Origin of the sequence: Roseburia sp. 1XD42-69 (genome assembly GCF_003612565.1) — a bacterium.
GTDB lineage: Bacteria > Bacillota > Clostridia > Lachnospirales > Lachnospiraceae > Roseburia_B.
This window is the reverse complement of record NZ_RAZG01000005.1, coordinates 57,672-115,342: the sequence shown is the minus strand read 5'-3', so window position 1 is coordinate 115,342 and position 57,671 is coordinate 57,672. Positions and strand designations below refer to the sequence as shown.

The 57,671-nt window shown below is 44.7% G+C and carries 55 protein-coding genes and 1 pseudogene (2 of these 56 cut by a window edge); 49 read left to right on the top strand and 7 right to left on the bottom strand.

Translation table 11 applies throughout. The features are described 5' to 3' along the window. The 6 genes from D7Y06_RS04130 to clpX all read left to right on the top strand — a co-directional run. Nucleotides 1-1,323: the 3' portion of an EAL domain-containing protein gene (locus D7Y06_RS04130; RefSeq protein WP_120406566.1), read on the top strand. 1,293 nt of this gene lie to the left of the window's left edge; only the last 1,323 of its 2,616 coding nucleotides appear in the window; its start codon lies off the left edge, out of view; its stop codon occupies nucleotides 1,321-1,323. Between the two features lie 136 nt (nucleotides 1,324-1,459). Then, nucleotides 1,460-2,179: a hypothetical protein gene (locus tag D7Y06_RS04125; protein ID WP_147415583.1), complete on the top strand. Its 720-nt coding sequence runs from the start codon at nucleotides 1,460-1,462 to the stop codon at nucleotides 2,177-2,179. 131 nt (nucleotides 2,180-2,310) lie between these two features. After that, complete coding sequence (locus tag D7Y06_RS04120) at nucleotides 2,311-2,997, top strand: response regulator transcription factor (protein WP_120406564.1); 687 nt, start codon at nucleotides 2,311-2,313, stop codon at nucleotides 2,995-2,997. Between the two features lie 2 nt (nucleotides 2,998-2,999). Next, nucleotides 3,000-5,468, top strand: a complete 2,469-nt coding sequence (locus tag D7Y06_RS04115; protein ID WP_120406563.1) for a sensor histidine kinase — start codon at nucleotides 3,000-3,002, stop codon at nucleotides 5,466-5,468. A gap of 159 nt (nucleotides 5,469-5,627) precedes the next feature. After that, nucleotides 5,628-6,695, top strand: a complete 1,068-nt coding sequence (locus D7Y06_RS04110) for a branched-chain amino acid aminotransferase (protein WP_120406562.1) — start codon at nucleotides 5,628-5,630, stop codon at nucleotides 6,693-6,695. Between the two features lie 163 nt (nucleotides 6,696-6,858). Then, nucleotides 6,859-8,349, top strand: coding sequence for an ATP-dependent Clp protease ATP-binding subunit ClpX (gene clpX / locus D7Y06_RS04105; RefSeq protein ID WP_120406561.1), 1,491 nt, complete (start codon nucleotides 6,859-6,861; stop codon nucleotides 8,347-8,349). 43 nt (nucleotides 8,350-8,392) lie between these two features. On the opposite strand, the gene D7Y06_RS04100 is transcribed toward clpX, so the two are convergent. Continuing rightward, a complete protein-coding gene (locus tag D7Y06_RS04100; RefSeq protein WP_199714621.1) occupies nucleotides 8,393-9,019 on the bottom strand; it encodes a hypothetical protein in 627 nt (208 codons plus the stop codon). A 177-nt stretch (nucleotides 9,020-9,196) separates the two neighbouring features. Here D7Y06_RS04100 and ispE point away from each other — a divergent pair, with 177 nt between their 5' ends. The 11 genes and pseudogenes from ispE to D7Y06_RS04050 all read left to right on the top strand — a co-directional run bounded on the left by ispE (nucleotide 9,197) and on the right by D7Y06_RS04050 (nucleotide 18,447). Further along, nucleotides 9,197-10,084: a 4-(cytidine 5'-diphospho)-2-C-methyl-D-erythritol kinase gene (gene ispE / locus D7Y06_RS04095; RefSeq protein WP_243119063.1), complete on the top strand. Its 888-nt coding sequence runs from the start codon at nucleotides 9,197-9,199 to the stop codon at nucleotides 10,082-10,084. A gap of 31 nt (nucleotides 10,085-10,115) precedes the next feature. After that, complete coding sequence (locus D7Y06_RS04090) at nucleotides 10,116-10,787, top strand: GntR family transcriptional regulator (protein ID WP_120406559.1); 672 nt, start codon at nucleotides 10,116-10,118, stop codon at nucleotides 10,785-10,787. Between the two features lie 75 nt (nucleotides 10,788-10,862). Next, nucleotides 10,863-12,335, top strand: coding sequence for a spore germination protein (locus tag D7Y06_RS04085; RefSeq protein ID WP_120406558.1), 1,473 nt, complete (start codon nucleotides 10,863-10,865; stop codon nucleotides 12,333-12,335). Between the two features lies 1 nt (nucleotide 12,336). Next, the gene (locus tag D7Y06_RS04080; RefSeq protein ID WP_120406557.1) at nucleotides 12,337-14,478 is read left to right on the top strand and encodes a GerAB/ArcD/ProY family transporter; all 2,142 of its coding nucleotides are present in this window, start codon (nucleotides 12,337-12,339) and stop codon (nucleotides 14,476-14,478) included. A gap of 109 nt (nucleotides 14,479-14,587) precedes the next feature. After that, nucleotides 14,588-14,851 carry a hypothetical protein gene (locus D7Y06_RS04075; protein WP_120406556.1) on the top strand — a complete coding sequence of 88 codons (264 nt, stop codon included), beginning with the start codon at nucleotides 14,588-14,590 and terminating at the stop codon, nucleotides 14,849-14,851. Between the two features lie 5 nt (nucleotides 14,852-14,856). Further along, nucleotides 14,857-15,395 (top strand): annotated as a pseudogene (locus D7Y06_RS28520) (family 4 glycosyl hydrolase); the annotation flags it as partial. A 39-nt stretch (nucleotides 15,396-15,434) separates the two neighbouring features. Further along, the gene (locus D7Y06_RS04070; RefSeq protein ID WP_442970375.1) at nucleotides 15,435-16,217 is read left to right on the top strand and encodes a hypothetical protein; all 783 of its coding nucleotides are present in this window, start codon (nucleotides 15,435-15,437) and stop codon (nucleotides 16,215-16,217) included. Nucleotides 16,218-16,229: 12 nt separating this feature from the next. Beyond that, complete coding sequence (locus D7Y06_RS04065; protein WP_120406555.1) at nucleotides 16,230-17,162, top strand: BadF/BadG/BcrA/BcrD ATPase family protein; 933 nt, start codon at nucleotides 16,230-16,232, stop codon at nucleotides 17,160-17,162. Next, nucleotides 17,159-17,362: a hypothetical protein gene (locus tag D7Y06_RS04060; protein WP_120406554.1), complete on the top strand. Its 204-nt coding sequence runs from the start codon at nucleotides 17,159-17,161 to the stop codon at nucleotides 17,360-17,362. Before D7Y06_RS04065 ends, D7Y06_RS04060 begins: the two co-directional genes overlap by 4 nt. A gap of 11 nt (nucleotides 17,363-17,373) precedes the next feature. Further along, nucleotides 17,374-17,733 carry an arsenate reductase family protein gene (locus D7Y06_RS04055; RefSeq protein ID WP_120406553.1) on the top strand — a complete coding sequence of 120 codons (360 nt, stop codon included), beginning with the start codon at nucleotides 17,374-17,376 and terminating at the stop codon, nucleotides 17,731-17,733. Nucleotides 17,734-17,745: 12 nt separating this feature from the next. After that, nucleotides 17,746-18,447: a tRNA threonylcarbamoyladenosine dehydratase gene (locus D7Y06_RS04050; protein WP_120406552.1), complete on the top strand. Its 702-nt coding sequence runs from the start codon at nucleotides 17,746-17,748 to the stop codon at nucleotides 18,445-18,447. Between the two features lie 8 nt (nucleotides 18,448-18,455). Here the strand turns inward: D7Y06_RS04050 and D7Y06_RS27790 are convergent, their stop codons facing one another. The 4 genes from D7Y06_RS27790 to D7Y06_RS04035 are packed head-to-tail and all read right to left on the bottom strand — an operon-like array spanning nucleotide 18,456 to nucleotide 20,243. Further along, entirely contained in the window at nucleotides 18,456-18,716 is a 261-nt protein-coding gene (locus tag D7Y06_RS27790) for a GNAT family N-acetyltransferase (protein ID WP_330566373.1), read from the bottom strand. A gap of 11 nt (nucleotides 18,717-18,727) precedes the next feature. Beyond that, nucleotides 18,728-18,910: a hypothetical protein gene (locus D7Y06_RS27785; RefSeq protein ID WP_305793767.1), complete on the bottom strand. Its 183-nt coding sequence runs from the start codon at nucleotides 18,908-18,910 to the stop codon at nucleotides 18,728-18,730. A 13-nt stretch (nucleotides 18,911-18,923) separates the two neighbouring features. Then, nucleotides 18,924-19,577, bottom strand: a complete 654-nt coding sequence (locus D7Y06_RS04040; RefSeq protein WP_120406551.1) for a DUF4230 domain-containing protein — start codon at nucleotides 19,575-19,577, stop codon at nucleotides 18,924-18,926. A 12-nt stretch (nucleotides 19,578-19,589) separates the two neighbouring features. Next, entirely contained in the window at nucleotides 19,590-20,243 is a 654-nt protein-coding gene (locus D7Y06_RS04035) for a DUF4230 domain-containing protein (RefSeq protein WP_120406550.1), read from the bottom strand. A 164-nt stretch (nucleotides 20,244-20,407) separates the two neighbouring features. Here D7Y06_RS04035 and D7Y06_RS04030 point away from each other — a divergent pair, with 164 nt between their 5' ends. The 17 genes from D7Y06_RS04030 (at nucleotide 20,408) to D7Y06_RS03955 (ending at nucleotide 39,116) form a co-directional block, all read left to right on the top strand. Then, entirely contained in the window at nucleotides 20,408-21,013 is a 606-nt protein-coding gene (locus D7Y06_RS04030) for a TetR/AcrR family transcriptional regulator (protein WP_120406549.1), read from the top strand. Continuing rightward, complete coding sequence (locus D7Y06_RS04025; RefSeq protein ID WP_158591228.1) at nucleotides 21,006-22,496, top strand: phytoene desaturase family protein; 1,491 nt, start codon at nucleotides 21,006-21,008, stop codon at nucleotides 22,494-22,496. Before D7Y06_RS04030 ends, D7Y06_RS04025 begins: the two co-directional genes overlap by 8 nt. Nucleotides 22,497-22,572: 76 nt before the next feature. After that, nucleotides 22,573-23,274, top strand: a complete 702-nt coding sequence (locus D7Y06_RS04020; protein WP_120406547.1) for a response regulator transcription factor — start codon at nucleotides 22,573-22,575, stop codon at nucleotides 23,272-23,274. Next, on the top strand, nucleotides 23,271-24,899 hold the full coding sequence (locus D7Y06_RS04015) for a HAMP domain-containing sensor histidine kinase (protein WP_120406546.1): 1,629 nt from the start codon (nucleotides 23,271-23,273) through the stop codon (nucleotides 24,897-24,899). The genes D7Y06_RS04020 and D7Y06_RS04015 overlap by 4 nt, the downstream gene beginning before the upstream one ends. Before the next feature lie 85 nt (nucleotides 24,900-24,984). Further along, nucleotides 24,985-25,869, top strand: coding sequence for an ATP-binding cassette domain-containing protein (locus D7Y06_RS04010; protein ID WP_243119062.1), 885 nt, complete (start codon nucleotides 24,985-24,987; stop codon nucleotides 25,867-25,869). 2 nt (nucleotides 25,870-25,871) lie between these two features. Then, on the top strand, nucleotides 25,872-26,648 hold the full coding sequence (locus D7Y06_RS04005; protein ID WP_120406545.1) for an ABC transporter permease: 777 nt from the start codon (nucleotides 25,872-25,874) through the stop codon (nucleotides 26,646-26,648). Between the two features lie 65 nt (nucleotides 26,649-26,713). Further along, on the top strand, nucleotides 26,714-28,393 hold the full coding sequence (locus D7Y06_RS04000; protein WP_158591226.1) for a S8 family peptidase: 1,680 nt from the start codon (nucleotides 26,714-26,716) through the stop codon (nucleotides 28,391-28,393). A 61-nt stretch (nucleotides 28,394-28,454) separates the two neighbouring features. After that, complete coding sequence (locus tag D7Y06_RS03995) at nucleotides 28,455-29,273, top strand: N-acetylmuramoyl-L-alanine amidase (protein WP_120406543.1); 819 nt, start codon at nucleotides 28,455-28,457, stop codon at nucleotides 29,271-29,273. Nucleotides 29,274-29,450: 177 nt separating this feature from the next. Further along, on the top strand, nucleotides 29,451-29,981 hold the full coding sequence (locus D7Y06_RS03990) for a hypothetical protein (RefSeq protein ID WP_120406542.1): 531 nt from the start codon (nucleotides 29,451-29,453) through the stop codon (nucleotides 29,979-29,981). Then, entirely contained in the window at nucleotides 29,974-30,162 is a 189-nt protein-coding gene (locus D7Y06_RS03985; protein WP_120406541.1) for a hypothetical protein, read from the top strand. The genes D7Y06_RS03990 and D7Y06_RS03985 overlap by 8 nt, the downstream gene beginning before the upstream one ends. An 18-nt stretch (nucleotides 30,163-30,180) precedes the next feature. Continuing rightward, nucleotides 30,181-31,272 carry an ATPase, T2SS/T4P/T4SS family gene (locus tag D7Y06_RS03980; RefSeq protein ID WP_243119061.1) on the top strand — a complete coding sequence of 364 codons (1,092 nt, stop codon included), beginning with the start codon at nucleotides 30,181-30,183 and terminating at the stop codon, nucleotides 31,270-31,272. Next, nucleotides 31,257-32,675, top strand: a complete 1,419-nt coding sequence (locus D7Y06_RS03975) for a hypothetical protein (protein WP_120406540.1) — start codon at nucleotides 31,257-31,259, stop codon at nucleotides 32,673-32,675. The genes D7Y06_RS03980 and D7Y06_RS03975 overlap by 16 nt, the downstream gene beginning before the upstream one ends. A gap of 9 nt (nucleotides 32,676-32,684) precedes the next feature. After that, nucleotides 32,685-33,056: a hypothetical protein gene (locus D7Y06_RS03970; protein WP_120406539.1), complete on the top strand. Its 372-nt coding sequence runs from the start codon at nucleotides 32,685-32,687 to the stop codon at nucleotides 33,054-33,056. A gap of 131 nt (nucleotides 33,057-33,187) precedes the next feature. Continuing rightward, nucleotides 33,188-33,331 (top strand): hypothetical protein, encoded by a 144-nt coding sequence (locus tag D7Y06_RS25830; RefSeq protein WP_158591224.1) that lies wholly within the window; start codon nucleotides 33,188-33,190, stop codon nucleotides 33,329-33,331. Nucleotides 33,332-33,341: 10 nt separating this feature from the next. Next, on the top strand, nucleotides 33,342-33,812 hold the full coding sequence (locus D7Y06_RS03965; RefSeq protein ID WP_120406538.1) for a hypothetical protein: 471 nt from the start codon (nucleotides 33,342-33,344) through the stop codon (nucleotides 33,810-33,812). Nucleotides 33,813-33,816: 4 nt separating this feature from the next. Further along, entirely contained in the window at nucleotides 33,817-34,467 is a 651-nt protein-coding gene (locus D7Y06_RS03960; protein ID WP_120406537.1) for a hypothetical protein, read from the top strand. Between the two features lie 20 nt (nucleotides 34,468-34,487). Continuing rightward, nucleotides 34,488-39,116, top strand: a complete 4,629-nt coding sequence (locus D7Y06_RS03955) for a S8 family serine peptidase (RefSeq protein WP_120406536.1) — start codon at nucleotides 34,488-34,490, stop codon at nucleotides 39,114-39,116. Between the two features lie 23 nt (nucleotides 39,117-39,139). On the opposite strand, the gene D7Y06_RS03950 is transcribed toward D7Y06_RS03955, so the two are convergent. Beyond that, on the bottom strand, nucleotides 39,140-40,417 hold the full coding sequence (locus D7Y06_RS03950) for an HlyC/CorC family transporter (protein WP_120406535.1): 1,278 nt from the start codon (nucleotides 40,415-40,417) through the stop codon (nucleotides 39,140-39,142). 10 nt (nucleotides 40,418-40,427) lie between these two features. Beyond that, nucleotides 40,428-41,303: an AraC family transcriptional regulator gene (locus D7Y06_RS03945; protein ID WP_120406534.1), complete on the bottom strand. Its 876-nt coding sequence runs from the start codon at nucleotides 41,301-41,303 to the stop codon at nucleotides 40,428-40,430. Nucleotides 41,304-41,470: 167 nt separating this feature from the next. Here D7Y06_RS03945 and D7Y06_RS03940 point away from each other — a divergent pair, with 167 nt between their 5' ends. From D7Y06_RS03940 to D7Y06_RS03870, 15 genes are all read left to right on the top strand, one after another. Next, on the top strand, nucleotides 41,471-43,729 hold the full coding sequence (locus D7Y06_RS03940; protein ID WP_120406533.1) for a glycogen/starch/alpha-glucan phosphorylase: 2,259 nt from the start codon (nucleotides 41,471-41,473) through the stop codon (nucleotides 43,727-43,729). Between the two features lie 132 nt (nucleotides 43,730-43,861). Next, nucleotides 43,862-45,148 (top strand): dihydroorotase, encoded by a 1,287-nt coding sequence (locus tag D7Y06_RS03935; RefSeq protein WP_120406532.1) that lies wholly within the window; start codon nucleotides 43,862-43,864, stop codon nucleotides 45,146-45,148. A gap of 1 nt (nucleotide 45,149) precedes the next feature. Next, nucleotides 45,150-46,079 carry an orotidine-5'-phosphate decarboxylase gene (pyrF, locus tag D7Y06_RS03930; RefSeq protein ID WP_120406531.1) on the top strand — a complete coding sequence of 310 codons (930 nt, stop codon included), beginning with the start codon at nucleotides 45,150-45,152 and terminating at the stop codon, nucleotides 46,077-46,079. A gap of 22 nt (nucleotides 46,080-46,101) precedes the next feature. Continuing rightward, nucleotides 46,102-46,869, top strand: a complete 768-nt coding sequence (locus D7Y06_RS03925) for a dihydroorotate dehydrogenase electron transfer subunit (RefSeq protein WP_120406530.1) — start codon at nucleotides 46,102-46,104, stop codon at nucleotides 46,867-46,869. Beyond that, the gene (locus tag D7Y06_RS03920; protein WP_120406529.1) at nucleotides 46,869-47,771 is read left to right on the top strand and encodes a dihydroorotate dehydrogenase; all 903 of its coding nucleotides are present in this window, start codon (nucleotides 46,869-46,871) and stop codon (nucleotides 47,769-47,771) included. Before D7Y06_RS03925 ends, D7Y06_RS03920 begins: the two co-directional genes overlap by 1 nt. A 42-nt stretch (nucleotides 47,772-47,813) precedes the next feature. Further along, nucleotides 47,814-49,157 (top strand): fibronectin type III domain-containing protein, encoded by a 1,344-nt coding sequence (locus D7Y06_RS03915; RefSeq protein ID WP_120406528.1) that lies wholly within the window; start codon nucleotides 47,814-47,816, stop codon nucleotides 49,155-49,157. Between the two features lie 164 nt (nucleotides 49,158-49,321). Further along, complete coding sequence (locus D7Y06_RS03910; RefSeq protein ID WP_120406527.1) at nucleotides 49,322-49,813, top strand: transglycosylase SLT domain-containing protein; 492 nt, start codon at nucleotides 49,322-49,324, stop codon at nucleotides 49,811-49,813. 67 nt (nucleotides 49,814-49,880) lie between these two features. After that, the gene (locus D7Y06_RS03905) at nucleotides 49,881-50,633 is read left to right on the top strand and encodes a hypothetical protein (protein ID WP_147415582.1); all 753 of its coding nucleotides are present in this window, start codon (nucleotides 49,881-49,883) and stop codon (nucleotides 50,631-50,633) included. 14 nt (nucleotides 50,634-50,647) lie between these two features. Beyond that, complete coding sequence (locus tag D7Y06_RS03900) at nucleotides 50,648-51,343, top strand: GGDEF domain-containing protein (protein ID WP_120406525.1); 696 nt, start codon at nucleotides 50,648-50,650, stop codon at nucleotides 51,341-51,343. Nucleotides 51,344-51,355: 12 nt separating this feature from the next. After that, entirely contained in the window at nucleotides 51,356-51,967 is a 612-nt protein-coding gene (locus D7Y06_RS03895) for a hypothetical protein (RefSeq protein ID WP_120406524.1), read from the top strand. Between the two features lie 84 nt (nucleotides 51,968-52,051). After that, complete coding sequence (locus D7Y06_RS03890; protein WP_120406523.1) at nucleotides 52,052-52,732, top strand: response regulator transcription factor; 681 nt, start codon at nucleotides 52,052-52,054, stop codon at nucleotides 52,730-52,732. Continuing rightward, a complete protein-coding gene (locus D7Y06_RS03885; RefSeq protein WP_120406522.1) occupies nucleotides 52,729-54,201 on the top strand; it encodes a sensor histidine kinase in 1,473 nt (490 codons plus the stop codon). The genes D7Y06_RS03890 and D7Y06_RS03885 overlap by 4 nt, the downstream gene beginning before the upstream one ends. Nucleotides 54,202-54,295: 94 nt before the next feature. Continuing rightward, nucleotides 54,296-55,045 carry a DUF5067 domain-containing protein gene (locus D7Y06_RS03880; protein WP_120406521.1) on the top strand — a complete coding sequence of 250 codons (750 nt, stop codon included), beginning with the start codon at nucleotides 54,296-54,298 and terminating at the stop codon, nucleotides 55,043-55,045. 88 nt (nucleotides 55,046-55,133) lie between these two features. Beyond that, nucleotides 55,134-56,048: a chemotaxis protein gene (locus D7Y06_RS03875; RefSeq protein WP_120406520.1), complete on the top strand. Its 915-nt coding sequence runs from the start codon at nucleotides 55,134-55,136 to the stop codon at nucleotides 56,046-56,048. Between the two features lie 110 nt (nucleotides 56,049-56,158). After that, nucleotides 56,159-57,671: the 5' portion of a hypothetical protein gene (locus tag D7Y06_RS03870; protein WP_120406519.1), read on the top strand. Its footprint extends 29 nt past the window's final position; only the first 1,513 of its 1,542 coding nucleotides appear in the window; its start codon is at nucleotides 56,159-56,161; the stop codon falls past the right edge of the window.

The window sequence follows — 57,671 nt, the reverse complement described above, 5'->3', positions numbered from 1 at the left end:
ATTGAGAACTGCGTCCACTATGTAAAAGATGAAAATTTAAGAATTTCCATGATAGATATCAGAAGCGGAATCCCTAATTACAACGCATATCTGAATTTTACCGACCGTCTGATTGGGGAGGAGAAAATTGCAGAGTACAGCACCATTTATTTTAATATCAGCAATTTTAAATTTATCAATCAGAAATTCGGTTTCCGCCAGGGGGATGCGGCTCTCAGGGAATACTGCGGGGCAGTGGCGGAGCTTGTCACGGCGGAGGAGCTGATGGCCCTTACCGGAGGAAATAATTTTGTGGGGGTAATCCGCAAAGAGAGGCTTTCTTTGATTCTTAAGGAACTTGAGTCTGTTTATGTCTCCTGCATACGTGAACCGGTAACTGGAGAAAAAGTTGCCATTACTGCAAGGATAGCCGTTTACAATCCGGACGGTACGGATACCTCCCCCCAGATGATTATGGAGAAGCTTTCCAGTACATACGATGAGATTAACAAGGGGCAGAATGAGACGATCCGTTATTATGACGATAAAATCCGCCAGAGGAAGAGCCGGGAAGATTTGATTATGCACGCCATTGATCCGGCGTTAAAGAAACGGGAATTTGTGGTGTATTACCAGCCCAAGGTGGATATGAAAAGCCGCCGGATTATCGGTGCGGAGGCTTTGATCCGGTGGAACCATGAGGGAAAATTAGTTCCTCCCATGGAATTTATTCCCATTTGTGAAAACACCGGGCAGGTACAAAAGCTGGACTTTTATGTACTTGAGACCGTGTGCCGTAATATTTCGGAATGGCTGAAAAAAGGCATTGAAGTTGTAACCATATCCGTGAATTTTTCCAAACATCACTTTGTGGAAAACACAGTGGCGGAGCGGATTAACCAGGTGGCGGAAAAATACAAAATACCAAAACAGTATCTGGAAATAGAATTTACGGAAACCGCATATTTGGAGGGCAGTGTCAATTTGATTTCCAGCATCAACAAACTCCACGAGTTTGGGATATCCGCATCCATGGATGATTTTGGCACAGGCTATTCCTCCTTGAGCATGCTTCAAAATATGAGTTTTGACACGCTGAAACTGGACAAGTCTTTTCTGGATAACAGGAGCCTTGGGAAAGAACGGTCCAGGGCGGTGATTGGAAATATTATCCGTATGGCAAAAGAATTGGATATGTCTATTGTCTCCGAGGGTATTGAGACGGAGTCGGAACTGGAATACATGAAGGCTCTTGACTGCGATATTGCCCAGGGGTATCTCTTTGACAGGCCCCTGACCCATGATGAGTTTGAACAGCGGCTGATGCAGTCTGTCTACCAATAAGAAAAAAATATTGTCCTGGAGGGCAAATCTGCTGTCTGGGACAATATTTTTTCTTAATTTAATCTTTATGTGCATCTCTTTCAATTTGCTGCACATCCTCTTTTTCAAAATCCTTTTCTGTGATATGTTTCATTTCATGCCAATAGGAGACAATATTTTTCTCCCGGGAAATGGGGTAAATACAAAAGAACATATCTATGCCGTCTATAGGAACGCAGTGCAGTTTTTTGCATTTCTCTGCAAAGAGTATAGTTTTAACCCATTAGACAGCAGCGTTATCATGAGCCATCAGGAGGGCCATAAAAAGGGCATAGCGTCTAACCATGGGGACGTAGGCCATCTTTGGGACAAGTTTGGACTTACCATGGATCAGTTTAGGCAGGATGTGAAAGGGGCGATGGAAGGGGCAGCGGTATCCCTTGCCCCCGTTCCCTCTGTGGATGCGCTGTGCGACGATACAAGCAGTCAAAAGGTAAATGCCTTAAATGGCACAGTGAAAGTAATTTACAAGGGATTTGACGGCTTAAACATCCGAAAAGCCCCCTCCATGCTGGCAGAAATTGACCAGGTAGTAAAATCCGGCACATTTACCGTTGTTGGCATTTCTAAGGACGAAAAGTGGTATAAGCTTAAGAGCGGCCTTTTTATTACCTCTATCCCGGATTACGTGGAGTTTAAAGCCGCGCCGGAACAAAAGGCTGGTACGGCAGGAACAGGCTATTACAGGGTACGCAAATCCTGGCAGGATGCAGCCAGCCAGATAGGGGCATTTAAGGATAAAGACAATGCCATAAACCTTTGCAGGCATAATCCGGGATATAAAGTCTTTGGTAATTTCGGAAATCAGATTTACTAATATAGTAAATTCAAGGGAATAAAAATTTCAAAAATAATCTTAAAAAAGTCTTAAAGAGTTCCACTCTTTTAAATTCATAAAATTTCCGTTACAATATCTTCATACTTAAGTATAAATTTTGGGAGGAAAAGATGTACCGTATTTTAGTTTGTGATGATGAAAAAGATATTGTATCCGCATTAAAAATTTACCTTGCCAGCGAAGGCTATGAAGTGGTGGAAGCTTATAACGGGGAGGAGGCATTGCGCCGGATTGGGGAGCAGGAAATCCATCTGGTTCTTATGGATATTATGATGCCCCAGATGGACGGTATTACCGCCATGGTAAAAATCCGGGAGATAAGCAACGTCCCTGTTATCCTTTTAACCGCCAAGGGGGAGGACACGGACAAAGTTTTAGGTCTTACCGTAGGGGCTGACGATTATGTGACAAAGCCCTTTAACCCGGTGGAACTGCAGGCCAGGGTAAAATCCCAGTTAAGGCGTTATATGATGCTTGGCGGGGGGAATGTGAAAAGGGATATTTTATCTGTGGGGGGCGTTGAGATGGATGACAAGGCGAAAGAAGTGACCCTTGACGGGGAGCTTGTGTCCCTCACCAGGACAGAATACGATATTTTAAAGCTTCTTTTGGAACACAAGGGGGAAGTGTTTTCCCCCAACGAGATTTACCGGAAAGTGTGGAAGGACACTGCCTTTGGCACGGAAAATACCGTGGCAGTCCACATCCGCCACTTACGGGAAAAATTAGAGTATGACCCGGCCAATCCCCGGTATTTAAAAGTAGTGTGGGGCAGAGGGTATAAAATGGAGGAATAAGTATGAAAGGTATTTGGAATAAGAGATGGCTCCGGGTTCTTTCCGGGATTTTATGTATTATCTCTTTTAATCTGGCGGCAGTTTCTTTTGTAGGCATTGTGGCCTGCGAGAGCCTGGAGATAGAAAAAAGGGACAGGGAGGATATTTTAGAAGAGGCCTTCCGCAGTCTTTGCAGGGAATATTCCATCCGTGCCCTGTCGGATTATGAAAATAATTACCGGATGGATGAGCTTAAGGATACTCGGTTCCGTTACGGCGTGATCCATAAAGATAACATTGAGGATTTGGATTTAAACGACAGGAAGATTTATGAGGTGTGTAATTTTGAGCAGGATAAAATAATAGACCGGGAGGAACTGTATAAAAGCCTTACCGTCTATTCCTGCACCATACGGCCGGGGACGTATTTTCGCCTGGGAAACTCTCTTTTGGGGAACAGCTATATCAGCAACGGCTATTCCTATGAGGAGACGGCCCAGGAAGAAGTGGAATATGTGGTAAAACAGGTGTACTATACCGGGGATACGGGGCATTTCTACTACCTTGCCCAGACAGAGGAGGGGAAAAACCTGATTTATCCAGTAAAGGAGGAAATCGGCCAGGTAGAGACAGCAGCAGGCAGGATAGATCTGGAAGAGGGGCAGTATTATGGAGCGAAAGATCTGGTAAGAATCCGATCCGGGGAGGAAGGGACCTCCTACGAGTGGGAGGCAGACGAAAGTTTCCGCATTATAATCGAGCCGGAGGTTTCCAGATATGTGGCGGATATTGAACTTATCACATACCCAAAACTTACGGAAACGGGAACAATGATGCCGGCCATAGGGGAAGAGGATTATACGGCATACAGCTACAGCGATGGTGTCATCCGTACCTGGGAAAATAAGGCTGTAAAGAAAGATGACACGTCCTACTATGTGATTTCCTATGTGCAGAGGGGAGAACAGGGAAATTATACAAATAATCTTCTGGAACTTCCGGGTATGTGGGGTAACATGAACGATTTTACAAGAATGGAATCCCTGGTTGATATTGTGTTAAAAAGCCACTACAGCTTTTATGAAATATTCCTCTCTATGCTGTTGGTATCCTTTGTCACCCTGGGAATCTGCATTAGGGGAGCAGGGCACAGATTCGGGGACGAAAAGATAGTGCCGGGATTTCTTCAAAAAATACCCTTTGATGTGTTTCTTGTGGGTACGTGGATGCTTATCGGGCTGTGTTTGTCATTGGTTGTGGCTGTGGTCAGCGAAGGGAATTATGTATCCCTTGCCTTTGCCCTATGCCTTGGGATTCCCGCACTCCTTTTGGGAGAGTTTCTTGGGTTGATATCAGTGATGGATTTTGCGGTGCGCCTTAAGACAAAAAACTGCCTGAAAAGTACACTGTGCTTTCAGTGCCTGAAATGGGTGGGGAAATGCGTGAAAAAGTTTTTTAGATGGTTAAAAAGAGGAGGAGAAGCCTGCCAAAAGGCCCTGCCCATGTTGTGGAAAGCCTGGATTATCATGGGATTTTTAGCCCTGGTGGAACTGATTTTTGTGGCGGGGCTTGCCAATGACGGAGAGCTTGTTATGCTGTTTCTGCTGGAAAAGGCGGTGCTTTATCCACTGATTACTATCTGCCTTTTGCAGATGCGAAAGCTAAAAGAGCAGGCGGGAAAACTTGCCTTGGGGGATATGGAAAATACTGTGGATACTTCCCGGATGTTCTGGGAATTTAAGCAGCACGGGGAGAATTTAAACAAAATCCGGGAGGGGATAAATGCCGCTGTGGAGCAGCGGATGAAAAGCGAGCGTTTTAAGACGGAGCTTATTACAAATGTGTCCCATGACATTAAAACTCCCCTGACTTCCATTATCAATTATGTGGATTTGCTTTCCAAAGAGGATATCGAAAATCCAAAAGTGCAGGAGTATTTAGAGGTATTAAGCCGCCAGTCTGCCAGGCTGAAAAAACTCATTGAAGACTTGATGGAAGCGTCAAAGGCGTCCACGGGAAACCTTGCGGTGGCCTTAGAATCCTGCAATGCAGGGATTTTAGTTACCCAGACCATAGGGGAATTTCAGGAAAAATTAAAAGACAGCCAGATAGATTTGATTGTCCAGGGAAGCGAAGGGGAAATTCTTATCCCGGCGGACACCAGGCATCTCTACAGGGTCTTTGACAATCTGATGAACAATATCTGTAAGTATGCCCAGGAGGGCACGAGGGCCTATGTGAATGTGGAGAGGAAAGGCGCAGAATGCGAAATTATTTTCCGGAATATCTCTAAATATCCCTTAAATATTGGCAGCGAGGAGTTAATGGAGCGTTTCGTAAGGGGAGACAGTTCCAGAAACACCGAGGGAAGCGGCCTTGGGCTTTCCATCGCCAACAGCCTTACAGAGCTTATGAAAGGACGCATGAATCTGGTGACAGACGGGGATTTGTTTAAGGTAATCCTTACCTTTCCGGTGATAGAGCGTGATTGAAAAAAGACGGAAAAAGAACAATATTATAACACGATATATGTTTAACCCTGCATTACCATAATGCAGGGTTATATTGTATATAAGCCTTTGGAATAATCTTGACACATGGAAAAAAAAGTATAATAATGTGGAAAGAATAGTAAACAGGAGGGAAAAAACATGGATATCAGATTTGTAAAAAGAGACAAGTTAAAAGAAAAACCAGATCAGAGCGACCTTGGTTTTGGTAAATATATGACAGACTATATGTTTGTTATGGACTGGACAAAGGAAGATGGATGGGTGGATGCCAGAATCGTGCCTCACGAGCCAATCTCCTTAGATCCGGCCTGTGTAACTCTTCACTATGCCCAGGAGACTTTTGAGGGGCTTAAGGCTTACAGGACAAAAGAGGGGAAAATTCAGCTTTTCCGTCCCCATATGAATGCAAAGCGCATGATTGTTTCAAACGAAAGGCTTTGTATGCCGGGATTTCCGGAGGATATGTTTGTGGAGGCGGTAAAGGAGCTGGTAAAGGTGGAGCGTGACTGGGTTCCTTCCGCAGAGGGCACATCCCTTTACATCCGCCCATTTATGTTTGCCACAGAGTCCGCCCTTGGGGTACATATGGCAAGCAAGTACGCATTTATGATTATCTGCTGTCCGGTGGGGGCATATTACGCTGAGGGCATTAACCCGGTAAAGATTTTGGTGGAGGATGAACTTGTCCGGGCCGTTGCCGGGGGAACCGGTTTTACCAAGTGCGGGGGCAATTACGCCGGCTCTATTTTAGGCCAGGTAAAAGCGGAAAAAATGGGATGCACCCAGGTGCTTTGGCTGGATGGTGTACACAGGAAATATGTGGAAGAAGTGGGAACCATGAACATTATGTTTAAAATTGACGGCGAGATTTACACTGCGCCCATCGAGGGGACGGTTCTTGCAGGGGTCACCAGGGATTCCATCATCCATATCTTAAAAGACTGGGGCTACAAGGTAAATGAAACCCACCTTTCCATTGACGATTTAATGAAAGCGGGCCACGACGGCACCTTAGAGGAAGCTTTTGGAACCGGAACGGCTGCGGTTATCTCTCCGGTAGGGGAATTTGTTTACAAAGATGATGTGGTAAAAGTAAATAATTTTGAAATCGGTAAATTAACCCAGAAGCTTTACGATTACCTCACGGGAATCCAGTGGGGGAAAGAAGCGGATAAATACGGTTGGACAATGGATATCGATGCATAAGAAACAAACGGAAAAAGTCAGTAAATTATGCTGGCTTTTTCCTATTTCTAAAAGAAGTATGAAAAATTCTGTTTTTCATTGTGTTTTGCCTTTTCCTGTTTTATACTGGGAATTGTAAAAAAGATTAAACGTATGGAAACCTTAAGTATAGAGGGAGGATATTATGTCAGACCAGGATTTTTACGAAGTAGAGCCCACAGAAGAGAAAGCGGCCCCTTCTGAGGAGAAAAAGGATAAAAAAGAAAATTCGGAAGAATATGAACAGATTTGTTATATGTGCCGCAGGCCGGAGAGCGTGGCGGGGAAGATGATTAAGATTCCTCAAAATATTTATATCTGCCAGGACTGTATGCAAAAAACATTTGACACCATGAACCATTCAGGATTTCCCATGGATGATATGCTTGGGGGAATGGGAGGAAAGTTCCCCAATATCAGCATGATAAATCTTTCAGACCTCCAGGGGATGGGCATGATGCAGGGCAGCCAGAAAGTGAAGAAGAAAAAAAAGGACGCCAAGGCAAAGCCAATCCTTGATATCCAGGATATCCCTGCGCCCCACAAGATAAAGGCGAAATTAGACGATTATGTGGTAGGGCAGGAGCATGCAAAAAAGGTGATGTCCGTGGCAGTTTACAACCATTACAAAAGGGTTGCCACCATTGCGGAGAATGATGTGGAAATAGAAAAGTCCAATATGCTTATGATCGGGCCCACCGGCTCCGGCAAGACCTACATGGTAAAAACCCTTGCCAGGCTTTTGGATGTGCCTTTGGCAATCACCGATGCCACTTCCCTGACGGAAGCCGGGTATATCGGGGATGACATTGAGAGCGTGGTAAGCAAACTCCTTGCCGCTGCGGACAATGATGTGGAGCGTGCGGAGCAGGGGATTATCTTTATCGATGAGATAGACAAAATTGCCAAGAAGCGCAATGCAAACCAGAGGGATGTGAGCGGGGAATCCGTACAGCAGGGAATGTTAAAGCTCTTAGAGGGAGCGGAAGTGGAGGTTCCCGTAGGAGCCAGCAGCAAAAATGCCATGGTTCCCATGGTGACGGTGAATACCAAAAATATTCTCTTTATCTGTGGCGGGGCATTTCCCGATTTGGAGGACATAATCAAAGAGCGTTTGAATAAAGCGGCGTCCATTGGATTTAAGGCGGATTTAAAGGACAAATATGATAAAGAGGAAAACCTTCTCACCAAAGTGACCGTGGAGGACGTGCGCAAATACGGCATGATACCGGAATTTTTAGGCCGTCTGCCCATTCTCTTCTCATTAGAAGCATTAACGGAAGAGATGCTGGTAAAAATTTTGTCAGAGCCCAGAAATGCCATCGTAAAGCAGTACCAGAAGCTTTTGGCCTTAGATGAGGTGAAACTGGAATTCGGGGATGACGCCCTAAAGTCTATTGCTGCAAAGGCAAAGGAGAAAAAAGTGGGGGCAAGGGCCCTGCGGGCGATTATAGAGGAATTTATGCTGGATATTATGTTTGAGATTCCAAAGGATGACAATATCGGCATGGTGGTTATCACCAAGGAGTATGTGGAGGGCACCGGAGGCCCCCAGATTATTATGCGGGGCTGTATGTCCATTGAGGATAAGGTGGCCGTGGCAGCTCAGAGAGTGACGGAAAATTTTAAGTGCTGATGTAAAAGAAAACCCCGCCTGACGGCGGGGTGACTTTTTTCAATTATTCTGTCTCAACAGATGTGGAAGATTTGTCTTCCGCTTCGTTTTTCCAATTATTAAATTTCTCAACAACTGCATCATATGTGCGTTTTGAGATGTCCGGAAGGTCTTTTCCCCAAGCGCCGGTAGCCTGTTTAAAGCCTTTTTTGAAAGCCTCTAAAAGCTCATCTGCCTTTTCAGGGTCATTTCCGCTTAATGCTTTTGCAAAGTCTAAAATACGGTCGGAAGTCTGAGCTACGCCCCAGTAACCGTCCTCAGCGATATCTTTCTGAGCCTGTGCTTTCACTTCTGCACTTACGGTGTATTTGCCGCTGGCTAAGAATTTCCACATATCGTCAGCCTGGCCGATTGCAGCGCCCTGTTTTGTCATCATCTTCTCAACGATGCCCCTTAACTGGGAAACTCTTGCATCAGCGTCAGCTTTTAACTTATCGATTAAAGCCTGATTCTGTTTTACATAGCTTGTATTCACAGTGGAAGAACCTTTTTCGTAAACAACACCGGAATCTTTTGCGGAATCTTTTGCAGTGGTTTCTGCAGCTTTCTCAGCAGCTTTTTCGGAAACAGCCGGGCTTGTGTTTGCAGCAGAAGTGGTGGAAACATTGTTGTTAATAGCTCCAATACTCATAATATCATCCTCCTTGACATAATATTCAAAATCCATTTTTTGGTTTTCCTATATGTATTATATCGGCAGAAAAAAGGAAAAATAAAGTGGATTTGACCTTTTTTCAAAAAAATGATAGAATATTTTGTATACAGAATACAGAATGAGTGTAAATTGTTTTGGAAAAGGATGAGTGTCATGGACGGCAGGAAAGAGACAATGAAAGTTAAGGCATTGGCCAAAGTGAATCTGGGATTGGATGTGCTTCGGAGACGGGAGGACGGCTATCATGAAATCCGCATGATTATGCAGACTATCCATCTCTATGACCTGCTTCAGATTACAAAAACCAGGGAGCAGGGAATCACCATTGAGACAAATCTTGATTTTTTACCGGTAAATGAAAATAATCTTGTGTACAAAGCCGCAAAGCTTATGCAGGACTTTTATGAATTAGACGGGGGCGTCCATGTTGTGCTGAATAAACATATTCCTGTGGCTGCGGGTCTGGCAGGGGGAAGCACAGATGCGGCGGCAGTGATGTATGGCATGAATGAACTGTTCCATATCCGGGCAAAAAGGCAGAAACTTATGGAGCTTGGGGTAAAAATCGGGGCGGATGTGCCCTACTGCCTGATGCGGGGGACTGCCCTGGCGGAGGGAATCGGGGAGAAATTAAAAAGCCTTCCCCCTGTCCCAAAATGTCCGGTGCTTATCGCAAAACCAGGAATCAGCGTGTCCACAAAATTTGTATATGAAAATTTAAAACTTGACGAGCATACCATACACCCCAATATCGATGCACAGCTTCGGGCCATCCACGGGAAAAATTTGCATGCTTTGGCAAAACATATGGGAAATCTTTTGGAGACTGTCACGATCCGGGAATATCCGGTGATTCAGGAGATAAAAGAGCATATGAAGGAACACGGGGCCATAAACGCCATGATGAGCGGCAGCGGCCCCACGGTATTTGGGCTTTTTGAAAAAGAGGAGACTGCCGAAAAGGCTTATGAGGCAATGCAGGCTTCGGGCCTTGCCAAACAGGTATATCTTACAAGTATTTATAACAACCGGAAATCATGAAACCTATAGCCAATTTTCATAGGAGGTTTGAATGGGAGAGTTAGAGTTAAATGCAAACGCATATCTGCCTTTAAGGGATGTGGTTTTTAACACCTTAAGGGAGGCAATTTTAAAAGGGGAGTTAAAACCGGGAGAACGGCTGATGGAGCTGCAGTTAGCGTCAAAACTTGGGGTGAGCCGGACACCTATCCGGGAGGCTATCCGTATGCTGCAACAGGAGGGCCTTGCTGTGACCATTCCCAGGAGGGGAGCGGAAGTTGCAAAAATGACGGAAAAAAATATGGAGGACGTGCTGCAGATTCGGGAGGCGCTTGAAATTCTTGCAGTGCAGTTAGCCTGTGAGAAAGTAACGGAACAGCAGGTTTTAAAGCTGGAAGAAGCGGTGGAGGAGTTTGAGCGGGCGGTAAAAACCGGGGATTTAAAACAGATTGCCCAGTCAGATATTGATTTCCACGATAAAATTTATGAGGCGGCGGACAACCCCAGGCTTGTAAATCTTTTGAATAATATCAGAGAGCAGATTTACCGTTACCGGGTGGAATATTTGAAGGAGGAAGAGAACTATCCCAACCTTATTGAGGAGCACAGGAAAATTTTTGCGGGGCTTAAAAACAGGGATAAAAATTTTGTGACGGAAATGACGGAAAAGCACCTTAAGAATCAGGCAAATGCGGTGAAAGCCATTATCCGGGAACAGGAATAAAATCTGGAAATTGTTTCATACTAAAAAAGAGTAGAGTGTTCTACTCTTTTTTTGATTCCTTTTGGAGGTAAAAATATGACAAAAAGTTTGGCGGAAAATAAAAAAGATCTGCTGGCCCTTTTGGGGGATTCTGCGGATATTAAAAAGATTCCCATACAGATTGGCATCGGCAGGGATATTGAATGCTTTATCACCTATGTAGAAATTACCGGGGGCAGCCTGATGTTCAGCAAATCCGTGTTTGGCAGGCTGGTAAAACAGTTAAATGAGATGACCAAAGAGGAGGTCTATGAGAGCCTCTCTAAAAATGTCCTGGGGATTACGGATATCACCTATTTTGACACTATAGAGGATGCTTTGGGAGGCATGTTTGCCGGGGACGTGCTGATTTTAGTGGATGGATTTGAAAAAGCCATGAAAATTCCCGACAAGGGATATCCGGGGATGGGAGTGCAGGAACCTCAGTCGGAAAAAGTCATCCGGGGCTCCAACGAAGGATTTGCGGATTCTATAAAAATTAATACGGCCCTGATCCGCAAAAGGCTCCGCACCCCAAAGCTTAAGGTGCGGGAAGTAAGGCTTGGCACAAGAAGCAACACAAATGTGGACATTGTGTATATGGAGGATTTGGTATACCCCAAACTTATCGGGGAGGTGGAAAAAAGGCTGAGCCGTTATGAGATTGACGGCGTGATGGACAGCGGCATTATAGAACAGCTTTCTGAGGAAAAGTGGTACTCTCCCTTTCCACAGTTCCAGACCACCCAGCGGCCCGACCGGGCGGCAATGGCCATATTGGAGGGAAGGATTGTGGTATTTTCCGACAACTCCCCTGTGGGGCTGATTCTCCCCACGGATTACAATTCCTTTATCCAGACAAGCGACGATTATTACAACCGTTGGGAAATCGCTTCTTTCGGGCGGATACTTCGCTTCCTGGCCTCCTTTTTTGCCCTGACATTTCCCGGAATTTACCTGGCGGTGACAAATTTCCACACCCAGATACTTCCAACTCCCCTGCTTTTATCTTTTGCAGCAGCCAGGCAGGGCGTGCCCTTTCCCGCAATGGTGGAGGTGCTGTTGATGGAAATTGCATTTGAGCTATTGCGGGAGGCGGGGGTGCGGCTGCCGGGGGCCATGGGAAATACTATAGGGATTGTGGGGGGCCTTATTATCGGGCAGGCTGCGGTGGAGGCCAATATTGTAAGCCCTATTGTGGTAATTGTGGTGGCCTTTACTGCCCTGTGTTCCTTTGCTATTCCAAATGAGGAATTTGCATCCGCATTTCGAGTATTAAAATTTGGGTTTATCCTTCTGTGTTCCTGGCTGGGATTTTATGGATTTCTGTTTGGGATGCTTTTGGTGCTGATTCATCTGTCCCATTTAAAAAGTTTTGGCATCCCCTATCTTATGCCTTTTGTGGGAGCGGATTTAACAGGGTATGAAGATCAGAGGGATTTTGTCATAAGACAGCCTCTGTTTAAAATTACCAGGCGGCCTGTGTTTGCAAAAAGAAATCAGAGAGTTCGGTTAAAAAGGAAGGGATGACATGTTTTCAAAAAATAATAAAATTTCCAAAAGACAGGTATTTCGGCTTTTATCTTACGATATTTTAGGGGTGGGCACCCTGCTTTTGCCCCCACTCTTAGGGGAGGCATCCGGAAAAAACGGGATGGCGGCCCTTCTTGTGGGGATTTTTGCGGGTCTGGTATTTGCAGTGCTTTTAGGAGGTGTAATTGAATCCATGAGGGAGGGGGAAACCTATCCGGCGTTTTTAAAGAGAAATTTCGGGACTTTTTTTGGCGTGGTTTTTGGGATATTTTATATTGTATACTACCTTGTCCTGGGAGGGGTGAGTACCTATGTCTTTGGGCATCTCATTGTCAGTGAACTTTTAAAGGAGCAGTCTTTTTACTGGATTACCGCTGGAATTCTGCTGCTGGCATGTTATGGGATTTCCCAGGGAATTGAGGGGAGGGCCAGGGTGTATGAAATTTTATTTTGGTTTTTGATGGTTCCTCTGTTTCTTATGTTGTTTTTGGCAGCCAGGGACGTTCGGACAGAACGGCTGTTTCCCCTTTTTGCCCTTGGGGAAGGCAATTTTTATACAGGGTGCCTTTACAGTTTTTCCCTTTTTTCCCTGTGCGGGTTTATGCTTTTTATCGTGCCATTTGCCAAGGAGAAAGAAAAAGTTGTCTCCGCCTCCCTGTTGGCAGTGCTTTTCTGCGGAGGGGTAATGTTTGTCATCTATGCCATTCTTCAGGGTATTTTCGGTTTAGGATCTATGATAAGCCAGGAGTATCCTGCAGTGACCTTAATGAGCATGGTGCAGATTCCGGGAGGTTTTTTGGAAAGACAGGACGCCATCATGGTTGGAATCTGGTTTTTTACCGTGTTTGCCTTAATCAGCAGCAGCATGTTTTATTTGTCTGAAAATATTGCGAGTTTATACGGGGGAAAGAAGAGAGGGGTCAGCATTTTCATTGGGGCAGTTCTGCTTTTTGGCATCGCTGTGGGATGCTACCGCTCCAAAGAGTTTATGGAAAAACTGCTGTGGATATTTTTGTACTGGGGAACCCCGGTGATTGTGGCAATCCCTCTTCTCACCTATTTTAGAGATTTTTTTGGAAATACAAAAAAAACCACTGTAAGTCTTATGATGGTTTTGTGCATGTTCCTTGGAGGATGCAGCACTACAGAGTTAGAAAACAGGAAATTTCCCCTGGCTATGGGGGTGGATTTGGATGAGGAGAGCTGCAGGGTCAGCTACAAATTCCAGGATTTATCCTCAGTGGCAGATGAAAATGCAAATGCAGGGAGCGGCACGGACTTTTATATTAAAGATAAGGATTTTTACACTGCAATTTCCCAGTATGCCAACGACAGCAATAAAGAGATGGATTACAACCATATGAAGGTGCTGGTTTTATCGGAGGAATTTATAGAAAATGAAGAGTCCCTGGAAGTATTTTTGCAAATTTGCGAAAAAAGGGCGCTGATAGCCAGAAATACCCTCCTTTTTACAGCGGAAGATGCAGGGAAGATTCTTGCCCTGGATAAAAATCTGGACACTCCCGTCGGCACCTATTTAGAGGAAATGATTGAGAGCCGGGAAGATTACAAACTGAAAGACACGGTAACTCTTGGGGATTTAATCAACGACAAGGCAAATGAGGAACAGCTTTTATACATTCCCGTGTTAAAAGAGGAAGGGGGGCTTCCTGTCATCCGGGGCTACTATGCCATGGCGGGGGGAGTTCCCAAGGGAGAAATTGGGATAAATGAGGCTATGCTTTCTTATCTTACCCAGGGTAAAATTGAAAAGCTGTATTTTAGCATGGAAGACCAGACCCCGGTGACTGTGAAAAGAATCTCTGCAAAAAGAACTTACCAGGGGAAAAATCATACATGCCTGGTGAAAATCAGTCTGGAGGCTTCTGTGGAGGAAGATTTTTTAAATGAGGAGAATGCAAATGATGTTTTAAGCCAGCGCATTGGAGATGAATTTTACACCCAGCTAAAGGAGACGGGAGAAAGCCTTAAGGATGCGCCGAAAGTGGATTTTACCAACAGTTTCTGCCGGCTTGGGCTTTCGGACAAGGAGGCGTATCAAAAATATAAAGGGGATATGGAAGGATTTTTAAGAGGGCTTGGGTATGCCTATGAGGTGAAGGTAAATTTGGTAAATTAACGGGAAAACAGTAAGGTTACTTGCATTTTTTAGAAAGCAGTTGCTATAATATAAAATCCCAGGAATATTTTGTATGCTACATTTGACAATCCCATTTTAAAGCTTGTGGATGAAGGTTATCTATGACAGCAGAAAGGATATCCGCCTGGCTGCAACAGAATCCGCTTACCAGGGAAGCACGGCACAGCTTGGATATTTCAGGGAGGCCAAGGATAACCGGAAAGAGGTGGATGTGGTGGCAAATTTGCCCCGGGAAAAGATTCTCTGTGAGGTGAAATACCGGAATAACTGCCATATTCTGGCGGGGGATGCCATTGCGTTTCTCTACCTTTTGGGAAAGTCGGAGGCGGAGGGGAGAAGCGGTAAAATATAATAAAGATGAACAAAAAAGTTGCAATTTTTCCCAAAGATGGTATGCTAGTTAAAAGGAACAGAAAGGGGAAAATGGCAATGAAACTTGTGGTCATCGGAGGGGGAAGCAGTTATACACCGGAGTTAATTGAGGGAGTGATAAATCATCAAAAATCACTTCCCATAACAGAGGTGGTTTTGGCAGACATTGAAATGGGAAGGGAAAAACTTTTCATTAACACGGAGTTTACCAGGCGTATGATAAAAAAGGCAGGATTGTCCATAGAAGTGAAGGGGACTTTAGACAGAAAAGAAGCCCTTTTTGGGGCGGATTTTATCATTACCCAGATTCGGGTGGGAGGACTTGACGCAAGGGAGAGGGATGAGCGGATTCCTTTAAAATACGGAATGATTGGACAGGAATCGGCGGGTGTTTGAAAGCCCTCCGCACGATTCCTGTCATTCTTGATATCTGTAAAGACATAGAAAAATTGTGCCCGGAGGCATGGCTTATTAATTTTACCAATCCGTCGGGGATTATTACAGAGGCAGTTTTAAAGTACACAAATGTGAAATGTATCGGTCTTTGCAATTGCTCTATTAATATGCAGTATGATGCGGCAAACCGCCTGGGGGCAGATCCGGAGGACCTTGACTGCCGTTTTATCGGCCTGAACCATTTAAGCGTGATGAACCATGCCTATCTTTCGGGGGAAGACAGAATAAAAGATGTGCTTAATGTTTTTAACCGTGAGAGCGTGGTAAAAAATATAGAAAAAAATGAGGAGATGGACGAGATTGCAAAAGCCCTGGGATGTATGCTTTCCCCCTATCTTCAATATTTTTACCTAGAAAAAAAGATGTTTCATGAGGAGAGGCAGCAGGCTCTAGGGCTTTTAGGAACAAGGGCAAATCAGGTGAAAAAGGTGGAGCAGGAGCTGTTTTTAAAATATCAGGACGAAAATTTAAAAGAGAAACCAGAAGCCCTTTCCAAGCGGGGCGGCGCAAGATATTCCCAGGCGGCAATTAATCTTATTGACAGCATATATAATGACACAAAAGATGTGCAGGTTGTGGATGTGCAGAACCAGGGGCTTATTCCCCAGCTTTTGGAGGATGCTGTGATAGAGACCAACTGTGTCATTGGAAAAGATGGGGCGAAACCTTTAAGGGATACCCAGGTTCCAAGGGAAGTATTAGGGCTTATCTGCCAGGTAAAATCTTATGAAAATTTTACCATTGAAGCCGCTCTTTCCGGTGACAGAAACAAAGCGTTTCTGGCGTTTTTAAATCATCCTCTGGTACATGACGCCGTGGATGCAAAAGGGGCCCTTGAGGAAATGCTTGAGGCAAACAGGGAATATCTTCCGGCATTTTTCCCGGGGTAAAGGGGGGTTTTTATGTATGTGCTTGGTGTGGACGTAGGAGGGAGCAAGACGGCCTGTTTTGTGTCTGACGAAAAGGGAAATATTCTGGCAAAGGGATTTGGAGGGCCTGGAAACCATCAGGTCTGCGGGATTGATGCGGCTAAAAAATCTATGGAAACTGCTGTTTTGGAGGGGTTAGATGGGGCAGGGCTTTCAAAAAAAGATATTACAAACGCTTTGTTTGGCATTTCCGGGGCAGACGGTCCGGAGGATTTTCGGATTCTTAAACCTGCTGTAAAAGAGATTATGGGGGATGCTGTATTTCATATTGTAAACGATACCTGGCTTGGGCTTCGGGCAGGAACAAAAGACAATGTGGGCGTGGTTTCTATCTGCGGCACGGGAGCGGGACATGCAGGGAGAAACAGGGCCGGGCAGGAATTGGCCCTCCGCAATCTCTACTTTGAGACAGGAAATTTGGGAGGAGGGGGAGACTTGTACCGCAAGGCGCTGCACTTCGCTTTCCGCTCCCAGGAGGGAACCTGGGAGAAAACCAGGCTGGAGGAAGTGATGCCCTCCATTTTTGACGTATGCACTATGGATGAAGTATGTGAGATATTAAATCAGGGCAAAATCACAAAGGAGCAGAAGTACCGGATTCCCATTGCGGTGTTTTCCCTGGCAAAAGAGGGGGATGCTGTCTCCGGGAGCCTTATTTCCCAGATGGGATATGAGGAGGGGAAGTATGCCGCCGCCGTTTTAAAAAGGCTTCATATGTGTGAAGAGGCTGTGCCTGCAGTGTTAATCGGCAGTTTATTTCAGACGAAAGAGCCCCTTTTGGTGGATGCCTATCTTTCATCCCTCCGGGAAACAGCACCGGGGGCTTATGCGGTGATTCCTGACGTGCCCCCGGTTATGGGGGCGGTGGCGCTGGCGCTTGATTTTGTGAGAGGGCGTATGAAATGAATGACATAATACTTGAAATACAGGATATGCAGTATCTGGATTGGAATCTTCGCAAGATGTCTTCCGGTACACCGGGATGTTTTGCATCGATTATCTTATTGCAAACAGGGATAGACATGGAGCCTTACGATGAATATAAGCTGTTGCTGAAAAATCAGGGGAGAAGCTGTCAGGATGAACTTTATATAGAATCTTTCTAGGAGGAAAAAATATGAAACCAGTGATATTATGTTATGAGAAATGTACCACCTGTAAAAAAGCCTTAAAGTGGGTGGAAGAAATGGGGTATGATGTAGAGATACGTCCCATCAAAGAAAAAAATCCCACAGTGGAGGAGCTCAAGCAGTGGCATGAAAAAAGCGGGCTTCCCTTAAAGAAATTTTTTAACACCAGCGGGATTCTCTACAAAGAGATGAAGTTAAAGGACAGGATTCCTGAAATGAGTGAAGAGGAACAGTACCAGTTGTTGTCTACAGACGGGATGCTGGTGAAACGTCCTTTGCTGGTGGCAGAAAAGGGTGTGTTCCCGGGATTTCGCCAGGAACAGTGGGAAGACATTTTGGAAAAATAGGCAGGTGATTAGATGTTAAATCAATTTTCCAGAAGCCAGCTTTTGCTGGGAAAAGACAATATGAAAAAATTGTCTGATGCCAAAGTGGCAGTTTTTGGCATTGGGGGAGTGGGGGGCCATACGGCGGAAGCATTGGCCAGAACTGGAATAGGGTCATTTGTATTGATTGATGATGATAAAGTATGCCTTACCAATATAAACAGGCAGATTATCGCCACGAAAAAGACAGTGGGACAGTACAAGGTAAATGTGATGCGTGAACGTATCCTGGAAATCAACCCGGATGCCAAAGTGGAGGTCAGAAAATGCTTTTATCTGCCGGAAAATGCCCATGAATTTGATTTCAGGGAGTATTCCTATGTGGTGGACGCCGTGGATACGGTTACGGCGAAACTTCAGATAATTGTGCAGGCAAAGGAGTGTAATGTGCCTGTTATTAGCTGTATGGGGGCAGGAAATAAGTTAGATCCTACAAAGTTTCAAGTGGCGGATATCTATGAAACCTCTATATGTCCCTTGGCTAAAGTGATGCGCCGGGAATGCAGAAAGAGGGGGATTTCCAGGTTAAAAGTTGTGTATTCCACCGAACAGCCCATAAAACCCCAGAAAGATTCCCAGATAAAAGAAAGGCCCGTTCCCGGCAGCGTGGCTTTTGTGCCCTCTGTGGCCGGGCTGATTGCGGCGGGGGAGGTTGTGAAAGATTTAAGTAGTTAAGTGTAAGGTTACACTAACAGATTGGAGGATGTATATGTGTCAGCTGCATCAGAAATCACGTCTTTAAATCCAACCGCTTTATAGCAATAATAAGCGGTGAGATTATTTTCAAAGCCCCCCAGAGAAGCCCGTTTGGCGCCATATATTTCAAATACAAATTTTAGGCCCAAAGTAAGCATTGCCTTTCCGTAGCCTTTTCCCCGGCTGAGAGGATTTACAATAACAAATCCAAATCGTAATTCGTCAAGGGATTCATTGGGATTTCTCAGTGTAAAAAAGCCTAAATTTCTGATTCGTCAAATGCGGTGAAAGGCATCAGAGATTCAACAAAGCCAAATTCTCTATGTGTAATGGGATAATTCCCAAGTACTCCCGCTGTCCACTGATAAAAGGATTTTTCGTCTTTACACCAGGATAATATAGTATCAGCATCTGTGTCTTTATATGGCCTTACCCTAATCATCTTTTCCCCCTTTTTAAGAAGCGTTGTCCTCATAAACCCATGTAATCTGATAATCCGTTTCCCATATCTCACTCAACTGTTGAATATAATTTTCAATCAGGCTTTTGGCCCGCTCCTGTGCCCGCATGAGCATGGCATCGTCTTTTGAAAACTGCTGACTGATATCTTCCTGGGCCCATGCAACGGCCTGGGTCTGGTTTTCCGGTGTAATAGGGTTCTTGTTAATACCGTCATCTTCCGAAATATAACTGTCCGGGGAAAAGGTATAGTCAGATAGGCCTAAGAGTTGTGCTTTTGGAATGGTAATCACAATATCCTTATTCTGTATTTCCATGCTGACTTTTGCCATATTGATTCCCAGCTTGGCAACTCCGCTGTATTCAATCCAGAATTCCCTGTCCTTTTCCCCGATATGGGAAAGGCCCTGTCCCTTTTCCTTTGTGGAGATTGCCACATTGTGATAGTAACATTCCAGGGTGGCAAGCTCACAGATGGATCGGATTTGGGAAATGTCCGGGGAAGGCGCCTTAAGCTGTCTTTGTGATTCTTCCGTCTCAATGGGAATCTCTGTCTGGGTTTTGTCTTTTCCGCAGCCCCAAAAAGGTGTAAAAAGACCACAAAGGAGGGCGAGAACCAGTATTTTTGTTATCATTTGTTTCATTGACATATGTACCTCCGGTTATTCAACGGTAATGCTGTATGCACTGTCTATCTGTTTTACCCAGGGTTCCACCAGGCCCTGCACAACAGCCTGGGCATTTTTTTTCGCCTGTTCTTTTAAGTCTTTTTCCTGCAGGAGCCTTTCTTTTAAGTCCTTTTCGCATAATTCAAAAGCTTCCTGGTGTATGTCTTCCCGCTGGCTGTCCCTGTCTTTAAAAATATATTTCAGTGTGCCGGGGTCAACGGTCTGTTCCTGAAACTCAATGTGGGGAAGTTTAATGGTAATGTGTTTTTCTTCCTCATGGATACTTATATCAAGTTTGCCAAAATCGATGCCGGCCTTCACTTTTCCTTCGTAGGCCACATAGTATTTTACAGATGCGCCGTCCTCCCCGTAAGCCCTTGCCACGGCATTGTAAATATAATCCGCTGTGGATAATTCGTTGATTTCAAATACTTTTTCCAGGGAAGCTTTTGTTATGGTGGTAACTTTGCCCTCCTCCCCGGTGACAGCCTGGCTTAAGTTTTCTTTCAAGGAATCTTTTTTATGCAGGATGGTATTTTTTGCTGACCAGATGCCGAAGGCAATCAGGGCGGCACAGAGGACAAAGAGGAAAATGCGTCCTTTTCTGGGTTTTTCTGTTTTATCTGAATTGTTTTTATAAAATATCATGGCTCCTCCCCTGGTTCAGTTTTATTTATTATACCAATGAATCCTTTCTCCGGCAATGATAATATATTTCCTTCAGAAAATTTCGTTGAGTAAAACACTCTATCAAATTCTTTTGGGCTGTGTTACTCTTTAATAAGATTTAGGAACTGTTAAGGAGACAGAACATGACAAGGAAAGAACAAAAGGAAGCCAGGAGAATACAAATTTTAAAGGCTACATTGGATTTGTTTGTAAAACGGGGATATTACGGAACAAAAACCAGCCAGATATCCAGACAGGCCGGGATTAGCGAAGGACTGCTGTTCCACTATTTTCCCACCAAGGAAATTTTGCTGGAAGAGCTGGTAAATATCGGCCTTGAGGGAATGCGTATGCCAATGGAGATTAAGGCTGAGCATGGCCTGGATTTTTTTTATCAATTTACGAAAACGCTGTTTTTGCAGGTGGAGAAGAATCCTTTTATTGCAAAAATGTTTGTGTTTATGGGGCATATTTCCTGGGCTGAGGACATACCGGAGAAACTCCGTAAGCTGGCTGTTTCCGTGGACACCGTTTCTTACAGCCAAAAATGGGTAAAGGCAGGGCAGGAAGACGGGAGTATCCGAGAGGGGGATGTAATGTCACTGTCAAATATGTACTGGTGTTCCATACATGGAATCATGGAACAGTATGCCCTGCACCCTGAAATTCCCCTGCCAAAACCGGAGTGGGTGGCAGATATGCTGGGGAGTGATGAAAACATGTTTGATAAGGAGGAAGACAATGGGTGAAAACAAAAAGAAAATTGTGATTGTAGGAGGCGGCATCGCCGGTTTGTCAGCGGGAATTTATGGAAGGCTGGCAGGTTATGAGGTGGACATCTATGAAAAAAATCCTGTTGCCGGGGGAGAGTGCATGGGGTGGAACCGGAGGGGATGCCACATTGATAACTGCATTCACTGGCTTACCGGGACGAAACCGGGGACAGGTCTGCGCAGGGTATGGGAAACCGTGGGGGCATTAGAGGAATCTACAGAATTTGCGGACTGCGACATTTTTTATACCAGCATTGCAGGGGGGACACAGGTAACGCTGTGGAAGGATTTAGAGAAAACTCAGGCAGAACTTTTAAAGATATCCCCTGAGGACGAAATAGAAATAAAAAAATTTGTGCAGCATGTGAGATATGCTTTGAAATGCGAAATGCCGGTGGAAAAACCTATGGATGCTATGGGAATCAGGGATTATATCCGAATGGGGGCTTCTATGGCGGATATGCCAAAGGTGATGAAGGAATATGGCTCCATGGATTTAAAGGATTTGGCCGGGGGGTTCAAACATCCGGCATTGAAAGCCCTGTTTACAGATTATCTGCCAGAAGATTATGTTGCAAGTTCTTTCCTTGTGTCCTATGCCACCATTGTATCCGGTAACGGTGAAATCCCGAAAGGCGGCTCCCTTGCAATGGCAAACCGTATGGTAAAACGTTTTCGGAATCTGGGGGGAAAATTATACTGCAGTACCCCGGTTTCCCGGATTCTGATTGAAAAGGGAAAAGCAGTGGGAATTGAAAGGGCGGATAAAAAAACAGTATTGGCAGATTATGTAATTTCCGCCGTGGATACCATGGAAATGTTTGGCACACTAATTGGAAAAAAATATATGGACGGGAAATGGAAATCCTGTTACGCAGACAGTGAAAAATATCCCCTTTTCAGTGCTGTGCAGATGGCATTTGATGTAGAGGCAGGGGCATATGAGGGGAAAGGAACTATTTTTTTCCCATGTATTCCTTTTGAGGCGGGAGGAAAGAAGGTGGAGCGGATTTCTGTGAAAAGCTATGAATACGAACCGGGATTTGCCCCGGCGGGAAAAATGGTGCTTCAGGTAAATGTCCCCCAATTTGACAAGGAATACTTTTACTGGACGGGACTGGAAGGGAAGGAATATAAGAGGGCAAAGGAGGAGGTGGTAAAGGCGGTAGAGGAACGGCTTTTGGCGCAGTTTCCGGGACTGAAAGGCCATATGGAATTTCTGGATTGCTGGACGCCCGTTACTTATAAACGGTACTGTAATGCTTACCACGGAGCCTATATGGGCTTTATTACCAAAAAGGGAGTAAAGTCTTTTCGGGTCAAGGGAACCGTTAAAGGCGTAAAAAACCTGTATATTGCCAGTCAGTGGATAATGGCGCCAGGGGGCCTTCCGGTGGCGGTGGCGGCGGGAAAATTCGCCCTGTGGCGGATTGCCCGGAAAGATAAAAGAAACATTTAAGTCAAATTCATACCAAATTCATACCCCTGTGCTATAATCAAATCCATAGATTATTTTCAGGAAAGGAAAATACCTAATGGATGCAGGAAAATACAAAGTTTTATTTTTAGAGGATGAGCCCACCATCCGGGATGTGCTTACAGAGTACATGGTAATATCGGGATACGAAGTCACAGGGACAGACCGGGGAGATAAGGCCATGGAACTTCTTGACAAAAATGACTATCACATGGCAGTGCTGGATATTATGGTGCCGGGGGCGGACGGTTTCGAGGTGCTTAAATATATTCAGGAGAAGAAAAAAGATACGGCGGTGATTATGCTCACGGCTTTAGAGGATGAAAAGAGCCAGGTTACAGCATTTAACCTGTATGCGGACGATTATGTAATTAAGCCTGTCTCTCCCATTATTCTCTTAAAGCGCATGGAGACAATTTTAAGGCGTACCTTAAAATCCCAGGAAAAAGAGGAGGAAAATAAGGCGGGGCTGTATCTGAAAGAGGAGGCTTACTGCGCTTATTTCCAGGGAGAAAAACTTCCCCTTACCTTAAGTGAATATCTGCTATTGCAGACGCTTTTCCATTCCCCTGACAGGGTATTTACAAGGGAGCAGCTTATCTTAAGTATTTTTAATGAGGACTATATCGGCAACGATAGGATTATTGATGCCCATGTAAAAAATCTCAGGAAAAAACTTCCGGTATCCTGTATAAAAACCGTAATCGGAGTGGGATATCAGTTTGACAAAGAAGGTTTATCACAGGGGGGGATTCTATGAAACTTGGTCAGAAAAATTTATTTTACAGCATGGTGCTGGCCGGGGGAATGCTTATTTTTCTTGTGGGCTATTTTGTGTATATGCTGCCCTCTTTATATGTGGATCATACCATGGAGCAGAATTTAAAGGCGGTAAAAGAGCAGCACCGGGCCTTTCGGGAACAGGGGAGTTATGACAATGTGCAGTTAAAAAACCCCACGGCATGTTTTTCCTTAAAAATACCGGATAAGGGAAACAGCATAAATTTTACTACAAAAATGTTTTCTGCAGATATAACAATAAAAGATGAAAGGCTTTTAGAAATGTTTTCCCGGATTCGCAGTGTGATAAAAGATTTCGGTTCAGGGGAAATAGAGTTTGACAGGGAAAAACTGGAAAAAGAGTTTCAGGACAGTACCGGGGACTGGGAAAATATATTCCAGGAAATTTTTAAAGAAAACCTTTCCATGCCCTTTGAGGTGGAGGTTTCAGACACAAAAGACATTACAAACGAGTACCTGGGTGAATATGAGAAAGTGCACATGGTATCCGAGGATTTTATTGTGTTTGAGATGGGAGTGGAGGATAAAAATAACCGCTATGTAAATTATGTGGGGGCGGAGCGTGTTTCCGACGGGCTTCTCTTAACGGTCCTTCCGGTGGTTACACCGGATATGAATGAAATCAGGCCCGTTGTTTTCCAGAGCCTTCCTATGCTTTTTGCGGTAATTTTTCTTTTGGTTCTTCTGTTTTCCCAAATCTATTCCAAAGGCATTGTAACGCCTATTGAAGAACTTGTGTGGCACACCCAGGCCATGAAAAAAAGCCAGGGTTTTAAAGAGATACCCATGGAGGAAAAACTGGAGAAAAGAGAGGATGAAATAGGGATGCTCTCAGTGACCATAGAAGATTTATACCGGAAAGTCCGGGAGAGCTATGAGAGTTTGGAGGAGAAAAACCAGGTCCTTAAGGAGGAAAATAAAAGGCAGGAAGTTTTGCTTCGTGCTTCCTCCCACCAGTTAAAAACTCCTATTTCCGCAGCCCTTCTTTTGGTGGAGGGAATGAAAAACAATGTGGGCAAATACCAGGACAGGGAAGTGTATCTTCCAAAGGTAAAGGAGCAGCTATTATCCATGAAAAAAATGGTGGAGGACATTTTGTACCTAAACCACTGTGGGGCTTCCTTGGATTTTGTACAGACGGATGTGAGAAAACTTTTAGAAAATCAGCTTTTGGCACTTAAAATCCCGGTAAACCACAGGAAACTTGAAATGTCCCTGGAAGGCCTTCTCAGGCGGGAGATTTGTACCGACGAGACCATGTTTTCCCATATCCTGGGGAATCTTTTGTCAAACAGCATAAGTTACACCCCTGTGGGGGAAAAAGTTAAAATTGTCCTTAGTGAGGAAAAACTTACCATACAAAATTTCGGCGTAAGGATAGAGGAGGAACTCCTTCCCCATATTTTTGAACCTTTTGTCAGCGGAAACCATGAGAGGGAAGAAGGGGAAGAGGCCAGCCACGGACTGGGGCTTTACATCGGGGCCTATTATGCAAAGCAGTTAGGAATGAAAATTGACATGGAAAACCAGGGGGAGAGCGTGGTGACAAACCTTACCTTCCAGGAAAAAAAGAGTACTCCTTAACTTTCACTTCTTTTCTATTTCAGCTTCATATGAAATTCATAGGAAGATGTTATTCTTTTTTTAGAAAAAAATTAAGGAGGAACTTATGGGAAATTCACCATTGTTATCTATTGAAAACCTTACCGTGTCCTATGGAAAAGAAACCGCTCTTTCCATAGAGCGCCCCATCACCATAGAGGAGGGGGACCGTATTGGGATTATCGGCTCCAACGGGGCAGGAAAAACCACATTGATTAAAAGCATTTTAGGGCTTGTAAAATATCAGGGAAATATTTACACTTCCCTGACGCCGGAAATGATTGCCACCCACATGCAGTCCAATGAGTATACCGACGCCATGGCCGTTAGGCACATTATGGAGGCTGTTTTGGGGACGAAAATATCCAAAAACAAAAAACTAAAAGAGCTTATTTCTTATTTTGAATTTGAGGGCTGTCTGAAGAAAAAATACAAGCATCTTTCCGGGGGGCAGAAACAGAGATTTACCATAATTATGGTGATGATGCAGGATTTGCCTTTGACATTTTATGACGAAGTGACCTCCGGCCTGGATTTTGAGACAAGGCAGAAGCTGGTGGAAAAACTGGCTGCCTGGTATAAGGATAAGGATGTGAGCCTCTGCATGGTTTCCCACTATTATGAAGAGTTAGAGCAGCTTGCGGATAAGCTTTTAATTTTGGATAAGGGGAAGGTAGTAGACTTTGGAAGAAAAGAAGATCTGTTTCAAAAGTACTGCGGAAGGGCAGTGATTGTCTTAAATTATTCCAAAGAAAAGGAAGAACTGTTTCAAAACTACAAGAAACTGGCTGCCCCGCCCCATTTGATTGCCTTGTCCTGTGATACAGAGGAAATGGAGCGTAAAATTACGGAAACCCTGCTTAAAAATAATATGGATTATACCAGAAGCGCCAGGGATATTGAGATTATCTATACAAATGCAAAAGAGAGATTTTATGGGAAAGGGGCTTAAAAATGGGAGAGAAAAAGGGGAAATTAATTACAAAGTCTATGATACTCTATGAACTTAGAAATGTTACGGGAAATCCATTTGTGCATATTTTTGGCGTGGGAATGCCGGTACTTATGTCCATTCTCATCACCCATATGGTGACAATGGAAATGAGTGACGCCGCTATGGCAAAGACGGTTTCCACCAGTGTTTTTCTGGGCATAGGCGCCCTTATCCCCCTGGCTACAATTCTGATGGGATATTCGGTGATGCAGGCCCAGGATTTGGAAAAGGGGATACCGGAGCGCCTTAAGCTCTTTGGAATAAAAAACAGTGTAACAATTTGCAACCGGGCGGTTTCTGAATTAATTTTTATGCTTGCCGCTTTTCTGATTTATTTTATTGCAGGAAGCTGTTTTATCGGCTTAGAAGCCCCGGTAGTTTCCGGGTGGGTGCTCTACGCTTTTTGTATGGTTGTCTTTTCTGTGCTTTGCTTTATTATGGCCCATGGCCTTGCCTGCCTGTTAAAAAAATTCAGCGTCACATACTGCGGGGTAATGATTATTTATTTTGCTTTTATGATATTTGGCGGCATGATGGGAGTGGATTATGAAAACATGCCCGGGTGGATGCAGGGAGTGGCGAAACTTCTCCCGGTAACGTATTTTAACAGGGATTTTTATGAGATATGGACAGGTAAGGCATACGATTTTATGCCTATGGTCCAGTCCTTCCTGCTTTTCGGGGCAGTGGGGGGAATCCTTTTGTTTGCTGCTTTAAAGAGAGGGGAAAAAAATTAGGGAGAGGTGATTAGAACCAAAATTTTCCCATGGAATAAACTATAAAAAAGGCTGAGGAAATCAGATTGAATTGTCAGGATGCAGTGTATTCCAATGATTTTTACGATATACTTGTAAACAATGTGGATATTGTCCAGGATGCGGAGAGTATCTGCAGCCAGGGACTTGGCAGGGACTATAAGGTGTACTATGTAAACCGTGAGGAAGTCCCGCCCCTTTCCATTAACACGTATTATCACACCAGTATTCCAAAGCTCTACACTACTTTGGACCAGACTTCTTTGGAGGAGAGCGGAATTATAAGGGTTCAAAACCAGCGGAATCTGGAACTTAAGGGCCGGGGGATTTTAATTGGCTTTGTGGATACGGGAATATCCTACCAGAACAGCGGATTTAGAAATGAGGACGGAAGCAGCAGGATTATTGCAATTTGGGACCAGACCAGGCCATCGGAGCATCCGCCGAAAGATTTTATCTACGGAACGGAATATTTAAAATCGGATGTTGACTATGCCTTAAGTCAGCCAAACCCTCTGGATTTTGTGCCGGAGACAGATGAGAATGGCCACGGGACCATGCTGGCGTCCATTGCGGCAGGCAGCGAGGATTTGGAAAATGATTTTATCGGCGTTGCGCCTTTTTCGGAAATTGCCGTGGTAAAATTAAAGCCTGCAAAACAAAATCTCAGGGATTTCTATTATATCAAAGAAAGGGCAGTTGCTTTTCAGGAAAATGATATTCTTGCAGGGATTGAGTATTTAGGCCGCCTGGCGGATGAGAGGCAGCAGCCCCTTGTTATTTGTTTCGGCCTGGGGAATAACCAGGGGGATCACGGTGAGGCTGGGAGGCTGGCAAGTGTTTTAGACGCCATGGCAGTGAAACGCCGTAATGCCGTATGTATTGCGGTGGGAAATGAGGCAAACGCCAGACACCACTATTACGGGTCGTTAAGTCCCAGTACTTCCGATATTGTAGAGATGAATGTGACAGAAAATATGCGGGGGTTTCATATGGAGCTTTGGGCCAATGCCCCGGAGATTTTTTCCCTCTCTTTAATCTCCCCCACCGGGGAGGTGCTTCCGAGAGTCCCGGTGTTCTCCAACCAGCAGCAGAGACACACGTTTTTGCTGGAAAACACTACGGTTATCATAAATTACCAGGCGGGAGGGCTTAGAAGCAGAAATCAGCTCATCCATATAGAGTTCCAGAATCCTGCGGAGGGTATCTGGAAATTTGAGGTTTTTCCCAGTGTGGTTTACAGCGGAAATTTTCATATGTACCTTCCCATGACGGATTTTTTGGAGGAGGAAGTGTTTTTCCTGCACTCCAACCCGGATACCACCTTAACGATTCCCTCCGGCGCAGCTCTTCCAATGACTGTGGCAGGATACAACGCATATACAGGGGGAGCTTACCTTGATTCCGGCAGGGGATATTCTCTGGAGGGAACCATAAATCCAGATTTTGCCGCCCCGGCGGTGAATGTATTTGCCCAAGACAACAGGGGAAATTACGGGACAATAACGGGAACCAGTGCAGCTGCGGCCATAGCAGCGGGGGCTTCGGCCCTTCTTTTGGAGTGGAATATCGGGTACATCAATAACCCCATTGTAAATTCCCTGGAGATAAAAAATCAGTTGATTAACGGAACTATGCAGATGCCAAACCAGCTCTACCCCAACCGTATGGAAGGATACGGTCGCCTGAATCTTTACCAGACACTCCTTCGCATGAGAAATGTGTAATTTTTTCACCTTTTCTTAGCCCATGCATAAAATAAGGGGAAGAATAATTTAGGAGTATTCCATGGCATTAATCGTAATAGATGCCGGACACGGCGGTTTTGACAACGGAGCAATGTACCAGGGAAGAAAAGAAAAAGACGATAACCTGCGTCTTGCCCTGGCAGTGGGGGATATGCTGAAACAGAGGGGTTATGATGTGATTTTTACCAGAACAGGGGATGAGTACCAGTCCCCCTATGAGAAAGCCCAGATTGCCAATGAAGCCGGGGCGGATTATTTTATCTCTTTTCACAGGAACTCCGGGGAAAATGACAATACTTACAATGGTGTGCAGACACTGGTTTTCGACAAAAGTTCCCCGGCAATGCCCCTGGCAGAGTCTATCCAGAGAGAGCTTGTAAACAGAGGCTTTGCAGACCTTGGCATCGAGGAGAGAACAGGGCTTGTGGTGCTTCGCAGGACAGAGATGCCCGCAGTGCTCATTGAGGCAGGATTTATCAACCACGATAAGGATAACCGTATTTTTGACGAAGATTTTTACGGGGTGGCAAATGCCATTGCCGACGGAATCGAAAATGCCGTTCCCCTGGGAAACACAACCCAGGAAATCCCCCCGGAAATGCAGCGGCAAAAAGAGGAGGAGCCTGCCTCCTACGGAGTGGAAGTGGGCAGGTCTTTCTATGAAACTTCTGCAAATTATCTGGCAGACCAGCTCTTGTCCCAGGGATTTACCAGCTACGTCTATGAGGAGGACGGTATGCTCCATGTGATTGTGGGCAGGGTGGAGTCATTAGAGGATGCGGTAAAGCTCCAGGAAAAGCTCAGGCGCTTTGACTATCCCACAATGATTGTTTCCTCCCGGATGGAGCGGGCTATGTGAGAAATATTTAGTCCCGGATGTTTTTCGTCCGGGGCTACTATTATATTTTTTATGTTTTTGAAAAAAGTTCTTTACAAATCTATAGAACCCTGCTATTATAATTTCATCTTTTATCTTTTCATTTATCAGTGTATCGTTATAATCCCATTTGTTTAACATCATAAAGGAGGAGTGTCCTTGCAGGTAGCTTTTTTAGGAGCGGAGCCGAAAGCGGGCACCAGTGCCAACATGCAGCTTGCTGCGTGGGGAGCATTTTTTCACCCTGTGCTCAGGGAGAGAGCAGGCATCCAAAAGGCGGAATTTACAGACTTTGGCCAGTGGAGTGCCGCAGATTTAAAGCAGATTTCATCCTGGGATTTGCTTGCAGTTAATTTATCCCTCACCGAATCTACGTGGGAGGAATTATTTCTAAATCAGTCAATGTTTCAAAATAACATCATTTTCCTAATCGGAAAGTATCATCACAGTCAAAAAAGAGAGTTGGAGCGGTTTTCCAGGTGGTATCGGATTTCCATGGAGAGAATTTGCCCCATACCCTATAATCAGCGGTTTCAAAAGGCCTATGAGTCAGGGAGGATTCTATCTTATCTCAAATGGCAGCAAGAAGAATTTTGTTATGAAAACAGGGTCTTTGGGCAATGTTTAAAGGAATTGCTTATGGCCATAGGAAAATACGGAAAAAGAAAAGGAGATATTTATTATGGATGAGATATTTAAACAGTACGGTTCAACTATTATTACGGTTCTGGCAATTATTGCCGTAATTGGCATTATTACACTGGTGATTGGAAATGACAACACCAGCGTGGTGTATCAGGCTTTTGCAGATTTAATTAAAAGGTTTTATAAAGATGCCAATATGGCAGCGGGATTTGCCCCTGCGCCATAGGGGGAAAGGAGATTTTTTGTGATTAGTACGGAAATTAATATGAATCCCGAAGCATTCGGGCCGCTCTATCCCTATATCGCAAATCCACAGATTACGGATATTGATTTTAACGGGGAGGATTTGTGGATTGTGACAACGGAGAACCGCAGATGCAAAATTGATGCGGCCAAGGAGAAAATTACCCCTTCTTTTTTAGAACAGTTTGCAGGGAGGATTGCCAATGAGGTGAGCCGGGGATTTAACCAGATGGAAAACGTGCTGGAGGCGGAGACAGGGCATCTTAGGATTACCATTGTCCATGAGTCGGTGGCTTTGACGGGCAGGTCTTTTTGTATTCGGAAATCTCTGCCCAGGGTACGTTTTACTCCGGCAAAGGCCCTGGAGCAGGAGTACTGTTCCAGGGAAATGTTAGAGATGCTGGTAAATTGTGTTCTGGCCAAAATGAATTTTGTTTTCTGCGGGGAGCCCGCAGCAGGTAAAACCGAGTGCGCTAAATTTTTTTCCCAGTTTATCCCGGCAAATGAAAAAGTGATTACCATTGAGGATAACCCGGAGTGGCATTACAGGCAGATTAATCCGGGGAAGGACTGCGTGGAGCTTAAAATCAATCCGCGCCTGGATTATTCCAAAGCTATTAAGACATGCCTGCGCTTAAACCCCAACTGGATGATGCTCTCTGAGGTGCGCTCCAGGGAGGCAAAGGCTTTGATTGAGTGCTGGTCCACAGGAATTAAAGGTTTTACCACAATTCATACCGACGATGTGAGAAAGATACCTGACAGGCTGTTAAATATGATGGAAAACAGGCTGGACGCAGGGCGTCTGGTAAATGATATTTACTCTTATGTGGATGTCGGTGTCCTTCTCAGAAGGAAGGAGAGCGTAAGAGACGGAAAAATTAGGCGTTATATAGACCAGATTTGCTTTTTTTACCAGAAAGAGGGGGATAACCGGATTGCCCTTGCTGCAAAAGGGGGAAGGATGCAGGGCGCATCCCTCCCCCAGGAGGTGTTGGAGCGGTTTGCCAGAGCGAAAATCAGTGATCCTTTTTTCTGCGGTAAAATCAGGCAGATGCTTAAGGAAGGAGAAGAGAAATGGGAAAACGGGTAAGGGAATGGTATGTATTTTTGCCGGTGGTATTTGCCGGTGGAATTTTAAGTTATCTCTACCGGTTAAAGCTGCTCTGTGTTTTGATTTTAGGGGCTGCCTTTGCCGGGGCGCTTCCGCTTTGGAAAAGGGGGAGGAATCTCCGTCTTTTACAGCAGAGAAGGTTTGCGGATGCCAATATTTATATGGAGCAGGTGCTTTATTCATTTCGGAAAAATCATAAGATTTTATCGGCCCTCACAGATGTGGAAAGGCTTTTTCCCAGGGGGACCATGAAATCCTGCATCGGGGATGCCCTGTCCTATATACGGGATACCTACGGCGAGGGCCAGGTATTGGAAAAGGCTTTAAACCGCATAGAGAGGGAGTATCCCGCCCAGCGCATCAGCTATGTCCACCGTCTGATGTTAAGGACGGAGAGGATTGGGGGAGACTGTGAGGCCTCTGTGAGAATTTTGTTAAAAGACAGGGATGTGTGGGAGAAAGAGACGGTTTCCTATCAAAAGAGATGCCAGTTTCAGAGAAGGAATATTTTATCAGCGATTCTCTTATCCTGTCTTTTGTGCCTCTTAACCCCGGTTCTCTGCCAGGGAGCCCTCCGGGATTTGGGGGTGACGGATAGTCCGGTGTATCAGATTGGCACGCTGTTTATGCTTCTTGCAAGCCTTATGCTGTATCTCCTGACGGAACAATATTTTACCAGAGACTGGCTCAAAGGAAAATCTTTTGGAAATGCCGGGAGTGTATTGAATCAGTATGAAAAAGTGGTGCATTTTGACTATAAAAAAGAGAGGAAAAAGAGCCTGTATATGGCGGGGATTCCAGTGGTTTCCTTAATCTTTTTTCTTGCAGCAGGTCATTGGTTTTGTGTTGCCTTTCTATTTCCTGTGTGTCTTTTACTGGCCTTTCAGCACAGGATCGGCTATAGCCTGGCAAGGAAAAGCGTGGTTCATGAAATCAGGAAAGCTTTTCCAGACTGGCTGATGGAAGTATCTCTGCTTCTGCAGACGGAAAACGTACAAAATTCTATAAAAAAAAGCATGGAATCCGCACCGGAAATTTTAAAGCCTGAGCTTATAAATCTTGTGGAGCACTTGGAGGCTTCACCGGAATCCAATGTGCCTTTTTCCCGGTTTATGCAGGAATTTTCCATACCGGAGATATCCTCGGCAATGGGTATGCTTTATTCCCTCTCAGATGGCAGCGGTTCTGACGCAGATGTGCAGATGGAGGAAATTTTGTCCAGGAATGCCCGGTGGATGGGGGAGGCGGAGGCTATGTCCAATCAGGATAAAGCGGCAAAAATGTATATGTTATTTTTAATACCTGCATTGCTGGGGGCTTTAAAAATGGTTCTGGATATGACTTTAATCTTGTTTGCCTTTTTTTCCAGGGTGCAGGTGTAAGGAGGAAGTATGAGTCAGGTTATAAAATCATTTACAGGAGTATTTTTTATGTTGTTGGTGCTGCTTCTCGGCACAGGGGTTCTTTCCGCCCAGATGGATGCATCCAATGCATTAAGCTATAAGGCGGATCTTGTGGCGGAACTGGAAAACAGTAATTTCAGCCCTCAAGTTTTAAACGGGTGTATCCAGCAGGCCATTGACAATGGATATAAGATTTCCGTTAAGACTTTTACAAGGGGAGGGGCGGCCCGGGTATATATCACCCCCTCGGCGGGGGATACTAGGGATGTGGTGATGGCGGAAGTTGTGTTGACTTATCCCTATCGAATCGGTTTTTTAAACTCCGTGACGGAACATCAGGTAAGAGGTTATGCCAGATAGACAGGAGGTTATATGAAAAGTATTGCAGAAGAGTATGGAGCGGCGGTTTTGTATGCATTGGCCGGGCTTTTTCTGGGCGGCTGCCTGGGTAAAGTTTTAGGTATTGTGTCAGGTTTTTAAAGGAGGAATTTATGGATTACATGGCGGAAGAATACGGCGGCATAATTTTCGGCGCAGTTGCGGGGATTATTGTGCTGGCGGGAGTTTTGGGACTTATATTTTCCGGGGGAATATTGGGGAAACTTATTATTTTCTTTGGGAACAGCGCATGTTAGGAGGGATTGTATGAGAGAAGCGGCGGAGCAGTATGGAAAGTCTATAGGCAGTGCCCTGGCGGTTTTGCTGGTATGTTACATACTTTTTGCAGGGATAAAATCAGGGGATGCAGTTGGGCTTTCTGCGATTTTAGGGGACAGGTTTGAAATTTCCGGGGTGGATTATTCCGTTTATAAAGACGGGGAACAATCCGGGATTGTCCTTGAGCGGAAACCACCGGAAATCCGTTTCCTGGAAAACGAAATTTCTGTGGGAAAGCCATATGCCCCGGAGGATTTGTTTGTGGCGGAGGACGAAGAGGGGAAACCTGCAGAAATCCGGATAATAAAGGCCTTTGACCAGGCAGGGATGGAGTTAGAGACTGTGAACGGGGCCGTAACCTTTGTTACGCAGGGAAATTACCGGCTTTTTGTAAAGGTTTCAGATAATTATTGCGTTGGGGCAGAACATGAATTTTTGATTCCCGTGAAAAGGAGGTAATGGAGTGAAACATATGATATATGGGCTGGTCTGCACTATGGTTTTGGTATTTATTCTAATGTCCGCCCTGACGATACAAGGGAGAACCCTGCGGCATACGGAGGCACAACAGGCTTTGGCAGAATCTGTGGACGGGGCGCTTAGAAGCATGATGGAAGGGGAGGACAGCTCCATAGAAAATGCAGATTTATTTGCCGCAGACCTGCTCCAGGCTCTTTTGGCCCAGACAAACAGCACATCAGATTTGACAGTATCTGTTTTGGAGGCTGATGTGGTTCACGGGATTTTATCTGTGGAGATAACGGAAAGATACCGTCACCCCAATGGAAATGAGGGGACGGTTTGTGCCTTCCGCACAGTTATTTTTGACAGGGAGGTAAGGGAGGAAAAAGAGAAATTTAAAGTGAGTTTTTATACCGGGGATAAGGAACTGTACAAAACCTATACTATACCTAAGGATGGGTACTGCAGTATGCCCGTCTCCCCTGAAATTCCGGGAAAAAAATTCAAAAACTGGAAGTTTCTATCCGGGGGTAAGGCGGAGGAAAAAACTTGTGTGTCCCAGTCTGCCGGAAAGGTGCGCAAAGTTTTGGGAACCGGGGCGGGCCCCATGGCTGTTACCGGGGATGTGTCTTTGATAGCGGTATTTGAGTAATATTTAACAGGAGGAATTGGATGATAAGAAAATATAGAGAGGGAATAAAGAGAACGTTGTGTTTTTTTCTGACTGCCGGAGTATTTTTGGGGGGATTTTTTCATCCTGCCTTTGCAGGGGAGGTGCCAGAAAAGGAAACAGAAAAGCTGGCTGTATTCTCAGAGGAGGAAATAGAATGGATAGCGGAAAAAGCTGTGACAGAAGAACCTGTTTCGGAAGAATTTGTGACAGAAGAGCCAGTGTCACAGGAGACAAAGATTCAGGAAACAAAAGTCCAGGAAACAGAATGTGTGGAAGTAACCAGCCTTAGGGAGATGGCCCGGGCAGTGGAAAAGGAGGAGCCGGAAGAGATGGAAGATTTCTCCGGGAAGTGCCTGATTGCGCCGGAGGATGTGAAACCGGAAGAGTTTGAGTTATGTGCGGAGCGCATATTGACAGGGTGCGGCCTGGCGGTTCTGTTTTATGACAGTGAAGAAAAGGCCGGGGACGATTATAAGAAATTGAAAGAGCAAGGCGTATCTGTGGAGATAAATGCCAGGGTAAAAACCTGCGGGGAGGCGGAAGTCTCCTTTGAGAAAGAATTAAAGCCCGTTTCCTTTAAAGGAGAGGAAGATAAGAAGAAAGGAGCAGAGGTAACTGTGGTTGTGCTTGACAGCGGTTACGATTTTGCATCCCTTGGGGATGCACGTATCAAAGGAGGTATGGATTTTACCGGGGAAAATACTATTGCAGACAGAAATGGTCATGGAACTGCTATGGCTTCTGTCCTGCTTATGAATACGCCGGATGAAATAAAGGTCATGCCGGTAAAGGTGGCGGATGAGACAGGTGATACCACAGTTTTGCATATGTATATGGGAATCCGGTATGCCATGGAACAGGGGGCGGATATTATCAATATCAGTATGTCTGCATATAAATCTGCCCACAGTAAAATTTTGGAGGACGTGGTAAAGGAGGCGTCAAGCAGAGGGATTTTTGTGGTGGCATCCGCCGGAAACCAGGGGGAAGATTTGTCAGGCTATACCCCGGCAAATATAAAAGATGCGGTGACAGTGGCTGCCGTGGGAAGTGATAAAGTGAGAGAGGCTTACTCCAATTACGGGACGGGGGTGGATTACTGCGCTTATGGATCCCTTGAAGTGAAAGGGATTTCCGGACAGAAAATCACGGCGAAGGGGACTTCTGTGTCCGCTGCAATCGTCTCATCTCTATTGGCATGGGTAAAAAGCCAAAACCCCCAAAAATCAAGAGACGAAATCCTTGGTATTTTAGACAGTTTAGGGGAGGATCTGGGGGAGAAGGGAGAGGATATTTATTATGGCAGAGGTTTTTTAACATTTGATTTCCTAAAAGCCGGGGAGACAGAAGGGGAAGAGCCGGAAAAACTGCCGGAATTACTGAGGTGCACTTGGAAAAATCTCTCAGATGAAGACCTAAACAAGCTGATCCTTGATGCCCCGGATATTTATAAAAAGCGGTTTTTAGACCATATGACGAAAGAACAGCGGCAGGAACTTTTAGGCAGAAAACATATTTTGTTTAACCAAAACCATGGGGCTGTCATGCAGGAGGTGTCAGAAAATGGACGTTTCGGGGAAGAGAAGAGATTCCAGGGCACTTTGTATCAGTATCTCTACAGTGATTTTTTTAAAGAATTTCATGTCAATGGATCTGCAAGTAATGAGCATAACGGGGCAAGCCAGACGATCCATATCAGCGCCCGGTCTAAGGGAAGTTATTTTGTAAATCTTACCACTTCCCAGAATAAAACTCCTGCCAGGCTATACGTCTGGGTCAATGGTTACACTTCAAATCCTTCCTCCAAATATACCATTCATGCAGAGGGCACAAATGCAGGTGCGTTTGATTTTTCAAAAATATCCGTAAGTGCTAAGGCGTCTGGGCCTTTAAATGAAATTATGGTGGGAGATATTAAGGTTAAAAAGACCAGGCACACAACTTTAAAGGACAAGTATCAGACACGTTCTTATGTTAAAGGAGATCCCGACTATAAAGAAGACGAGTCTGGAGACGGAGGTTTGGGTGGATTTGGCAAACCAGGTAGTGACGCCTGTGACAAGGAAAGCCAGAAATTTTCCTTCCGGTTTACCCATAATGACGGGGAACATTCTTCTTCCAATGGCAGCTATGCCCTGACATATCAGTTAAATTACGGAGGTAACCATGGTACAACACCTGGAAACTGGGGAGAATGGAAGACATTGGAGCAGAATACCTGCCTTAGAAACGGTAAAAAAGTTCATTCCAGGGAACTTATCTGCAGCCATTGTAAAAAAACGGTAAGGACAGAATTAAAAGAGGAAATGATACCTGCCCACGGACATTCCTTTCCGTCTGGGGCATGGAATTATGAAACCTGCCCGTCTTCCGGGATTTCCCAGGGAGTCCGGTATGAACAGTGTACATATCACTGCGGGGAAGAAGGGTGGAGAAAAAGTTATCAATACCTTAATGAAATCTATTATCGTGCAATGGACAGCCAGGGGAACTACCCAGGGGACTATACGCTCCACGAAAGCAAATATTATCCCGCAGGTGCAGTGGTTTCCGGATATGTCAGCCAGGACAGAGAAGGAAAAACCAACCACAGGGCTTATGTACTGCCGGAGAGTACTGCCCCTGCCTTTGCAAGGCGGCAATATGTGGATATTCCCAGGAAAGAATACACAGTGAGATATGATGGAAACGGGGCGGACAGTGGAGAGATAAAGGAGCAGAAAGTATATTTTGGACAGACATTTTCCCTTATGCCCAATGGGTTTTCAAAAACAGGTTATGATTTTTTAGGGTATTCCAGGAACCCTCAGGGGGAGGGAGACACCTTTGCAGGGGGACAAAAGATAAATGAAAATCTTACCTGGGAGGATTTTGGGGTAGTAACCCTTTATGCCCGGTGGCAGCCATGTATCTATAAGATTACTTTAGACAGCCAGGGAGCTTTTGCACCGGGGACAGGGGAAGTATACCAGAAATATGGAAAGTATTATTCTAAAGAAAAGGGAAAAGAAAGCCCCTTTGAAAATGGCAGGATTGTGATTCCACAAAAAAACAGGCCGGAAGAGACACTTTTCGGCGGTGAGAGGAGACAGAAATTTGTGGGATATTTTACGGAAGAAAATGGAAAGGGCCATGCTATGGTAAAAGAGGACGGTACTTTGATACCGGATATCGGCGGGAGCAGGGATTACAGATATTTTACAAGAGATGCCAGAGTGTACGCCTGTTATAAGGATATGAATGCCATTCAGTTTTCGGACAATCTTTCCGAAAAGGACAAAAGAGTTTTGGGGGAGGGGGAAAATATTCTTCCAAAGACAAAGTGGAAAGAGCAGGGAAGAGATATTACGGTGTTTTTCGAGGGAGCTGAGGTATCCCATAAGGATTTCAAGAAAGTTTACAGGTTTTTGGGATGGAGCCTGACACCGGAAATTTCAGGCATGGAGGAACTGGTGTTATCTCCGGAAAAGACCAGCTTTGTTTTTCGGGAGGATGAGGACGTGACACTTTATGCCCAATGGGATAGTAGTTTTTGTATTGCCTATATGGGAAATGCCCAGACTTTGGGGGAGGATTATCTGGAACAAGTGGAATCCGCCGGAGAGAAATACACTTTCCGGGGAAATGATTTGGAGTATTTTAAAAAGGAAGTGGAAAAAGAAACCGTGGATATAGCCACAGGGGAGGAAAAGGATAAGGAAGGGAAAATTTGCAAAGAAATTGTTCCATACAGCTTTCAGGGGTGGAGCATGTTTTGTGATAAGAAGCAGCAGGAAGAAAACAAAAAATATACAAAAGAGGAAGGAGAAGTTGAGGGCAGGGAAATTCTTCTGGACGGAGTCAATACATCAGAAGTTTTGCCGGGAAAGGGTTTGACTTTTGGTGTTTTGGCCAGTGAATTTGTCAATCCTACTTTAGATTTACAGGGAGAAGACGTACCCTATATCAATATGTTTGCCGTGTGGGATGAGTTTCCCCAGATTAAAGCAGGGGATTTGTACTTTTCTCTTAAGGAAGCACAGAGCGGAAAATTAACCCAGGAGTATTTGCTGGGGCTGGCAGAGGCTACAGATAAAGAGCTGGAAGGTGTGACAGACGAAAAGGGAACGATAAGCTGCGGGGAAGACAGAAAGCATCACAGCACCTTTCTTATTTTGGATTACCGGGCAGAGGATTTTACAGAGGCGGAGGAAGATATGAGCATGACCATTACCTATTATGCCAGGGATGCCGTGGGAAATGAGACGAAAAAGATGGTGACAGTCCATCTTGCGGACACATTCCCTAGAAAATGTGAAAGCGGGAATGTCCGTTTTATCTCACAGGAACATGTAGATACCCTGTCGGAAAATTCCGTGTGGCGGACAGAAGAATACGCCTCCATATTAAAGAGAACGTTAAATAACCATAAAACAGGGGAGGAGTATACAAAACCATCAGCTGCAGAGCAGATATTTGGGGCAAAGCCTGTGAAAAAGCCAGGGAGCGGAACATGGGAGAGGGTGCAGCAGGTGTGGCAATTTACCCATGAGCAGGTGCTTTTGGCCCAGGAATTTTTGGAACAAAGGGGGATACAAAGCAGCCAGCAGGCATTTTTACAGGAATTTGGATCATGCCGGGTACAGTAAATAGAAAGAGACCGGGCAGGGGCTTACGCCTCTGCCTCAGTCTCAACCATACTTTCCGGGAGTTTTAAATAGATTTCTTCTATGCGGTTTTTATCCATTTTGTTTACCCGAAGGAGAATCCCTTCCTCTGTGGTAACCAGCTCATTTATTTCCGGGAGATGGTCTAACAGCCCTATGAGGTATCCGCCGATGGTTTCGTAGTCCTCCGAGCTAAATGGGAGATGAAGTTCGTCACATAAATCTTCCAGATTCATGGAGCCGGCCACATGGTATTCCCGGCTGCTTATTTTTACAATGGGGTCTTCCTCGTTTACATCGTCTTCATCCCTTAAATCCCCTACAATTTCCTCAAGCAGGTCTTCCATGGTAATCATTCCGGCGGTCACGCCGTATTCATCTAAAATAATGGCGATGGAGATAGAGTTTTGCCGCATCTCAAAAAACAGTTCTGAGATATTTTTCTGTTCATAGGTAAAGTAGGGTTTCCACATAAGTTCCTGAATATTGAAATCCCTCTCGTCACATAAAAGCAGGTCTTTCATATTGAGAATACCGATTACGTCGTCTGTGCTCTCCTGATAGATAGGAATTTTAGTGTGGCGCTCTTTCCTGAAAATTTCGATTAATTCCTGGTAGGAGCTGTCCGCCTGGGCAAATATGGTGTCTATGCGGGGAACCATAATTTCCTTTGCCTGGGAATCCCCAAAGTCAAACATGTTGTTAATCATGTCCCGTTCGGTGTTTTCCAAAACCCCTGTTTCATGCCCTACATTTACAATTGTTTTAAATTCTTCCTCTGTCATGGTGGCCTGCTGTTTGCTTGGGTCTACCCGAAGGAGTTTTAAAAATCCCATGGAGAGCCAGTTTACAATAAATATAACAGGCGTCAAAAGCCACATAAGCCCCCAGACAATTTTGGAATAACGCAGAGCAATTTTATCTGCGTTTATGGTGGCTAAGGTTTTTGGGGAGATTTCTCCGAAAATCAAAATTAAAAGTGTCAGGATACCGGTGGCAATTCCAGCTCCAACACTGCCGAATAACCGTATGGCAAGGGTGGTTGCCAGGGAAGATGCGTAGAGATTCACAACATTGTTCCCGATTAAAATTGCGCTTAGCATTTTGTGCATATCGTCCGTAATGTCAAGGACTCTGGCTGCCCTTTTATCACCGCTTTCCGCCAAAGTGCGCATACGGATGCGGCTTGTGGTTGTAAAAGCTGTCTCCGCAGAAGAAAAGAAGGCGGAGAGAAATAATAGCAGAACCAAAAAAGCTAGCTGTGCAATGTCTGATGTACCCATAAATTTAAAATTACCTCGACTTTCTGTAGTTACTAGGCGTAATGCCAAATCTTTTTTTAAAAAGGCGGTTAAAATAGGAAAGATTATCAAATCCTGCCTCATTGGCAATGTCCAGGATGGAAACGTCTGAGGACAGGAGCAGACGGGATGCCATACTCAGCCGGTACTCATTTAAATAGTCAATGAATGAGGTGCCCATAGTGTTTTTAAAGTACTTCATAAAATGGGAAGGGCTGACACCGATTTCAGAGGCCACATCTGCTATGGTGATTTTTTCCATATAGTTACACTCTATATATTTAATAATTTGCTTCATTTTGTCAAGACTTCTTTTATTTTTCGGCATATTTGCCATATCCGCACAGGTGGAAAAGAGAAGGTAGAAAAAAGAAAAAAGCTGGCTTTTAATGGCAAACTGGAAGGCTTTTGGGTAAGTTTTGCAGATTTCATCCGCCTGGTCAATGCATGCGGCAATTTTATGGTAGTTTTCAAGCTCCGGCGTAATGCAGGTGGGCAGGGAAATCATGTTGGTAAACAGGGGAAGAAGGAAGTCATTTGAACAGTCGTCGCCCTTTTTGGACAGCAGGATGTCAGGGTGGAAAATAATATTTTCATATTCCATGGAGGAATCTTCAAATTGCTGGATAGAGTGGAGCTGCCCCGGTAAAATAAGCACAAGTGTTCCAGCAGATACGGAATAAGCCTCTAAATCCACCATAACCTGCCCCTTTCCTTTTTTTATGTAGATAATTTCCATTTCCTCATGCCAGTGGAGGGGGACGGAGGAGAAATCCAGTGGGATGGAGCACAGGTATGTGGTGTAGGGAAACGTAGGGCTTCCGTGGTCTTTTTTTTCCTGATAATTTTCATATTCTGAAATATGCATAAAAGAATCCCTTCTTTTCTCTAAAAGTTGATAGTATTGTACTATATTTGAAGGGAATACTGCAAGAAAAATCATGTAAAAATGCTATAATTGGTACTGAACCGGGGAACAATACCCAAGGAAATAAGCAAAGTGAGAGCGAAGAAGAGAACAATGGAGGGTTAATTATGAATTTAGCAGAGGTAGCAAAAACAAGATGCGGCAAAGAAATCAAAGATTGTACCAACGAGGAATTGTATTACAGCCTTTTGGAGATGACAAAAGGAATGGCAAAGGATAAGGTAAGCAATGATGGAAAGAAAAAGCTGTATTATATTTCCGCAGAATTCTTAATCGGAAAATTGTTGTCCAACAACTTAATTAATCTTGGTATTTATGAGGATGTAAAAAAAGTCCTGGAAGAAAACGGCAAGAGTTTAACGGAAATCGAGGAAGTGGAGCCGGAACCTTCCCTTGGAAACGGAGGTCTTGGAAGACTTGCAGCCTGCTTTTTGGATTCCATTGCCACATTGGGATTAAACGGAGACGGCGTGGGATTAAATTATCACTACGGATTGTTTAAGCAGGTGTTTTACAACAATCTCCAGAGCGAGACTCCAAATCCATGGATAGAAAAAGAGAGCTGGCTTACTAAGACAGATGTGGTATATCCCATCAGTTTCGGAGGATTTAACCTTACATCCAGAATGTATGATATTGATGTCATCGGCTACGACAACCGCACCACCAAACTTCATCTTTTTGATGTGGAAACTGTGGACGAGGGTATGGTAAAAGACGATAATATCAATTTTGATAAAGAAGATATAGGGCGCAACCTTACCTTATTTTTATATCCCGATGACAGTGATGACGCAGGACGCATTTTACGTGTATACCAGCAGTATTTTATGGTAAGCTCCGGTGCCAGACTGATTTTGGATGAGGCTGTGGCAAGGGGATGCAATTTACACGACCTGGCTGACTATGCTACCATTCAGATTAACGATACACATCCCACTATGGTGATTCCTGAATTAATCCGTCTTTTGATGGAGCGGGGAATCGGCATGGATGAGGCAATTTCCATTGTCTCCAAGGCATGTGCTTATACAAACCATACCATTTTAGCAGAGGCATTGGAAAAATGGCCCATGCACTACCTGGAGAAAGCAGTGCCCCAGCTTCTGCCCATTATCTATGAACTGCACAACCGCATTGCCGCAAAATATGAGGATAAGTCTGTGGCAATTATTGACGATGAGAAGCGTGTGCATATGGCTCACATTGACATCCACTATGGTTACAGCGTAAACGGTGTGGCTTACCTCCACACAGAGATTTTGAAAAATTCCGAGCTGAATAACTTCTACAAGTTATATCCGGAGAAATTTAACAATAAGACAAACGGCATCACCTTCCGCCGCTGGCTTTTACACTGCAACCCAAGCCTTGCAAAACTTATTGAGGAGCTTATCGGGCCAGGATTTAAGAAGGATGCCATGGAACTTGAAAAACTGGCTTCCTTTGCAAATGATGACAGTGTGTTAGACCGTCTCTTAGGGGTAAAGACAGAGGCGAAAGCAGAACTTAAAAATTACCTGAAACATACCCAGGGAATCGAGTTAAACGAGAATTCTATTTTCGATATCCAGGTGAAGAGACTTCACGAGTACAAGAGACAGCAGATGAATGCCCTGTATGTGATTCAGAAATATTTTGAAATTAAAGAAGGTAAGAAGCCTTCCACCCCAATCACCGTATTATTTGGTGCAAAGGCAGCTCCGGCTTATATAATTGCAAAGGATATTATTCATTTGATTCTCTGTTTACAGCAGCTTATCGACAATGACCCGGAGGTATCTCCATACCTGAAAGTGGTTATGGTGGAGAATTACAATGTAACCCTTGCAGAGAAGCTCATTCCTGCCGCAGATATCCATGAGCAGATTTCCCTGGCATCCAAAGAGGCAAGCGGCACCAGCAATATGAAATTTATGTTAAACGGCGCTGTGGCTCTTGGAACTATGGACGGGGCAAATGTGGAAATTGCGGATCTGGTAGGGGAGGATAATATTTATATCTTTGGAGAGTCCAGTGACGCAGTTATCGACCACTATGCAAAGAGCGATTACGTGTCAAAAGATTTCTACGAGAAAGATGGGGACATCAAGCGTGCCGTGGACTTTATTGTAAGCGAGGAGCTCTTAAAGATTGGCCAGAGGGAAAACTTACAGAGACTCCATGACGAGTTGATTAACAAAGACTGGTTTATGACTCTCCTTGACCTGAAATCCTACAAAGAGCAGAAAGAAAAGGCATTAAAGGACTATGAGGACAGAAGGGCGTGGGCAAAGAAAATGCTTGTAAATATCAGCAAGGCAGGTTTCTTCTCCTCCGACAGGACTATAAAACAGTACAATGATGAGGTATGGAAACTAAATTAATAGAAAAAATAGGTTGAGCAATAGGGAAAAAGAGTGGAAAAATGTTTTTTCACTCTTTTTTCCTTTGTGCCCCTATGCTATAATAGCCATAGAGTTGTGCCAGAATTAAAAAACATTCGAGAGGTAATTGCCATGAAAATTTTAATCAAAGGCGGCAGGGTGATTGATCCTGCAACAAAGACAGACGCAATAAAGGATGTGTTGATTTCAGAGGGAAAAATTTTTAAAGTGGAAAAGGGGATAAAAGATAAGGCGGACAGGGAGATAGATGCCCAGGGATGCCTTGTGATGCCGGGATTTATTGATTTGCATGTGCATTTAAGAGACCCGGGGTTTGAGGAAAAGGAAACCATTGAGACAGGGACAAAGGCGGCGGCAAAAGGGGGTTACACTACCATTTTGGCCATGCCGAACACAAGGCCGGTGGTGGATAACCCCGACGTGGTGAGTTACGTTCACAATAAAGCCAGGAATTTATCCGGTGTGAATGTCCTGCAGGTAGGAGCAGTGACAAAGGGACAAAAGGGAGAGGAACTTTCGGACATACGGGGTATGGTGAAAGCCGGGATTCCGGCTATCTCAGAGGACGGAAAATCCGTGATGAATACGGCAGTGTACCGGGAGGCTATGAAGATTGCAAAGGAAACAGGAATTACGGTTTTAGCCCACTGCGAGGACAAATTTTTGGTGGGGGAGGGCATTGTAAATCAGGGACCAAAGGCAGAGGAACTTGGGTATCCCGGCATCGGCAATGAGGTGGAGGATACCATTGCTGCAAGAGACATTATGCTGGCAAAGGCTGTGGGGGCAAAACTGCACCTGTGCCATTGTTCTACGGAAGACTCCGTACTTTTGTTAAAACATGCAAAAGCGGAAAACATAGATGTGACCGGGGAAGCGTGTCCCCATCATTTTACCCTGTGTGAGGATGATATTTTAGAAGATGACCCAAATTATAAAATGAATCCTCCCCTCCGGGCAAAAAAGGATTTAGAAGCCATACGAAAAGGGCTGAAAGAGGATATTTTAGACGTGATTGCCACAGACCATGCGCCCCACGCCCCCTATGAGAAGGGAATCACCATGAAAAAATCTCCCTTTGGCATTGTTGGGCTGGAGACGTCGGCAGCTTTAACTTATACGGAACTTGTGTTAAAAGAAGGGCTTACCCTTATGCAGATGGCGGAAAAGATGAGTTATAACCCGGCAAAAGTTATCGGGATTGATAAGGGAAGCCTTGAGGTTGGAAAAATTGCAGACGTAGTGGTTTTTGACCCAAGGAAAGTGTATGCCATAGATGCGGGCAGCTTTGCCAGCAAGTCCAGAAATACACCTTTTCACGGCAGAAAAGTTACTGGGGAAGTGAAATTTACCATCTCCTACGGGGAAGTGATTTACGAAAAGAAGGGGGAAAAATAACATGATACAGAAACTGGCTGATAAAATAAAAAAGACAAATGCTCCTATCTGCGTGGGACTTGACCCTATGCTTGACTATATACCAGAGGAATTGTTAAAGAGAGCATACAAGGAATACGGGGAGACTTTAGAGGGGGCTGCGGAGGCTGTGTGGCAGTACAACAAGGCCATTGTGGATGCCGTTTATGACCTGATACCTTCGGTAAAACCCCAGATTGCCATGTACGAACAGTTTGGTATTCCGGGACTTATAGCTTTTAAAAAGACAGTGGATTACTGCCATGAAAAAGATTTGGTGGTGATCGGTGATATAAAGAGGGGGGATATCGGCTCTACCTCCGGGGCCTATGCCGCAGGACACCTGGGGAAAGTTCAGGTGGGAAATCACACATGCGCCGCCTTTGACGAGGATTTCTGCACCGTAAACCCCTATCTTGGCATCGATGGGGTAAAACCCTTTTTAGATGTGTGTAAAGAGGAAAAGAAAGGGATTTTTGTCCTGGTAAAAACATCCAATCCTTCCAGCGGGGATTTCCAGGACAGAATCATTGACGGAAGGCCCTTATATGAGTGGGTGGGAGAGAAAGTGGCTGAGTGGGGCGGCACCTGCATGGAAGGAGACTACAGCAATGTGGGGGCCGTTGTGGGGGCGACTTACCCCAAACAGGGAGAAGTTTTGCGCAGGCTTATGCCCAAGTGCTTTATCTTAGTGCCGGGTTACGGCGCCCAGGGAGGAAAAGGCGCTGATTTGGTGCATTTCTTTAATGAGGACGGCTTAGGGGCGGTAGTAAATTCATCCAGGGGAATTATTGCAGCCTACAAACAGGAAAAATATGGAAAATATGGTTCGGAGAATTTTGCGGAAGCCTCAAGGGCTGCAACCCTTGACATGATTACAGACATTGAAAGCGCCCTTATGGCAGCTAAATAGGAGCAGGGAAATAGGAGGAAAAATGGCAGAGAAAAAAAGAGAAAAGGCGGTGGTGATTTCCCAAAAGGAGATAGCGCCGGGAATTTTTGACATGCACCTTGGAACAAAGGAGATTGCAGGGTTTTCAGCGCCGGGCCAGTTTTTATCCCTGTACTGTAAAGACGGCAGCAGGCTGCTTCCCAGGCCAATAAGTATTTGTGGGATTAACAGGGAGGGAAAATCCCTGCGCCTTGTGTACCGTGTGGCGGGAAAGGGAACAGAGGAGTTTTCCCGTATGAAACCAGGGGATGAATTTTTTGTGACAGGTCCTTTGGGAAACGGTTTCCCACTGAAAGAGAAAAAAGCATTTATAGTGGGGGGAGGCATTGGGATACCTCCCATGTTGGAACTCTCCAAAGCCTTAAACTGTGAAAAACAGATAATACTTGGGTTTCGGGACCAGTTGTTTTTAACCGAAGACTTTAAACCCTACGGAAATGTGTATATTGCCACGGAGGATGGCAGCGCAGGGACAAGGGGCAATGTGGTAGACGCAATAAAAGAAAACGGCCTTTGTGCAGATATTATTTACGCCTGCGGTCCCCTGCCTATGCTTCGGGCATTAAAGGAGTATGCAAAAGAGCATGAGATAGAGTGCTATGTCTCTTTGGAGGAGCGTATGGCCTGCGGTATTGGAGCCTGCCTTTCCTGTGTGTGCAAATCAGAGGGGAGAGATGCCCACACCAATGTAAACAATAAGAGAATCTGTAAGGAAGGCCCGGTATTTTTGGCACAGGAGGTGGAGTTCTAATGGATCTTAGTGTAAATCTGGCAGGAGTGGAACTGAAAAATCCTGTGATGACGGCTTCCGGTACTTTTGGTTCCGGGGAAGAATTTTCAGAATTTACGGATTTAAACAGCCTTGGGGCAGTTGTGACAAAGGGAGTTGCCAGCGTGCCCTGGGAGGGAAATCCCACCCCCAGGGTGGCGGAAGTCTACGGGGGGATGTTAAATGCCGTGGGCCTTCAAAATCCCGGCATAGATTTGTTTATGAAAAGGGATATTCCTTTTTTAAAACAATACGATACAAAAATTATTGTGAATGTTTGCGGGAAAAGCGCCGCCGATTACTGTGAAGTGGTGGAGCGGCTGGGGGATACCCCTGTGGACATGCTGGAAATCAATATTTCCTGCCCCAATGTGAAAGAGGGGGGGATTGCCTTTGGACAGGACCCTAAGGCGGTGGAAATGATTACCAGGGAAGTGAAAAGGTATGCAAAGCAGCCTGTGATAATGAAGTTAAGCCCTAATGTTACGGATATTGCAGAGATGGCAAGGGCTGCCCAGGCGGGAGGGGCGGATGTCTTATCTCTGATTAACACCATCACAGGGATGAAAATCGATATCCATAAAAAGCAGTTTGTCCTTGCAAATAAGACTGGGGGTATGTCCGGGCCTGCTATTCACCCCGTTGCCGTTCGGATGGTGTATGAGGTTTCCCAGGCGGTTTCCCTGCCCATCATCGGCATGGGAGGGATTATGACGGCGGAAGATGCCATTGAGATGATGCTGGCAGGAGCCACGGCGGTGTCTGTGGGGACGGCCAATTTCCGCAATCCCGGCGTAACCATGGAAATCCTTCAGGGTATGAAGGACTATTTGGAAGACCAGGGAATAGAAAAGATAAAGGATTTAGTGGGAGCTGTCCGCTAAAGTTTTTTCAGTGGGGAGTGCAAAGGATTGCGAGGAACAGTTATGAAAAAGAGAAAATATTTTAGTGCATTGTTATTGGTCAGTATGTTAGTATCTGCAATGCCCGGGAAATTATGGGCAGGGGATGGGGCGGCCCCTTTCCAGGGTGAGGAAGCATCAGGAAACCTATCCCGTTGCGAGATTACTGTCCAGGATGATAAATTCATATATGACGGGACAGCTAAAATTCCAGAAGTTGCAGTAAAAAACGGTGAAAAAACCCTTAGGGAAGATAAGGACTATGTACTGGTGTACGGAAACAATACCAATGCGGGAGTCGCCACCGTTACGGTTGTGGGAATGGGGGACTTTGAGGGAGGTGTGAAAAAAACATTTTCCATCGCTCCAAAATCGCTGGATGATTTGAAAATCAATTATTTTAGGGAGATTACTTACAGAGGAGCTGAGTTAAGGCCGGGAGTGACAATTACCTATGGAAAGCGAACCTTGAAAAATCTCACGGATTATGTGTTAACCTATAAAAATAACGTAGACGTGGGAAAGGCGGAGCTAACCATTACAGGTACAGGGAATTATAAAGGGGAGAAGACCTTAGAGTTTGACATTACACCGAAGCCTATTTCAAGTACCCTGGCAAGGCTGGAATCCTACAGTTTTCTGGGGGACGGAAAGGAAAAGAGACCGGAAGTAATTGTTATGAACGGCAGGGAGAGACTGGTGGAAAACCGGGATTACCGCCTTACATATACAGATTGCATTAAGCCAGGGGTGGGAATGGCGGTTTTAGAGGGGATCGGAAATTTTACCGGGACTATGAAGATGAAATATACCATAAGGATCTCCACTCCCGGGTTAAAGAATGTGGAGAATACCTCTTCGGGAATTAAAGTTTCCTGGAATAAAGTACCTCAGGCGGAGGGCTATAAACTGTTCCGCCGGGTAAAAGACAGCGGGAAATGGGAGATTGCTGCAAATCTTACCGATACCTCCTACACAGATAAAAAGGCAAAGACAAACGGAAAAATTTATCAGTACAAAGTGTACGCCGTTACAGATGCCGTTTTAAGCAACCCTTCCGGTATCCGCACCATTTGTTATCTGTCTGGTCCTGAGTTTGCCGGGATAAACAGGGAGAAGTCCGGCAAAATCGGGGTGAAATGGAAAAGAAATAAGAATGCGGAGGGATACCAGATTCAGTATGCCGCAAAGAAAGACTTTTCCGATGCCAGGACGATATCTGTATCCGGCGGGAAAACCGTGAAAAAAACTCTGCCAAAATTAAAAAAGAATAAAACATATTATATCCGTATCCGCAGTTATGTGCTCTCACCCGGTGAATTTTATTCTCCATGGAGCAAGAAAAAAAGCGTGAAAACGGCAAGGTAATGACAAAAAAGCAGGACATGTGAGTTTATTCTCATATGGCCTGCTTTTTTCTGTCAGCCCCTGTCGATGAAAAGTTCCTGAAAAGAAGAATATCTTTTGCCGTGTCTGCATAAAATATTAAGTAACCGTATGACAAATCATCTTTTAGGAGGACTTATCAAAATATGAAGAGAAGAAATATGTTATCACTTGTGATTTTTACTATGGCCATATGCTTTTCCACACAGATAAAGACAGACGCCCAAAGTGCGGAAACATTTATATCGGAAGAATGCCAGGCTTACTGTGAAGAGATTGGAAGAGCCTACGGCATCTGCCCGGAGCTTTTAGAGGCCATTATGGAATCGGAGTCTTCCGGCAATCCCCGGGCGGTAAACGGCAACTGTAAGGGCTTGATGCAGGTGAATGTCACATATCATCAGGACAGGATGGAGCGCCTTGGCGTATATGATATCTATGATTCCAAGGGTAATGTGCTTTTGGCGGCGGATTATCTCTTAGAGCTTTTTGAGGAACACGGAGATGTGGGCACGGTGCTTATGTTGTATAACGGCAGCAAAAATGCTTTGGAGCGGGGAGCCAGGGGGGATTATACGGAATACGCTTCTAAGATTATGCGCAGGTCGGAACAGTTAGAACGTCTCCACGGAAAATAGTTTGCACAATCACCAGATTTTATATATAATGGGAAAAGAGAAAGAAAAAATAATAAGGTGGGATTATTTGGAATATACATATGAAGATAAAAAAGCAGAGGAATATTTATACCAGGGGGAAAGTTTTTTTCAGGAGGGCAGATATACCCAGACGATAGATGCCCTTTCTGCATGTTTAAAATCTACCCTTTCCGAAGATGCAGGGTGGATTGCATGCAGGGCTTACAACATACTGGGGGATCTCTTTCTGTTTTCCGGCTACGAGACGGCGGCTATGGAAAACTATCTGAATGCAAAGCAGAAGGCCAGGGACAGGAAGGTATCCCGTCAGGGAGTGTATGCAGAAATTAAAATCGGTCTCTTATACGATAATATGAGAGGTGCCGAGGAAGCTTTGCGCCATCTGGACTGCGCCATTGAGGAGAGCAGGCAGACAGAAAAAATAGATTACGAGGTATTGGCGGAAGCCTATATCCAAAAGGCATATATTTATTGTAAGGAAGGAAGTTTTCAAGAGGCACAGGGGATTTTATCCGTGGTGGATTCTATTATGAAAATCCATCCTGAAAATGTGCTGCCATTAAAGCATAAGCTCCTTTTGGCCCGCCTTGCAAAACACAGCAGTGATGTGGATAAACTTACTTCTTCCATCCGAAATCTTTTGCAGATTATTATGCAGGAGAAGTGCAGTATGGAATATTGCAGGTTTTATATGGATGTGGGAGAATTTTTGCTGGAGTGCAGCCGCAGGGAGGAAATGAAGCTGCTTCTTGAGCGCCTGGAACCAGTGCTTAGGGGACGGAATTTATCTCTCTCGTAAGGCAGTATCTGAAATTGCAGCTCTCCTACGATAAGCGTTTTTCTGATAAAAAGACATATCAGATGACCTGCGGACGCTATATGAGCCAAAACGATTCCTATGCGGACAGGCTGTTGGAATTCCGGCTGCAGAATATACAAAATTTAGAAGAACTTCAGCGGATTCGCTGGGAGCGGGATAAATATCGGGAGAAGAGCAGAAGGGATTTGACTACCGGGCTTTTAAATAAGGCGGCTATGGAGGAAGAAATCTGCAGTTATCTCTCCGACCGGCCAGTCCAGTCCCTGGATGCCCTGATTATTTTGGATATCGACGATTTTAAGCATGTAAACGACCATTATGGACATCTCATAGGTGATGCAGTGATTTTACGGCTTTCGGGCCTTATGAAGGAGACTTACGAAAAAGATGCATTTTTAGGCCGTTTCGGCGGGGATGAATTCGTGGTATTTCTAAAAAACGTGGGCAGCGGGGAAGAGATGGAACTGAAGCTGGAAAAGCTAAAGGGAGAATTCGGGACCACCAATTTTGGAAAAGACGGGGAGCTGTACTGTACCATCAGCGTTGGGGTGTCCTATAATATGGAAATTTCCACATCCTATGAGGCAATGTTTGAGTGTGCGGACCAGGCTTTGTATAAAGCAAAGGAATATGGAAAAGATAAAATTGCTTTTTTTGAAATAAAGGCAGGAGTGTTAAAATATCTCTAGGAGGAAGAAAACATGAGAAGAAACCCTTATGAAGCCGGAGGCTTTGCATTTCCCAATGGAGAAATGAGGGATAAGGCACAGCGTGAAATAGACGGAATCCGCTATGTGAAGGAACATACCCAGATGGATGACCCGGAGACAGTGTTAAAGGTGTACTGTCAGCTCATCAACCAGAAATTATTCGAGACCCCGGTGGGGTATCATTTTTTAAGCACGTTGCAGGAGTATTTAATGTCCGTCCCCTATTTTATGACAGAAAATATTCCCCCTATCCCCGTGGCAGCCTCAAAAGGCGGCGCCAAAACCGCGGAGCGGGATTCCTTTGGCAGTGAGGGGACAGGGCAAAAGCAAAGCGTTAAAGTGGTAAAAAAAGTGGTGACGGAAAAAAAGGTACAGAATGTAAACTTTAAAACCAGATTTCGTGCCAGCTTCTTTATTAACGTGATTCTGCTTCTCATTGTGGCAGGAATGTTTGCAGTGACCGCCACCAGCGGAAACATAAATATCGTAAATTATGAAAATGCCCTGGTAGAAAAATATGAAAACTGGGAATCAAAACTGGAGGAAAAAGAGGAACAGTTAAAAGAGCGGGAGGCAGCCCTGGTAAAGCAGGAGCAGCAGTGAGGAAAACACGCATTTTTCATATTTATCTGTTATAGTTTTTTGTACATAAAGTACGTGAAAAGCAGATAAAGGAGAAGTATATTTATGGATAAAATTAAAATATTAGTTGTAGATGATGAGAGCCGTATGCGGAAACTTGTAAAAGATTTTCTTATCAGGAACAATTTTGACGTGGCTGAGGCAGCAGACGGGGAGGAGGCCCTGGATTTATTTTACAAAGACAAAGAGATCGCATTGATTATCCTGGACGTTATGATGCCTAAAATGAACGGCTGGGACGTGTGCAGGGAAATCCGGGAGACATCCAAAGTCCCAATTATAATGCTCACGGCAAAGGGCGATGAGTCCGACGAGCTATTAGGCTTTGAAATGGGGGTGGACGAGTATATTTCCAAACCTTTCAGCCCCAAAATCCTGGTGGCCCGGGTGGAGGCAATCCTTCGCAGGTCCAATAAACTCACCCAGGAGGAAAGCGTGGAAGTGGGGGGCATTAAAATTGATAAAATGGCCCACATGGTTACTGTGGAGGGTGAGCGGGTGGATTTAAGCTACAAGGAATTTGAGCTTCTGACTTATTTTGTGGAAAATACCGGCATTGCCCTGTCCAGGGAGAAGATTTTAAACCATGTTTGGAATTATGATTATTTTGGGGATGCCCGGACGATTGACACCCATGTAAAAAAGCTGCGCAGCAAGCTGGGGACAAAGGGAGAGTATATTAAGACTATCTGGGGGATGGGGTACAAATTTGAGGTAGAATCATGAAGATGGTAAAAAAATCCCTGGCCAGACAGCTGACAGCAACCATTGTGGCGTTGGTGGCCGGCACAGTTTTACTGTGCTGGTTTTTAAATAATACCTTTTTGGAGGGGTACTATACCTACAATAAGCAGGAGGTTATGCTTGATGGTTTTGCCATCATTAACCGCGCAAGCGAACAGGGGATTTTAGACAATGAATCTTTTGACGTGGCATTTGAGAATATCTGTGCCAACGACAATATTTCCATTATCGTAATCTGTGCGGACGGCTCCGTTATCCGGGCATCGGTGAATGATGTGGATCTTTTGCGGAATACATTTATGAAGGTACTTTTTGGAAAACCTGCGGAAATTGTGGAGAAGACAGACAGTTATGTGTTAGAGCGGCAGGTGGATTCACGGCTGGAATCGGAATATCTGGTGCTCTGGGGCACTTTAAGTGACGGGAATCTGATTTTTATGCGCACCGCTTTGGAGAGCATTCGGGAAAATGCCTGGATTTCCAACCGTTTCCTGGGGTATATCGGTGTGCTGGCGGTGACCTTAAGCGCCATTATCAGCGTGTTTGTGTCAAGAAAGATTGCCAATCCCATTTTAGAGCTGACAGATATTTCCAAGCGCATGGCGGAGCTGGATTTCAATGCGAAATACAGCAGGAAAGGGGAGACAGAGATTGACCAGCTGGGGGAGCATATTAATTTTTTGTCGGAGACTCTGGAAAAGACCATATCGGAATTGAAAAGCGCCAACAATGAACTTCAGATTGACATTGAGAAAAAAATCCAGATTGACCAGATGCGCAAAGAGTTTCTCTCCAACGTATCCCATGAGCTTAAGACCCCTCTGGCCCTGATACAAGGGTATGCGGAAGGGCTTTTGGAGTGCATAAACGAGGATGAGCAGAGCAGGAACTTTTACTGTGAAGTGATTATGGACGAAGCGGATAAAATGAACCAGATGGTGAAAAAGCTTCTCACGTTAAACCAACTGGAATTTGGCAATGACAAAGTTGCTATGGAAAGATTTAACCTGACAGAGCTTATTTTGGGGGTCGTGAATTCTTCTTCTATCCTTTTAAAACAAAATGGGATACACTTAATTTTTGAGACAAATGAGCCGATGTATGTATGGGCAGACGAATTCAAAGTGGAGGAGGTAGTGACAAACTATCTCAGCAATGCCATCCACCATGCGGAGTTTGAAAAGGAAATCAGGATCCGTTATACAAAACATCAGGATTATGTGAGGCTTTCCGTGTTTAACACAGGAAAAAATATCCCTGAGGAAGATTTAGACAGAATATGGATTAAATTTTACAAGGTGGACAAGGCCAGAACCAGGGAGTACGGGGGAAGCGGAATCGGGCTTTCCATTGTAAAAGCCATTATGGATTCCTTTCACCGGGACTGCGGCGTAATTAATCATGAAAACGGCGTGGAATTTTGGATGGAACTTGACACAAAAAATAATTAGTATAATTAGTGGTTGCCCATTCACAGAAAAAATGATATGATGAAATGTATAATGATAGAAGATTTTAATTAAGAAAAGGCAGTGGAGGCACAGAATGAAAAATTCACGGATGAAGATTACGGCAGTGCTTTTTGCGATGGCACTCACCCTGTCCGGCTGCGGGGATGCGATGTTTGAGATGACAGCGGAAGAGCAGTCCATGATTGTAAATTATTCGGCACAGGCAGTGGCAAAGTTTAACACCTACCAGCAGGACGGCGAAGTTTTTGTCAGGCCGGATGTCTTGGACGGTGAAGTTTCCACGGAGACGAAGCAGGAGCCTTTGCCGGAAACTGAGGAGATACCGGAGGAGAGCCTTGGCACAGAAGAGCCGGCAGGAGCGGAGGAACCGGCACAGACTCCGGGGACACCGGAACCGGCACAGCCGGAAAATACAGGGGCTACCATGACACAAGCCCTGGATTTAGGGGTTGTCTCGGCGGATTATACAGGGCATGAGCTGACAAAATCCTACATGGCGGAAGATTATTATGCGGTGGATGCGGAAACGGGCAAGCAGTTTCTTGTGTTAAAGTATAACTTGGTGAATACTTCCGGCCAGCCCCTCCATGTGGATATTCTGGCAATGACCCCCAGTTTTACGGCGGTGATTAACGGGGATCAGTCAGTGCCGGCACAGACCACCATACTTTTAAATGACTTAAGTACATATCAGTCGGATATAGAGGCCGGGGGAACAGCGGAGACGGTATTGCTTTTCCAGGTGCCGGAAGATATCAGCGATGTTTCCGGCATACAGTTAAATGTGACAATGAACGGAAAACAATTTGCGATAAATTTGTAAAAATTTTAAAAAAACAATATACAATGATAAAAATTATGCTATAATAGAATAAGATTAGACTTAATGTGCGCCGGGAGGAGATAGGTTTATGGATACAAATATACTTTTGGAGAGTGGAACGAATGAGTTGGAGGTGTTGGAATTTGCGCTGGGGCAGAACCATTATGGAATAAATGTGTCGAAGATAAAAGAAATTTTATCATACCAGCCAGTGACTCCTATTCCAAATGCCAATCCCTGTGTGGAAGGTGTGTTTATGCCCAGGGATTTGATGATTACGGTAATTAACTTAAAGCGTTGTATCGGTATTGAAGAGGATGAAAATAAAGGGTTGTTTATCATTACCAATTTTAACAAGCTGAATATAGCCTTCCATGTAGACGAGGTTATCGGTATCCACAGGGTATCTTGGGAGGATATCATTAAGCCGGATGCAACGATTAATTCCAGTGAAACCGGTGTATCCACAGGTGTGATTAAGATGGATGACAAATTAATCATCATTCTTGACTTTGAGAAAATTGTTACGGATATCAGCCCGGAGACAGGCTTGAAAGTTTCAGATATTGATGCCTACATCGATGCAAACCGTGACAGAAGCGATAACCCGATTTTGATTGCTGAGGATTCCCCGCTTTTGAGCAAGCTGATTACGGACTGCTTAAAGAAATCCGGTTATACCAAACAGATTGTCACTATGAACGGGCAGGAAGCCTGGGACAAGATTTGTGAGTTTAAAAAAGCAGGGACTTTATACAAAAAAGTCCACTGTATTATTACAGATATTGAGATGCCTCTTATGGACGGCCACCGTCTCACCAAGCTGGCAAAAGAAGATGAAGAGATAAAGAAAATTCCAGTTGTAATTTTCTCTTCCCTGGTAAACGAAGAGATGCGCCGCAAAGGAGAAGAACTTGGTGCGGATGCACAGCTTACAAAACCTGAGATTGGAAATCTGGTAGAGGCTATTGACAGATTAATTGATGCATGTAGTTTTGATTAACCAGACATATGGAACGATGATATTGGGATGTGATGTTATCATCACATCCCTTCATAAGTTAAGGGACTGGTCAGTTCCTGGGATAAAATAGGATACAGGGAGGTATCACGGTGGACAACAAGACGGAAGATTATTTAGACTCCTTGCTGAGTAATATCTCTCCTGAGCATAAACGTCAGGTTCAGGAGAAAAAAAGTTCTGATTATATGGCTGACTTTGAAAAAGAGTTGGAGCATATGGATATGGAGGAGTTTGTCCAGGATTTCGAGAGAGAGATTGACAGAGAGGAAGGGTCGGAAGAGGGGCCTTCTGAGCAGGAATTTTTTGACAATTTAGAGGGGATTGTGGAAAGTGCCCAGAAACCAAAATCAGAGCCTGGTGAGGAAAAAAAGCAGGACGAGGATGGTTTTGAGGTCAATACCATGGAGGATGACGGCTGGACGCAGCCTGCGGAAGGGGAGGAACAGAAGAGTTCTGCTGAAGAGAAGTCCCTGGAAACACCAGAAGAATCCACGGAGCAGGAAGAAAAAGCTCCGGAGGCAGAGGAGAGATCCCAGGATGAGAAGGAGTTAATGGATCTTTTGTCAGAAGTGTCACAAAATGATGAGGAACTTTCTGATATTGGGAATATGCTTAAGGCAGATGAAAATAATGAGCAGGTGGGGGATCAGGAAGTAACAGAGGTCAGCCTGGAAGATATTGTGGGAAGTGAGGAGGAGGACTCCTCAGGAAAAAAGAAAAAAAGAAAAAAGAAAAAAAAGGAAAAAGGTGAGGGAGAATCCTTTTTCAAAAAGCTTTCCCGTGCTCTTTTTGGGGAAGACGATGAGGAAGAGATACAGGGAGGGAATAAAGGAGACTCGGCAGGCTCCAGCGGTTCCTCCTCTCCAGACGCAGGTTTGGATGGTCAGGAACTAGGAAGTATTACAGACGAGAATCTCCAGATTTTGCAAGAATTAAATGGTGCGGGACAGGGAGAGCCGGTTTCTGAGGAAGAGGATAAAAAGGGCAAGAAGAAAAAGAAGAAGAAAGAGAAAAAGCCCAAACAAAAGAAGCAGAAGAAACCGAAAGAGAAAAAGCCCAAGAAACCCAAAAAACCGAAAAAGCCAAAAGAGGTGGATTTATCTCCGCCCCTGCCCAGAGGCCCGGTTATTTTGATATTTGTTATGGGCGCTTCCATTGCTTTGTTTATTTTGCTCAGTTCCAGTCTTTTAAATTATAATAATGATGCATCTTCGGCATCAGCTGCCTATAAAGATGGGGATTATGTTAAGGCCTATCAGATTTTAGAGGGGATGAAGCTGAAAGACGGGGAAAAGGAACTGTATGATAAAGTTGTTGTTTTAGCTTCCGTACAAAATGAGTATCAGGCAGGAGAGAGCCTGTATCTTGCTGGACAGTATAGGAAATCCCTGGATTCTTACATATGTGCTTTGGGAAGGTTTGACGTAAACCAAGAGTTGGCTGAAGAGTCCGGTGCCAAGGAAGAGTTTGCCGCATTAGAGGAGGATATTGTCCTTCAGTTGGGAGAAAAATTCAGCGTAAGCCCGGAGACAGCCAGGGAGATTTATGCTCTTCATGACCGCAAAGAGTACACAAGACGTATTTATGACATTGTAAAGAGCC

Bases quoted from the DNA above. Each gene is read 5' to 3' on its own strand.
- D7Y06_RS04125 (WP_147415583.1), top strand. From the start codon at position 1,460: ATGCCAATAGGAGACAATATTTTTCTCCCGGGAAATGGGGTAAATACA.
- D7Y06_RS04120 (WP_120406564.1), top strand. From the start codon at position 2,311: ATGTACCGTATTTTAGTTTGTGATGATGAAAAAGATATTGTATCCGCA.
- D7Y06_RS04115 (WP_120406563.1), top strand. From the start codon at position 3,000: ATGAAAGGTATTTGGAATAAGAGATGGCTCCGGGTTCTTTCCGGGATT.
- D7Y06_RS04110 (WP_120406562.1), top strand. From the start codon at position 5,628: ATGGATATCAGATTTGTAAAAAGAGACAAGTTAAAAGAAAAACCAGAT.
- clpX (WP_120406561.1), top strand. From the start codon at position 6,859: ATGTCAGACCAGGATTTTTACGAAGTAGAGCCCACAGAAGAGAAAGCG.
- D7Y06_RS04100 (WP_199714621.1), bottom strand. From the start codon at position 9,019: ATGAGTATTGGAGCTATTAACAACAATGTTTCCACCACTTCTGCTGCA.
- ispE (WP_243119063.1), top strand. From the start codon at position 9,197: ATGGACGGCAGGAAAGAGACAATGAAAGTTAAGGCATTGGCCAAAGTG.
- D7Y06_RS04090 (WP_120406559.1), top strand. From the start codon at position 10,116: ATGGGAGAGTTAGAGTTAAATGCAAACGCATATCTGCCTTTAAGGGAT.
- D7Y06_RS04085 (WP_120406558.1), top strand. From the start codon at position 10,863: ATGACAAAAAGTTTGGCGGAAAATAAAAAAGATCTGCTGGCCCTTTTG.
- D7Y06_RS04080 (WP_120406557.1), top strand. From the start codon at position 12,337: ATGTTTTCAAAAAATAATAAAATTTCCAAAAGACAGGTATTTCGGCTT.
- D7Y06_RS04075 (WP_120406556.1), top strand. From the start codon at position 14,588: ATGAAGGTTATCTATGACAGCAGAAAGGATATCCGCCTGGCTGCAACA.
- D7Y06_RS04070 (WP_442970375.1), top strand. From the start codon at position 15,435: ATGCAGTATGATGCGGCAAACCGCCTGGGGGCAGATCCGGAGGACCTT.
- D7Y06_RS04065 (WP_120406555.1), top strand. From the start codon at position 16,230: ATGTATGTGCTTGGTGTGGACGTAGGAGGGAGCAAGACGGCCTGTTTT.
- D7Y06_RS04060 (WP_120406554.1), top strand. From the start codon at position 17,159: ATGAATGACATAATACTTGAAATACAGGATATGCAGTATCTGGATTGG.
- D7Y06_RS04055 (WP_120406553.1), top strand. From the start codon at position 17,374: ATGAAACCAGTGATATTATGTTATGAGAAATGTACCACCTGTAAAAAA.
- D7Y06_RS04050 (WP_120406552.1), top strand. From the start codon at position 17,746: ATGTTAAATCAATTTTCCAGAAGCCAGCTTTTGCTGGGAAAAGACAAT.
- D7Y06_RS27785 (WP_305793767.1), bottom strand. From the start codon at position 18,910: ATGATTAGGGTAAGGCCATATAAAGACACAGATGCTGATACTATATTA.
- D7Y06_RS04040 (WP_120406551.1), bottom strand. From the start codon at position 19,577: ATGTCAATGAAACAAATGATAACAAAAATACTGGTTCTCGCCCTCCTT.
- D7Y06_RS04035 (WP_120406550.1), bottom strand. From the start codon at position 20,243: ATGATATTTTATAAAAACAATTCAGATAAAACAGAAAAACCCAGAAAA.
- D7Y06_RS04030 (WP_120406549.1), top strand. From the start codon at position 20,408: ATGACAAGGAAAGAACAAAAGGAAGCCAGGAGAATACAAATTTTAAAG.
- D7Y06_RS04025 (WP_158591228.1), top strand. From the start codon at position 21,006: ATGGGTGAAAACAAAAAGAAAATTGTGATTGTAGGAGGCGGCATCGCC.
- D7Y06_RS04020 (WP_120406547.1), top strand. From the start codon at position 22,573: ATGGATGCAGGAAAATACAAAGTTTTATTTTTAGAGGATGAGCCCACC.
- D7Y06_RS04015 (WP_120406546.1), top strand. From the start codon at position 23,271: ATGAAACTTGGTCAGAAAAATTTATTTTACAGCATGGTGCTGGCCGGG.
- D7Y06_RS04010 (WP_243119062.1), top strand. From the start codon at position 24,985: ATGGGAAATTCACCATTGTTATCTATTGAAAACCTTACCGTGTCCTAT.
- D7Y06_RS04005 (WP_120406545.1), top strand. From the start codon at position 25,872: ATGGGAGAGAAAAAGGGGAAATTAATTACAAAGTCTATGATACTCTAT.
- D7Y06_RS03995 (WP_120406543.1), top strand. From the start codon at position 28,455: ATGGCATTAATCGTAATAGATGCCGGACACGGCGGTTTTGACAACGGA.
- D7Y06_RS03985 (WP_120406541.1), top strand. From the start codon at position 29,974: ATGGATGAGATATTTAAACAGTACGGTTCAACTATTATTACGGTTCTG.
- D7Y06_RS03975 (WP_120406540.1), top strand. From the start codon at position 31,257: ATGGGAAAACGGGTAAGGGAATGGTATGTATTTTTGCCGGTGGTATTT.
- D7Y06_RS03970 (WP_120406539.1), top strand. From the start codon at position 32,685: ATGAGTCAGGTTATAAAATCATTTACAGGAGTATTTTTTATGTTGTTG.
- D7Y06_RS25830 (WP_158591224.1), top strand. From the start codon at position 33,188: ATGGATTACATGGCGGAAGAATACGGCGGCATAATTTTCGGCGCAGTT.
- D7Y06_RS03965 (WP_120406538.1), top strand. From the start codon at position 33,342: ATGAGAGAAGCGGCGGAGCAGTATGGAAAGTCTATAGGCAGTGCCCTG.
- D7Y06_RS03955 (WP_120406536.1), top strand. From the start codon at position 34,488: ATGATAAGAAAATATAGAGAGGGAATAAAGAGAACGTTGTGTTTTTTT.
- D7Y06_RS03950 (WP_120406535.1), bottom strand. From the start codon at position 40,417: ATGGGTACATCAGACATTGCACAGCTAGCTTTTTTGGTTCTGCTATTA.
- D7Y06_RS03945 (WP_120406534.1), bottom strand. From the start codon at position 41,303: ATGCATATTTCAGAATATGAAAATTATCAGGAAAAAAAAGACCACGGA.
- D7Y06_RS03940 (WP_120406533.1), top strand. From the start codon at position 41,471: ATGAATTTAGCAGAGGTAGCAAAAACAAGATGCGGCAAAGAAATCAAA.
- D7Y06_RS03935 (WP_120406532.1), top strand. From the start codon at position 43,862: ATGAAAATTTTAATCAAAGGCGGCAGGGTGATTGATCCTGCAACAAAG.
- pyrF (WP_120406531.1), top strand. From the start codon at position 45,150: ATGATACAGAAACTGGCTGATAAAATAAAAAAGACAAATGCTCCTATC.
- D7Y06_RS03925 (WP_120406530.1), top strand. From the start codon at position 46,102: ATGGCAGAGAAAAAAAGAGAAAAGGCGGTGGTGATTTCCCAAAAGGAG.
- D7Y06_RS03920 (WP_120406529.1), top strand. From the start codon at position 46,869: ATGGATCTTAGTGTAAATCTGGCAGGAGTGGAACTGAAAAATCCTGTG.
- D7Y06_RS03915 (WP_120406528.1), top strand. From the start codon at position 47,814: ATGAAAAAGAGAAAATATTTTAGTGCATTGTTATTGGTCAGTATGTTA.
- D7Y06_RS03910 (WP_120406527.1), top strand. From the start codon at position 49,322: ATGAAGAGAAGAAATATGTTATCACTTGTGATTTTTACTATGGCCATA.
- D7Y06_RS03895 (WP_120406524.1), top strand. From the start codon at position 51,356: ATGAGAAGAAACCCTTATGAAGCCGGAGGCTTTGCATTTCCCAATGGA.
- D7Y06_RS03890 (WP_120406523.1), top strand. From the start codon at position 52,052: ATGGATAAAATTAAAATATTAGTTGTAGATGATGAGAGCCGTATGCGG.
- D7Y06_RS03885 (WP_120406522.1), top strand. From the start codon at position 52,729: ATGAAGATGGTAAAAAAATCCCTGGCCAGACAGCTGACAGCAACCATT.
- D7Y06_RS03880 (WP_120406521.1), top strand. From the start codon at position 54,296: ATGAAAAATTCACGGATGAAGATTACGGCAGTGCTTTTTGCGATGGCA.
- D7Y06_RS03875 (WP_120406520.1), top strand. From the start codon at position 55,134: ATGGATACAAATATACTTTTGGAGAGTGGAACGAATGAGTTGGAGGTG.